39 protein-coding genes (1 of these 39 running past the window's edge) are annotated in these 57,671 nt (G+C 41.9%); 12 read left to right on the top strand and 27 right to left on the bottom strand.

From position 1 onward, the window contains the following. On the bottom strand, nucleotides 1–792 hold the 5' portion of the coding sequence (locus tag U5J89_RS05995; protein WP_322574702.1) for an amidohydrolase. The gene continues 540 nt to the left of window position 1, outside the view; only the first 792 of its 1,332 coding nucleotides appear in the window; the start codon lies at nucleotides 790–792; its stop codon lies beyond the left edge, outside the window. A gap of 304 nt (nucleotides 793–1,096) precedes the next feature. Further along, nucleotides 1,097–3,268, bottom strand: coding sequence for a glutamine synthetase III (locus U5J89_RS05990; protein WP_322574701.1), 2,172 nt, complete (start codon nucleotides 3,266–3,268; stop codon nucleotides 1,097–1,099). Between the two features lie 299 nt (nucleotides 3,269–3,567). Between U5J89_RS05990 and U5J89_RS05985 the strand changes: the two genes are divergently transcribed. From U5J89_RS05985 to U5J89_RS05975, 3 genes are read left to right on the top strand one after another with little or no spacing between them, the layout of a single operon-like run. Further along, nucleotides 3,568–4,464 carry a 1,4-dihydroxy-2-naphthoate polyprenyltransferase gene (locus U5J89_RS05985; protein WP_322574700.1) on the top strand — a complete coding sequence of 299 codons (897 nt, stop codon included), beginning with the start codon at nucleotides 3,568–3,570 and terminating at the stop codon, nucleotides 4,462–4,464. Beyond that, nucleotides 4,461–5,534: an o-succinylbenzoate synthase gene (gene menC, locus U5J89_RS05980; RefSeq protein WP_322574699.1), complete on the top strand. Its 1,074-nt coding sequence runs from the start codon at nucleotides 4,461–4,463 to the stop codon at nucleotides 5,532–5,534. The genes U5J89_RS05985 and menC overlap by 4 nt, the downstream gene beginning before the upstream one ends. Nucleotides 5,535–5,536: 2 nt before the next feature. Next, entirely contained in the window at nucleotides 5,537–7,036 is a 1,500-nt protein-coding gene (locus U5J89_RS05975) for an AMP-binding protein (RefSeq protein WP_322574698.1), read from the top strand. A 30-nt stretch (nucleotides 7,037–7,066) separates the two neighbouring features. On the opposite strand, the gene purD is transcribed toward U5J89_RS05975, so the two are convergent. From purD to gatB, 4 genes are all read right to left on the bottom strand, one after another. Next, nucleotides 7,067–8,347, bottom strand: a complete 1,281-nt coding sequence (gene purD, locus U5J89_RS05970) for a phosphoribosylamine--glycine ligase (protein WP_322574697.1) — start codon at nucleotides 8,345–8,347, stop codon at nucleotides 7,067–7,069. A 62-nt stretch (nucleotides 8,348–8,409) separates the two neighbouring features. Further along, entirely contained in the window at nucleotides 8,410–9,189 is a 780-nt protein-coding gene (tpiA, locus tag U5J89_RS05965) for a triose-phosphate isomerase (RefSeq protein WP_322574696.1), read from the bottom strand. Further along, nucleotides 9,186–10,559 (bottom strand): TlpA family protein disulfide reductase, encoded by a 1,374-nt coding sequence (locus U5J89_RS05960; RefSeq protein ID WP_322574695.1) that lies wholly within the window; start codon nucleotides 10,557–10,559, stop codon nucleotides 9,186–9,188. The genes tpiA and U5J89_RS05960 overlap by 4 nt, the downstream gene beginning before the upstream one ends. Nucleotides 10,560–10,601: 42 nt before the next feature. After that, nucleotides 10,602–12,053 (bottom strand): Asp-tRNA(Asn)/Glu-tRNA(Gln) amidotransferase subunit GatB, encoded by a 1,452-nt coding sequence (gene gatB / locus U5J89_RS05955; protein WP_322574694.1) that lies wholly within the window; start codon nucleotides 12,051–12,053, stop codon nucleotides 10,602–10,604. 185 nt (nucleotides 12,054–12,238) lie between these two features. On the opposite strand from gatB, the gene U5J89_RS05950 reads away from it, so the two are divergent. Beyond that, nucleotides 12,239–12,787, top strand: coding sequence for a hypothetical protein (locus tag U5J89_RS05950; protein ID WP_322574693.1), 549 nt, complete (start codon nucleotides 12,239–12,241; stop codon nucleotides 12,785–12,787). Nucleotides 12,788–12,954: 167 nt separating this feature from the next. Here the strand turns inward: U5J89_RS05950 and U5J89_RS05945 are convergent, their stop codons facing one another. The 12 genes from U5J89_RS05945 to U5J89_RS05895 form a co-directional block, all read right to left on the bottom strand. After that, nucleotides 12,955–14,250: a DUF1565 domain-containing protein gene (locus tag U5J89_RS05945; protein WP_322574692.1), complete on the bottom strand. Its 1,296-nt coding sequence runs from the start codon at nucleotides 14,248–14,250 to the stop codon at nucleotides 12,955–12,957. Then, nucleotides 14,183–14,701: a PKD domain-containing protein gene (locus tag U5J89_RS05940; RefSeq protein ID WP_322574691.1), complete on the bottom strand. Its 519-nt coding sequence runs from the start codon at nucleotides 14,699–14,701 to the stop codon at nucleotides 14,183–14,185. Before U5J89_RS05940 ends, U5J89_RS05945 begins: the two co-directional genes overlap by 68 nt. A 273-nt stretch (nucleotides 14,702–14,974) precedes the next feature. Beyond that, entirely contained in the window at nucleotides 14,975–18,358 is a 3,384-nt protein-coding gene (locus tag U5J89_RS05935; RefSeq protein ID WP_322574718.1) for an IPT/TIG domain-containing protein, read from the bottom strand. A gap of 109 nt (nucleotides 18,359–18,467) precedes the next feature. Beyond that, on the bottom strand, nucleotides 18,468–18,704 hold the full coding sequence (locus U5J89_RS15910) for an IPT/TIG domain-containing protein (protein WP_416208501.1): 237 nt from the start codon (nucleotides 18,702–18,704) through the stop codon (nucleotides 18,468–18,470). Then, entirely contained in the window at nucleotides 18,688–19,374 is a 687-nt protein-coding gene (locus U5J89_RS05930) for an IPT/TIG domain-containing protein (protein ID WP_322574690.1), read from the bottom strand. Before U5J89_RS05930 ends, U5J89_RS15910 begins: the two co-directional genes overlap by 17 nt. 55 nt (nucleotides 19,375–19,429) lie before the next feature. After that, nucleotides 19,430–19,738, bottom strand: a complete 309-nt coding sequence (locus tag U5J89_RS05925; RefSeq protein ID WP_322574689.1) for an IPT/TIG domain-containing protein — start codon at nucleotides 19,736–19,738, stop codon at nucleotides 19,430–19,432. 115 nt (nucleotides 19,739–19,853) lie between these two features. Beyond that, nucleotides 19,854–21,932 carry a tetratricopeptide repeat protein gene (locus U5J89_RS05920; RefSeq protein ID WP_322574688.1) on the bottom strand — a complete coding sequence of 693 codons (2,079 nt, stop codon included), beginning with the start codon at nucleotides 21,930–21,932 and terminating at the stop codon, nucleotides 19,854–19,856. Between the two features lie 7 nt (nucleotides 21,933–21,939). Then, the gene (locus tag U5J89_RS05915; protein WP_322574687.1) at nucleotides 21,940–23,946 is read right to left on the bottom strand and encodes a fibronectin type III domain-containing protein; all 2,007 of its coding nucleotides are present in this window, start codon (nucleotides 23,944–23,946) and stop codon (nucleotides 21,940–21,942) included. Nucleotides 23,947–24,116: 170 nt separating this feature from the next. Then, a complete protein-coding gene (locus U5J89_RS05910) occupies nucleotides 24,117–24,857 on the bottom strand; it encodes a hypothetical protein (RefSeq protein WP_322574686.1) in 741 nt (246 codons plus the stop codon). Further along, nucleotides 24,832–35,934, bottom strand: a complete 11,103-nt coding sequence (locus U5J89_RS05905) for a hypothetical protein (RefSeq protein ID WP_322574685.1) — start codon at nucleotides 35,932–35,934, stop codon at nucleotides 24,832–24,834. The genes U5J89_RS05910 and U5J89_RS05905 overlap by 26 nt, the downstream gene beginning before the upstream one ends. A gap of 27 nt (nucleotides 35,935–35,961) precedes the next feature. Then, nucleotides 35,962–36,357 carry a hypothetical protein gene (locus tag U5J89_RS05900; protein WP_322574684.1) on the bottom strand — a complete coding sequence of 132 codons (396 nt, stop codon included), beginning with the start codon at nucleotides 36,355–36,357 and terminating at the stop codon, nucleotides 35,962–35,964. Nucleotides 36,358–36,455: 98 nt separating this feature from the next. Beyond that, nucleotides 36,456–38,165, bottom strand: coding sequence for a hypothetical protein (locus U5J89_RS05895; RefSeq protein ID WP_322574683.1), 1,710 nt, complete (start codon nucleotides 38,163–38,165; stop codon nucleotides 36,456–36,458). Between the two features lie 319 nt (nucleotides 38,166–38,484). Between U5J89_RS05895 and U5J89_RS05890 the strand changes: the two genes are divergently transcribed. The 4 genes from U5J89_RS05890 (at nucleotide 38,485) to pckA (ending at nucleotide 44,666) form a co-directional block, all read left to right on the top strand. After that, nucleotides 38,485–39,063 carry a sigma-70 family RNA polymerase sigma factor gene (locus U5J89_RS05890; RefSeq protein ID WP_322574682.1) on the top strand — a complete coding sequence of 193 codons (579 nt, stop codon included), beginning with the start codon at nucleotides 38,485–38,487 and terminating at the stop codon, nucleotides 39,061–39,063. 231 nt (nucleotides 39,064–39,294) lie between these two features. Continuing rightward, nucleotides 39,295–39,873: a sigma-70 family RNA polymerase sigma factor gene (locus U5J89_RS05885; protein WP_322574681.1), complete on the top strand. Its 579-nt coding sequence runs from the start codon at nucleotides 39,295–39,297 to the stop codon at nucleotides 39,871–39,873. A 91-nt stretch (nucleotides 39,874–39,964) separates the two neighbouring features. Next, entirely contained in the window at nucleotides 39,965–42,682 is a 2,718-nt protein-coding gene (locus U5J89_RS05880) for a serine/threonine-protein kinase (RefSeq protein WP_322574680.1), read from the top strand. 385 nt (nucleotides 42,683–43,067) lie between these two features. Then, the gene (pckA, locus tag U5J89_RS05875) at nucleotides 43,068–44,666 is read left to right on the top strand and encodes a phosphoenolpyruvate carboxykinase (ATP) (RefSeq protein WP_322574679.1); all 1,599 of its coding nucleotides are present in this window, start codon (nucleotides 43,068–43,070) and stop codon (nucleotides 44,664–44,666) included. Nucleotides 44,667–44,721: 55 nt separating this feature from the next. On the opposite strand, the gene prfA is transcribed toward pckA, so the two are convergent. Beyond that, a complete protein-coding gene (gene prfA / locus U5J89_RS05870; RefSeq protein WP_416208502.1) occupies nucleotides 44,722–45,798 on the bottom strand; it encodes a peptide chain release factor 1 in 1,077 nt (358 codons plus the stop codon). Nucleotides 45,799–45,976: 178 nt separating this feature from the next. Here prfA and purK point away from each other — a divergent pair, with 178 nt between their 5' ends. Then, nucleotides 45,977–47,137 (top strand): 5-(carboxyamino)imidazole ribonucleotide synthase, encoded by a 1,161-nt coding sequence (gene purK / locus U5J89_RS05865; RefSeq protein ID WP_322574677.1) that lies wholly within the window; start codon nucleotides 45,977–45,979, stop codon nucleotides 47,135–47,137. A gap of 57 nt (nucleotides 47,138–47,194) precedes the next feature. Here the strand turns inward: purK and U5J89_RS05860 are convergent, their stop codons facing one another. Genes U5J89_RS05860 through U5J89_RS05835 form a run of 6 tightly spaced genes read right to left on the bottom strand, consistent with a single transcriptional unit; the run spans nucleotide 47,195 to nucleotide 54,753 of the window. Next, nucleotides 47,195–48,415, bottom strand: coding sequence for a hypothetical protein (locus tag U5J89_RS05860; RefSeq protein WP_322574676.1), 1,221 nt, complete (start codon nucleotides 48,413–48,415; stop codon nucleotides 47,195–47,197). Between the two features lie 54 nt (nucleotides 48,416–48,469). Then, nucleotides 48,470–49,777: a glycosyltransferase gene (locus U5J89_RS05855; RefSeq protein ID WP_322574675.1), complete on the bottom strand. Its 1,308-nt coding sequence runs from the start codon at nucleotides 49,775–49,777 to the stop codon at nucleotides 48,470–48,472. 3 nt (nucleotides 49,778–49,780) lie between these two features. After that, entirely contained in the window at nucleotides 49,781–51,238 is a 1,458-nt protein-coding gene (locus U5J89_RS05850) for a response regulator (protein ID WP_322574674.1), read from the bottom strand. Between the two features lie 17 nt (nucleotides 51,239–51,255). Further along, nucleotides 51,256–51,585, bottom strand: a complete 330-nt coding sequence (locus U5J89_RS05845; RefSeq protein ID WP_322574673.1) for a hypothetical protein — start codon at nucleotides 51,583–51,585, stop codon at nucleotides 51,256–51,258. A gap of 13 nt (nucleotides 51,586–51,598) precedes the next feature. After that, complete coding sequence (locus U5J89_RS05840; RefSeq protein WP_322574672.1) at nucleotides 51,599–52,669, bottom strand: hypothetical protein; 1,071 nt, start codon at nucleotides 52,667–52,669, stop codon at nucleotides 51,599–51,601. Between the two features lie 8 nt (nucleotides 52,670–52,677). Then, nucleotides 52,678–54,753, bottom strand: a complete 2,076-nt coding sequence (locus U5J89_RS05835) for a hypothetical protein (RefSeq protein ID WP_322574671.1) — start codon at nucleotides 54,751–54,753, stop codon at nucleotides 52,678–52,680. Between the two features lie 260 nt (nucleotides 54,754–55,013). Between U5J89_RS05835 and purE the strand changes: the two genes are divergently transcribed. From purE to U5J89_RS05820, 3 genes are read left to right on the top strand one after another with little or no spacing between them, the layout of a single operon-like run. Next, nucleotides 55,014–55,505: a 5-(carboxyamino)imidazole ribonucleotide mutase gene (purE, locus tag U5J89_RS05830; protein ID WP_322574670.1), complete on the top strand. Its 492-nt coding sequence runs from the start codon at nucleotides 55,014–55,016 to the stop codon at nucleotides 55,503–55,505. A gap of 6 nt (nucleotides 55,506–55,511) precedes the next feature. Continuing rightward, nucleotides 55,512–55,961, top strand: a complete 450-nt coding sequence (locus U5J89_RS05825; protein ID WP_322574669.1) for a hypothetical protein — start codon at nucleotides 55,512–55,514, stop codon at nucleotides 55,959–55,961. Nucleotides 55,962–55,971: 10 nt separating this feature from the next. Further along, complete coding sequence (locus U5J89_RS05820; RefSeq protein WP_322574668.1) at nucleotides 55,972–56,334, top strand: hypothetical protein; 363 nt, start codon at nucleotides 55,972–55,974, stop codon at nucleotides 56,332–56,334. A 182-nt stretch (nucleotides 56,335–56,516) separates the two neighbouring features. Here U5J89_RS05820 and U5J89_RS05815 read toward each other — a convergent pair whose 3' ends face one another. Together U5J89_RS05815 and U5J89_RS05810 are read right to left on the bottom strand one after the other, a co-directional pair. Then, complete coding sequence (locus U5J89_RS05815) at nucleotides 56,517–57,092, bottom strand: TlpA disulfide reductase family protein (protein WP_322574667.1); 576 nt, start codon at nucleotides 57,090–57,092, stop codon at nucleotides 56,517–56,519. A 23-nt stretch (nucleotides 57,093–57,115) separates the two neighbouring features. Then, the gene (locus tag U5J89_RS05810) at nucleotides 57,116–57,592 is read right to left on the bottom strand and encodes a DUF411 domain-containing protein (protein ID WP_322574666.1); all 477 of its coding nucleotides are present in this window, start codon (nucleotides 57,590–57,592) and stop codon (nucleotides 57,116–57,118) included. Between the last annotated feature and the right edge of the window lie 79 nt (nucleotides 57,593–57,671).

The following is a 57,671-nucleotide window of genomic DNA, read 5'->3' as shown; positions in this document are numbered from 1 at the left end:
TAACCCTTCGATAATTTTTGCTGATGTTACAATAGGATCAACACCGGTCCACGGTGTAGATCCATGAGTTTGTTTCCCTTTCACGGTAATCACAAAACGATCGGATGCCGCCATCGTCCCTTCGGGGCGATATCGAATTTTCCCCACTTCTGTTTGTGAGTTAATATGCTGGCCAAAGATTACATCCACATCAGGATTTTCCAACACCCCTTCTTTTACCATTAATTCAGCTCCGCCTTCCTCACCCGGTGGGGCTCCCTCTTCGGCCGGCTGAAAGATAAACTTCACTGTACCCTGCAGCTCATCTTTCATATCAGTAAGAATCTTTGCGGCCCCCATCAGCATAGCAATATGAGTATCATGTCCACAGGCATGACTTACGCCCACCTCTTTACCAAGATAAGTGGTTGTCTTCGTAGACTTGAAGGGTACATCGGCACGCTCCTTAACCGGGAGAGCATCAATATCAGCTCGCAAACCTACCACCGGACCGTCTTTCCCTCCTTCCAAAACTCCTACTACTCCGGTATGTGCCACCCCTGTTTCAACTTTTATCCCCAGATCACGCAAATAATCAGCTATATACTCAGCAGTTTCATCTTCCCTATTCGACAGCTCCGGATTTTTGTGAAAATGGCGCCGCCATTTAACAACCTGATCAAAAATTTCTTCGGTCTGCTGATCGATCTGCTTATACAGTTTTTGGTGATTTTCTTGCTGTGCCAGTGCCGGGCTTTCAATGCCCAACACAAATAACATGACCAACATGCCGTATAAAAGTACCCTTTTCATATTGTATACTTGATTTAATTCCGATTGTTAAACGATTTATTGAAGTCTTTGCAAAACCTTACTGTCATCGCAAATGTAATGCGGCGATCTCCTTTTAGAAGCTTTAATCGGGAGATTGCCTGCCTATGCCGAAGCTTTTTTACACAGGTGCCATATACAGAAAGGCTCCGCGCAGGCAGGCTTCGCAGGCTCGCAATGACAAGCTCAATTTTTCGGGTTTTGCAAAGACCTCTTATTAACAAAAACCCTCAGGATTTCCAAAATCCTGAGGGCTTAAATAAGTAGATATTATATGTTTAGAATACTATTTAACGAACAACATCTCCCGATAAATGGGTAATGGCCAGTAGTCATCTGCTACATGGCGTTCCAGATAGTCGACCGAATCACGAATCTTTATCATTGCAGGCCGTACATTATCCTTCACATAAGTAGCACTTTCTAAGACCGATTCACCATTACCTTGAAGAACAATCTCTCGAAGCTCCTCCAAAGCATCATTGAGATCATTTAATCCGGTATTCACCTTTTTAAGCATCTCAAGTGATCCTCTGTTTTCAAGGCCAAGACCGTCTATACGCTCTACATTATCGGCAAGCTCATTCATATAGCGTACAGCCGCCGGATATATCATGGTTTTTGCCATCGCTTCGGTGGTATCTGCTTCGATGTTAAGTGTGGTTAAATATTGTTCGGCCCAGATTTCTTGCCTTGAATGTATCTCACGCTTATTTAGCACCTGGTGCTTTTCAAACAGATCGATATTTTTATCATCTGTCAACTTTGGAAGCGCATCCATGGTAGTAGGAAGATTAAGCAATCCGCGTTTTTCTGCTTCCTTTTCCCACTCCTCGGAATATCCGTCACCATTAAATATGATATCCTTGGAATCGGAAAGAGCTTCTCGAATTACTTCACCAAGCGATTCTTCCAATGGTTCACCATCTTCAACTTTCTTTTCAAGGTCAGTGCAAAGTTTTTCAATGGCATCGGCCACAATGGTATTTAACACAACAATGGGGAACGATATAGATTGGCTGGAACCTACAGCACGGAACTCAAACTTATTACCCGTAAATGCAAACGGTGAAGTTCGATTACGGTCGCCAGCGTGCTTGGGCAGTGAAGGCAGTACAGGAGTTCCCAATCCCAGCAGTCCTCCCTGCTTCGATTCCTTGGCACCACCATTTAGTAGCTGATCAATCACATCTGCTAACTGCTCTCCGATATACGCAGAAATAATAGCCGGCGGGGCTTCATTAGCTCCAAGACGGTGATCGTTTCCTGCATGTGCAATACTAATGCGAAGCAGATCCTGATGTTCATAAACTGCTTTTAAAATTGCAGTAAAGAAAAACAGAAACTGCATATTGTCATGGGGATTGTCACCCGGTTCAAGCAAATTCATCCCATCGCTGGTACTTAGCGACCAGTTAAGGTGTTTGCCACTCCCGTTTATTCCATCAAAAGGTTTTTCATGCAAAAGGCATTCAAAACCGTAATTACGTGCTATTCGCTTTAATGTAATCATCATCAACTGCTGATGATCAGCTGCAATATTACACGTTTCAAAAATGGGTGCAATTTCAAATTGTCCCGGTGCCACCTCATTGTGTCGGGTTTTAACGGGTATACCAAGCTTGTACAGTTCTTTCTCAGCTTCAAGCATAAACGACAATACACGTTCCTGAATAGTGCCAAAATAATGATCATCAAGCTCTTGCCCGCGTGGTGGTTTGGCCCCAACAAGCGTTCTGCCGGCCGTCATTAAATCAGGTCGCCGATAGAAAAATTCCTGATCAATTAAGAAATACTCCTGTTCACAACCTACGGTCGAAGAAACACGCTTGGCATCAACATTAAAAAGCTTAAGTGCTCTTTTGGTTTGTTTATCCAGCGTTTCATTGGAACGTAAAATAGGCGTTTTGTGATCAAGCGCTTCGCCAGACCATGAAGCAAAAGCAGTGGGAATACAGAGGTAACAGCCATTATCATTTTCCATGATAAAAGCCGGTGATGTCGGATCCCATGCGGTATAGCCGCGTGCTTCAAACGTTTGCCGCAATCCTCCACTGGGGAAACTGGAAGCATCAGGTTCGCCTTGAATAAGATCTGAGCCCGAAAATTCGGCAATAGCTCCACCTCCTTGGTTAGGAGTAATAAAACTGTCATGTTTTTCAGCAGTTAATCCTGTCAACGGCTGAAACCAGTGTGTAAAGTGAGTTGCCCCCTTTTCAGTAGCCCAATCTTTCATAGCCACAGCCACAGCATCAGCCACTTCAGAATTTAGCTGCTCCCCTTCTTCAATTGTCTTTTCCAGATCTTTCCAAATAACTTCGGGAAGCCGCTCTTCAAGGTCTTCCTGCTGAAACGTATTTTCACCAAATATTTCGGTAATGTTCATTGCCTCTCGTTCTGCCCCATTAGATTTTGGCGACCAGTTTCGAGCAGCCGCCAAAGGATCGTATCGTCTCATTGCTTTTGTCATTGGAGTAATAATTGATTTGTAAGTGATTGTTAGAATTTTAAATCTGCCCTTAATATAATTGATATACAAACTATAACACAAATAAATTAATTAAATATTTATTAACATATTATTTTTAAAGGTATATTTAACTTTATAACTAAAATATTTAATTAAAAACAGTCATATTACTATTATTGACTAAAATAATTTAATGAAAAAAGGAAATAGCTTGTTTTTTTTAAGCGAGAAATTTATTCCTATAATTGGAGCAAAACTTTTTCCACATTTTTCCCCTTGCTTCACTTATGACCAATCCGAAAAGACTAAGCATTTGGATCAAAGCTGCGCGCCCTCAAACCCTGCCCGCCGCATTTGTTCCAGTCTGCGTTGGAGCCGCTTTAGCTTATCACGATCAGCTTCTTTTATGGGATGCTACAATCGTTGCCCTGATATGTGCATTCCTTATCCAAATAGGCACCAACTTTGCAAACGATTATTTTGACTATGAGAAGGGAGCCGATACCGACCAGCGAATCGGCTTCGAACGTGCTACAGCAAAGGGACTCATTTCCGCTGATGCCATGCGCAATGCCACCATCATTACAATGGGATTGGCTTTTCTTTTGGGCCTATACCTCGTTTGGCATGCAGGCTGGGCTATCTTCTGGATTGGCATAGCCTCCCTCATTTTTGGAATACTTTATACAGGCGGCCCTTTCCCGCTCGGCTATAATGGACTCGGAGATGTTTTTGTGTTTCTTTTCTTTGGGATTGTTGCCGTAATGGGCACCTATTACGTAAATGCCCTTGAATGGAGCAACGCTTCTTTCTGGGCCTCGTTAGCCGTAGGAGCACTGGCTACAAATATTTTAGTCATTAATAACCTGCGCGATGTTGAACAGGATAAGACGGCCGGAAAAAACACGCTTGGTGTTATCTTTGGTGAAGATGCCCTCCGCTGGGAATACCTGCTGATGTTGTTGCTGGCATTGGCTATACCTCCTCATTTTTATTTTCAGCTGGGGTATGATGCAATCATATTTCTTCCGTTTTTAATTAGTCCCTACGGCTTTGCACAACTTTATAAAGTCTGGTTCTGGGATGATAAACAGAAGTTCAATAAAGTGTTGGAACATACTGCTCGTTTCATGACCTTTTATGGAATCTTATTTAGTATCGGAATTATTGTGGATCATTTATGAAGTTATCCTGCTACTCATACAAGCTCCCGTTTTCTAAACCGCTGCAAACGAGCGGCCAAACCTTTCAGCATCGCAAGGGATTTATCTTATCATACACTACTGAAAAATATCAACTTTATGGAGAAACAGCGCCCTTACCCGGATTTTCCACCGAAACACATAAATCAGTCCAAAAACTCCTGATCTCTCACCAAGAAAGGATCAGCAAAAAGCTGGATAACTCAAATCCCATTAGCAAACTACAGGAATTCTATCAGGATGCAGACATTCCTCCCTCGGTGCAGTTTGGTCTGGATGCACTTGCTTACCAGATCGAAGCCCATAAAAATAATCAATCACTGCTCTCTTATTTGTTTGCAGATGCATCTCCCAAAATTAAAGTCAATGCTTTGATTTCGCTACAAGGTGATGAGGTTTTAAATGACGTAGCACGCAAAGTTGTATCCGGGTTCAATACTATCAAATGTAAGGTCGGACTCCACTTCGATAACGAACTTGCGTTATTGCATAAGATCAGAAATCGATATCCCGATTTAACCATCAGGGTTGATGCTAATCAGGCTTGGGACCTCGATAAAGCACTCGATCACTGCATTGAACTAAATAAACTGGATATAGAATATTGTGAAGAACCACTGAACAAAATTACTCCGGCAAATCTTGAGCAATTATCTCAAAACACCTCCTTGCCTATTGCTCTGGACGAATCAATCACTCAACATTCTTACTGGCCAAACTTACTCCCTTTTACGAAATATCTTATTATCAAGCCAATGGTAATTGGCAGTTTCCAGAAAAATATTGAAACAAAACGGCTTGCAAACACTCATAATAATAAAGTAGTGATTACGACCAGCCTTGAAAGTGGCGTTGGTCGATATTTTACAGGCTTAATGGCAGCGGGATTGGGGTCACCAAACACAGCACACGGCCTTTCAACTGGCTTTTTGTTGGACCAGGATATTTTCCCTGAAAAAAATGTTATTTCAGACGGATCTATTGATCTATCTTCCCGAGATCTACCGATGATCAATTTTGATCAACAGCAACTATTTACAAAACTTTTTTAGAAGTGGGCAACTCAGATCACATACCGACATTTTCAGCGCCCCGGGAAGATGACCTGTTCCTGGGCTCAAGCTTTGGCCTGCACTCGTATGGCGATCTCAAAAAATTTGAACGCTTTTTCCTACAATTCCTTTTCGATTTTGATCACGACTTTGAAAAACCGGTTGGATTTATTGCCCCTTCTTCTGATACCCTCATTTTTGCAATTGCAGCATGCTGGAATCTTGGTATTCCCTTCGTTTCTTTTGATATGAGAGCCACTTCGAAAGAGCTACATCGTCAATTTGGACAGGTCGATCCGGGGCTGGTCTTTACTACTCAAGAGCTACAGTCAAAAATTGATCATTCCAACACCATTGATATCAAGCAAATTGATTTAATGCGATCACTTGAAATCGATGTCGTACTCGGCTTCGAGGCGGAAAACTTTACTCCAGCAACTGAACCTGATAACGTTTTTGGATATTTTTTTACTTCGGGAACTACCACCGGAACGCCTAAGATTGTACCGCTCAAACGTCGCCAGATGCTTTTTGCAGCAAAAGCGTCAGCCGAAAATTTTAAGCCTCGCAAAAATCATTTCTGGCTACTCTGTTTGCCACTAAATCACATTGGGGGCCTTTCAATTATTTTGCGATCTCTCCTCTATGGATCTGCTATCTTTAGGATGAAAAGCTTTCATCCCAAAATGATCACTACTTTTTTAACTGAAAATAAGCTTTTCCAGGCAGCCTCATTAGTACCAACAATGCTGAAACGCTTGCTGGAACGATCGGGATTTTTCGTCCATCAAAACTTCAAGGCAATTTTGCTTGGGGGTGGTCCTATTGACACAGACCTTATCAAAGAGTGCAGGAATAAAGGTATTCCCTTGGTTCCAAGCTACGGGATGACCGAAACATGCGCTCAAATTGCAGCTAATCCTATCCTTAAACCCAGCGGTACATATGGACCTTTAAAAAGTGTAGGAACTGTTTTAGAGCCAAATAACATTCAAATTCGGGATGAAAGCAAAGAAGCTGTCAGCATGAATACAACGGGCGAAATCTGGATTAAGGGTCCCCAGGTTTTTGATGGATATTTAAATCTGGACAGCAATGACTTTTTTGATGATGAGGGATGGTTTAGAACCGGTGATTTTGGCTATTTTAATGCCAATAATCAGCTGTTTATCGATTCCCGTCGTTCCGACCGCATAATAACAGGCGGAGAAAATGTATCTCCTTTCGAAGTTGAGTCTAAGCTTAAAGAGCTAACCAATATTAAAGAAGCTGCAGTATTCGGGATAACAGATAAAGAATGGGGACAAAAAGTTGTAGCCGCTATAGTCACAAAAAACGGAAAAAACATTAATCCCACATCTATTAAAGAACGTCTAAAAAAACATCTTGCTGATTATAAAATCCCTAAAGAGATTATTCAGGTAGAAAAGCTTCCTAAAACAAGAACAGATAAAATTATCCGCGGCAAATTGCCTGAATTATTTTTAGATCAAACAGAATAAGAGGAAAAATCTTAACACAAACCGATCCCTTTAGCTGATATATTTTAACCCCTTTGTGCCAATATCCGATCGGTAATACTTGTTTTCAAAATCTATCTTTTTAACTTCTGCATAGGTTTTTTTGATGGAATCCTTAAGAGAATCGCCGGCACCAACCACACTCAAAACTCGTCCGCCGTCGCTATAAATTTTGCCGTCTTTAGCTTTAGTTCCGGCATGAAAGACAAGTGCGTCTTCAGCAACATCATCTATTCCTGTAATCTCTTTTCCTTTTTCGTAGTCCAGCGGGTAACCATCTGATGCCATAACAACACAGCAGCGATATTTATCATCAATTTTAACCTCTTTGGTATTTAACTGTTCATTAACGGCCGCATCCATTAAGTCTAAAAAGTCAGATTCCAGTGAAGGTAATACCGCCTGCGCTTCGGGATCGCCCAATCGACAATTGAATTCGACCACTTTAGGACCTTCCTCGGTGATCATCAATCCGCAATACAGAATGCCTTTATAGGGGTTTTCATCCAGCAGCATAGCCGATATGGTAGGCAATACAACCTCTTTCTCCACACGCTGAAGCATGCGATCACCTATCACTGGAGTAGGACAATATGCGCCCATACCGCCCGTGTTAAGGCCGGTATCGCCTTCTCCTATACGTTTGTGATCTTGGGCGTAGTGTAAAATTTTAGCCGTTTTTCCATCCGATATAACAAATACCGAGGCCTCATCTCCTCTTAAAAATTCTTCGACAACCAGCTTTTGAGCTGCCTCCTTAAAACGTTCATCTTCTTTTAGATCATTTAATCGCTTTTCGACCTCCTCGGCCGATTCACAAATAAAAACGCCCTTTCCACCAGCTAAACCGTCAGCTTTCAAGACAACAGGATATTCATCCTTGCTTTTTATTACTTTCAATGCTTTATCAAACTCATCACGGCTGTAGGTTTGAAAGTCAGCGGTTGGAATTCGATTCTCTTTCATAAATTCATTGGCAAACTTTTTACTGCCTTCGAGCTGTGCCGCTACCTTGGATGGGCCAAAAACCTTGTGTCCTTTTTCTTCCAGAAAATCAGTAATACCGTTCACCAGTGGTTTTTCCGGACCTACTACTGTCAACGAAATATTATTTTCTTCTATGAACGCCAGAATTTTATCAAATTCTGAAAGGTCAAGATCTACGTTGGTACCGACCTGAGCCGTGCCCGGATTACCGGGGGCAATAAAAAGTTCATCCAGCCGATCTGATTTGGCTATACTCCACGCCATTGCATGTTCGCGTCCGCCACTGCCCAGTAATAATACATTCATAAATTTTCAGCTATTAGCGATTCAATAAAAGATTATAGATTCCTGCTGTTGAGGTTAAGTTCCTAATTACTTTCTGAAAGCTCATCGGCAACATGAATAATATCCGTAAAACTATCGGCTTTGAGTGAAGCTCCGCCAATTAGGCCGCCGTCAACATCGGGCTGCTCCAGAAGTTCTTCAGCGTTATGAGGTTTCATACTTCCGCCATATAAAATACGAATCTGATTTGCAGTATCATCTGAATAAAGATCTGCCACTTCTTCCCGAATCATTGCATGCATCTTCTGTGCTTGATCTGGAGTTGCCGTTTCTCCGGTTCCAATCGCCCAAATAGGTTCATAGGCGATGACAAGGTTAGAAGCATCTTCGTCTTCTACACCAATTAAAGCAGCCTGTACTTGTTTCTTAACACGTAATTTATGCTCATTAGCCTTACGCTGTTCCAAAGATTCGCCAACACAAATTACCGGTTTTATTCCATCAATCAATGCCTTATTGACCTTGGCATTTACTGTTTTATCTGTTTCACCAAAATACTGACGACGTTCGGAATGACCCAGAATTACGTATTCACAATTTACTTCCTTAAGCATCTCAGTGCTCACTTCACCGGTAAAAGCACCGTTATCTTCGGAATGAACATTTTGTGCTCCCAATGCAAGGCCTTCGATATCCTGTAATTCGACCGAAGCAGTAGTGAGCGAAATGGTAGGCGGACATACTAAACCATCAACAGCTTCAGGCATATCCTCGATAATATCTTTTATGCCCTGTAGCAGAGTTGATGTTTCCTTGGGTCCACAATTCATTTTCCAGTTTCCGGCTATTAAAAATCGTCTCATGATGCAGGTTCCTCGTTGTTTTCTTTATTAATAATTTTCTGAATACCTTGAATTACATCTTCAAATTCATTGCCCACATACTTCCTGATAATTTGTCCATTTTTATCCACCAAGAAGCGCGTAGGTAATAAACGGATATTAAATTTTTTCAGCAATTCTTCTCGATCAAATGCCTGGGCATCGGCTACCGGCCACGGCTTTACGCGTTCTTCAAAAAAAGCATCAACCGTAACTTGGCTTTCATCAAGAGGTAACGTTACAACCTTCAAACCAAAGTTTTTGTAAATACTGTGAATTACAACTGTCCTATCGAACTGTTCCTGATACAATTGATTGCTCAACCGCGTAACTTCAAGAATATAAGGCGTTCCGGAAAGTGAATCACGACTTATAATTTTTCCATTTTGAGAAAACTGAAATTCAGGGATAGTATCGCCCGGCGACAGATAGTTGATATCATAGCTCATAGATTCAACCCAGTTACTCGTTGAATCTTCGGGATATTTTTCTTTAAAATCAGCCAGCTCCTGCTGTGCCTGATCTACACGGGCACTGTCGTAAAGCAGTTTTATTCTTTCGCGGGCAATACCTTTCAAACTATTTTCTGACTCTGTTATTTGCGATAATGAATCCAGGTATACCAGCGCTGAATCAAGTCCCTTGTTCTCTGCCATATAACGTTTACCAAAGGTAGCTCCCAAATCACTCAAATCATCGTGATCATCAACAATACGAATACGATTCATCATTTGGGGCTTGTCAAAACTTTCCAAGATTTTTATAGCCTCCCGAGCAGCAAAATTTGATGCAAAGGTACCCTCTTCTTCCTCATAAACATCCCAATAAAGATTAGTCCATTTTTGGAGCTCATCGCGCAGGGTATCTCCTTGAAGCTGTCCGGCCCGTGCCAACTGCATTATCCGGCGAAAATTCTTGCCCAACCGTTGATAGGTTTCCATCGCATTATGCTCGCGAGACGCAATTTTCAGCGTTTCCCTGATATTGGGAAGTTGACCCGTAATAAAAACAGAATCATCCTCGGCCAATATTACACCTGCCCGCGCCAGATTTCTATTATTCCGACTTATAATTAAAGGATATCGACGTTTTTCCAGAAACGTTGCCATCCCCGAAAAGCTACCATTAGAGTCGGTTACCGCGTGATAAAGTGTATCGGCATCAGCATTGGCAGAATCTTTTTTAATGATAGTAAATCCAATACCTGAAAAATCACCACTGGAATCTATTGAGTCTGAAACAGTAAAACTTCCTGAGATGTATGCCGTTTTTGTTTCTGACTCACTTGAACAACCCCAACTGATTACCCCGATAACCAGAACGATAAAAAAATACTTTACTTTGGTTAGCATATATTCTTACTGGAATAAACGTTATATGTATTGATGTTTTTATTACTCTTCATCGAGACGGTCCGAAATCATCTCACGCACCATTTCCGGATTAGCCTTACCTTGCGAACGCTGCATAACCTGTCCTATAAAGAAGCCTATTAACCCCTTTTTACCATCTCTGTAGCGCTCTACTTCATCAGGATGCTGATCAATAACTTCATCAACGATGGGCTCTAAGAAATCGGTATCTGAAACCTGAACCAAATTCATTTCTTGCGCCAGCTCTTCGGCAGATTTTTCTTCCTCAAGCATGGCATTATAAATTTCAGTCATTGCTGACGAGTTAATTTTATCATCCTCCCTAAGCTCCACCAATCCGGCTAGCCGTTCTTCAGAAATAGGAAATTCCTTAATACTAATACTGCGGTCATTTAACGTGCGCAGCACCTCGGTTAAAATCAAATTGGAAACCGCTTTTGGATTACCGGCATGGAGCAGAACATCCTCATAAAAGTCTGCCAGATACCGATCTTCAGTCAGCGTCTGCGCATCATCATCACTCATATCAAACTCATCAATAAAGCGTTGCTTGCGCACATCGGGCATCTCGGGCAGCTCTTCCCTGATATCCTCGAGCATTTCGTCGGTTACTACTACCGGTGGAATATCCGGCTCGGGAAAGTAGCGATAATCATGGGCTTCTTCCTTAGAACGCATGATCCGGGTTTCCATCTTATTGGCGTCCCAAAGCAAAGTTTGCTGTATAACTTTATCGCCCGATTCGATGAGTTCGATTTGTCGTTCAATCTCAAACTCAATAGCTCGCTCCACATTACGGAAAGAGTTCATGTTTTTGAGCTCCGTTCGCGTGCCAAATTCTTCTTGACCTTTGGGTCGTACCGAAACATTAGCATCGCACCGCAGGCTTCCTTCTTCCATATTCCCGTCACAGATTTCCAAATACTGCACAATCTGCTTAATGCGCTTCAGGTACTCGTATGCCTCTTTGGCTGATCGAATATCCGGTTCCGATACAATCTCAATGAGCGGAACGCCCGCTCGATTAAGATCGATCAACGTGTTAAATGGATCCTGATCATGAATGGATTTTCCGGCATCTTCCTCCATGTGGATACGCGTAATGCCGATCTCCTTTTCCACATCATCCGTCGTTATATTAATCTGTCCATCGTGACAAATGGGTGTATCATATTGTGAAATCTGGTATCCTTTGGGGAGATCGGGATAAAAGTAATTCTTGCGAGCAAAAATAGATTTGCGAGCGACATCGCAGTTGGTAGCCAACCCCATTTTGATGATATAGCGCACCAGATTTTCATTGAGTACCGGCAGCGTTCCGGGATGACCCAAACAAAGCGGGGAAACCTGTGTATTAGGTGAACCGCCAAATTCTGTTGAAATCGGGGCAAAAGCTTTACTTTCTGTTAGTAACTGGGCATGCACTTCAAGCCCAATAACTGCTTCGTAATTATCGTTAACCGAACTGCTCATTACTTTTAATTTATCTTACTAATTAAAGAATTTTCTAAAATACTATGTCACTCTTATACAAATTCAGAATGATATAAGAACCTAAGTTAATTTTATAAACTTATTTTGATGACGAAAGATATTAAACGTCTGGGACTTTTATTAATCATTCTGAGATAAAATCGGCACGGTATAACACATTTATAATGAGACATAAAGAACTGCATGTATTCGAAGAAAGCAACCATCTTTTGTGGGGATTAATAATTCTGGTGGCTACCGCTTTAGGCACCTATCTGCTGGTCGGTTCTTTTGTTACGATGGATTGGTATCCCTTTAATATCAGGCAGTTGCTTGCCCTGGGACTTTTTGTAATTAGCTTCACCGGTATTATTAAATTATCGGAACCACTATATCATTTTATACTCTATTTTGATGATGACGTACTCATTATCGATATCAATAAGGGAGATGTAAAATCCGATACCCTGCAGATTCCTGTTGATCATATTCAACACCTTGAATTTGCCCCGCATAATCCGCGTGATGCTGATGAGGCCCTGTTCGATTTCTCTACCAATTATCACTTGCTCTATAAGAAAAAAGACGATGTATCTTATCATAAATTACTAGGTGATCAATCCGCATCAATTACGCTGAAGGTAGACGATATAGCCGACATTATGCGTTTTATCAGTAATAGAAATCCGGATATTCAAATTCCAAGAGAACAAGCAGCCTACTTTAATTTGTAAAAACAGATCTTGATAATACCGAGCGGTAATCAAACCACTTAAATGTTTCATGATGAATTTCAGATGAAATAAAAAAAATGCCACCGCCCTAAAGCGATGGCATCAAAGGTATCTATCTCTATCAGAGTAGTTTATTTGTTAGAAGTTGCGGTAGAAACAATGGAAAGTTAGTTACAAACTTCAGTACTTCCCGAGCCCCAACGAAGACTCCCACCTTGATCGTCGACGAAAATCTCTCCCTGATCATAATCACTTAAATTTTGTCGGCAACGTGGCGCTGAACCATTAGACCACGTATTACTCAATGCTGGTACTTCGGTTTGCACTTCTCCGCTACGCGATACCTGAATGTCCCACCCCATAACATTCTGAAAAACATTATCGCCAGGTTCTTCATCAGTGCCTAAATCTACGAAGAAGTTATTATCATTGGGCATATTTGGTCCGCCAATATCTATGGCACTTGTGTTTATATTTCTAAAAGTGGTCCCACGAACAACTAAAGTCCCGTCCAATTGTTGGATGGCATCATAAGCCAAATTCACGCCTGATTTATGGGTGAGAACGCCCTCAATAACACTGTCTGTGACTCGTACTTCAGCAGCTCTCATCAAAATCGCGGACCATTGCGTGTACTGTATTGTTGAGTTTAAAACTTCAATACTGGTATTGGGCTGTGTATTATCCATTACTATACCATATTTAAATCGATCCCCTGACTCTGTTTCTGTACTGCTGGTTATAGTCACATTTTCGAGCGTCAAATCAACCGCATCTTCCAAATCAAATGCATACGGGTTTACAAGGCTAACACCGGGCTTAAAGACGGAGTTTGTAACATTCATCGTAATATTGTTAACATCATCCACTTCAATGGCGCCTCCCTCTCCGGTATTTGAAATATCAGTATCAGAAACATTTAGCGTTACATTTGAAGTATTAAAGCGGTTTCTGTAAGCCTGACCAATATTATTGCCATCAAAGGAACTGCGGGCCTCATTATATCCCCGTAATTTTACGGTCATATTATTACCGGTTGAAATACCTACGCCCTCTTCAGCATTCATACTAATACTCACATCCTCCAGCACCACAGTTGAAGACCCCATATCACTTCCGCTCAAAATATATACCGCATCAGGATCACCGTTAAACGTACCACCGGTATAGCCGTTTTCGACTTTTAAGTGTCTTAGCGTCACGCCCTCTCCAACATAAATTGCAGGATCGCCATCGACGTCGGGACTTAGGATATGTATATTATTTCGATCTACTCCCTGATCACCTTTTACAATTAAGTTGCCAGAAAAACTCAATGGAAAGCTTTCACCATTGGCCTGATCGTATAATCCCTCAGCGACACGTATCGTATCAATGTCCAAGAAAGCATCATTCTCATTTTGATCGTAAATAGACAGTGCCTTTGTAATTGTTTTTAAAGGGACTGTCTTGCATATATCCATCGATATCTCCATCAGTACCATTATTGGCATCCACAAAAAGACGCTTGGCAATGGCCGAAAAAACCACTTCGTCAGTATCACTTTCACCATCTGAGGTAACCTCAAGCTGTAGTTCATATTCTCCGGGCAGATCCGGAATAAAACTGGGACTGGCTGTATTAGCGTCACTTAATGAGGCATTGCTGTTTGCCGGCTGACTGCTTATGGTCCAAGAATAACTTACGCTGCTACTGCCGCTTGAACCAGATCCATCTGCTATTACTTCAAATCCTACAATTTCATCTGAATCACTGCCAGCATCCGCTGTAGCACTTGCTGCTGGTGGATTATCTCCATCTCCGTTATCATTATCACCATCGTTAGTATTTTCAGGCCCGGTGCCGTTATCACTGCACCCAAGTACGAGCATTAAAGAAATGACAATGGTAAATAGTGTGGCTTTCTTAATCATCTTGCTATGTTTTTAAATTCGGTATGTATTTAAGTTCTGCTATTGTTAGATACGTAGCCGAATTCAGAAACGGGTCAAACAATTATTAGAAGTTTAAAAATCACTTATAAATTGGTACTCCTGATGTTGTAGGATATACTTTCAAACAATACTTCTATTAGTCAAACCCAATTAAGACAGGAATTGTTACTATGGATGCTATTTACAAAAACCTAGGAAAATTAGGAGCTAAAAAAGTTTTAAACCCTTGTTCTTATATTCAAAACTAAATCATTACTCGATAACCCAGTCAGGATGATCACCATCTGCTACCTTAATCATGTTGTTAATTTCATTAATAGGCGTCCGATAGATACCAGAATCATCACACTCATATACTAAATGATTTCCGTTTGGAGACCACGAAGGTGATTCGCAGTAATTAATTCCATCATTAGCTGTTGGATTCACATCCGTAAGTTTAATTTTGTTACTACCATCAGCATTCATGATAAAGATCTCATTGGAGTCGTAAGCAATTTGAGTACCATCAGGAGACCAGCGTGGATTAAATTCTTGATCAGAAGTCTCTGTTAACCTTTGAATATTTGTCCCATCAGAATTCATCACCATAATATCATACCCTTGAGGATCAAATCTATTTGCATAAACAATTCTTTCACCATCCGGTGACCAATCAGGGGCAGTGGCTTGTACACTAGATCCTGTTGAGGTTGTAAGACGAGTAAGATTACTACCGTCACCATTTATGGTAAATATTTCGCTACGCCCACAATCCGTACAATCACTAGCATCGTACTCAAATACGATCTGCGAATCATCCGGTGACCAACCTCCAGGCACAGCGTAACCTCCAGTATTAGTCAACTGCTCTATACCAGTTCCATCAGTGTTCATCACGAAGAGTTGTCGATCACCAGCTCCGTCAAAGCTAGCAAACGCTATTTTTGAACCATCATTAGAAACAACGGGATAAAATTCACTCAAAGAATTGTTGGTAATTATCAGCTCATTTGTGCCATCTGGATTAATTGAGAATATTTCTCGGCTATCAGATCTTCCGGAGAAATATATCTTCCCCTGTAGTGGACTTTCACAACTAATATCAAATTCCGTGAACCCAGCATTGTCAGCATTATTGAGATTGACTATTCGAGGGTTTTCACCGCCTACCGTACAATTACTTGCTATTCCCGAAAGCTGTACCCGCACCTCGTCAGCATAAAGATCATTGTACGTAACATTGTCGTTAGCCTTCACAAAACGATCATCCGCACCCTCTACCGAAAGAGTATACCCGTCAGGGTCAATATTACTTCCGGAGGTTATAATACTAACTTCCAAAAACTTGGGCTGTTGCACTGTAAAAGTCGGTCCTTGTACGCGGTAGCCGTAGGTAGAAACATAGACAGGTCCCGTACTAGCATCACCCGGCACATCGACCACTAGCTGTGTTTCTGAAGCAGATTTTATGGTCGCCTGTACTTCAACACTGCCGCTGGTAAATTCCACTTCATTATCGGTTGCCGTAGCGCTAAATCCACTACCTGTGATTGTCACCTCAGTGCCTATCGGACCCTCGGCGGGTGTAATGCTGTTTATTTGAGGAAGGGTCACCGTCACGTCTTTCGTGATCGTATCTTCAGCTCCCTCGTTGTCACCAACCGTCAATTCAACAGTATAGGTTCCGGGTATCTCAAAATTATGGTTTGTAGCCGAACCTGACTCTGTACTGCTCGTACCGTCTCCATAATCCCAATTATAGACAGATATAAATCCATCAGGATCTGAAGAGGCTGAAGCATCAAAATCGCAGCTCAGATTCTCACAAGAGAAGTTAAACAAAGCGGTTGGTGGTTGATTTGGTTCTTCACATTGAACATCAATGTTGGTAGCAGTAGTATCCCCTGCAGTAATATTTACATCGTAAGGATTGGCCCGATCCTGCATAATGAAACAGTTTGAAGCAATATCAGTGAGTTCAATCGAGTGACTGCCCTCGGACAAATCATCGTAGGCGACAAAATCATTTATATCTACCGACGAAGCTGTCCCTCCATCTAAGATCAATCCGTACCCATTCGAATCGAGACTAGAACCTGTTGTTGAAATATTAACCTCTAGCCGGCCGGTTGTAATAACAGTAAAGGTCGGTCCTGTAGCGGTTTGTCCGTTAACCGTTACTTCTACAGGGCCGGTAGTAGCATCAAAGGGAACAAAAGCAACCAATTCTGTAGTTGTAGCACTGTTCAGTTCTGCACGCACCCCGTTAAAGGTGACCACATTATCGGATAAAGTTGAACTAAAGTTATTACCACTAATCGTTACCTGTGTACCGGTAGCTCCCGATGTGGGAGAAATACTGTCAATGGTTGGGCCAACTCCGGTACAGCTAACATCAAACTGTGTAAATCCTGCATTGTCAGCATTATTAAGTGTTACTGTTCTTGGATTATTGCCATCAACGCTACAATTATCAGCTATTCCAGACAGCTGTACCTGCACTTCGTCGGCAAATAGATCATCATAGGTAACATTGTCATTAGCCTTGACAAAACGATCATCTGCACCCTCTACCGACAAGGTATACCCGTCACTGTCAATATCACTACCGGAGGTTACAATACTAACCTCCAAGAACTTAGGCTGTTCTACAGTAAAGGTCGGTCCTTGCACACGATAGCCGAAGGTAGAAACATAGACCGGACCGGTGGTAGCATCGCCCGGCACATCGACCACCAGTTGTGTTTCGGATGCCGTTTTTATCGTCGCCTGAACTTCTGTATTGCCGCTTGTAAATTCCACCTCATTGTCAGATGCTGTAGCACTAAAACCGCTTCCAGATATAGTTACTTCGGTACCTATAGGACCTTCGGTAGGAGAAATAGACGAAATACTTGGCAGGGTTGGACTTATCTCCTTAGTTGCAGTACTTTCAGCACCTTCATTATCAGTTACTGTAAGTTGTACTGTGTATGTTCCTTCTACTTCATAGTTGTGCGTAGTTGTTTGGTTGGATCCTGTTAACCCATCACCAAAATCCCAAGAATAGCTGTCAATAGAACCATCGCTATCACTGGACCCACTGGCATCAAATTGACACTGTAGATTTTCACAAGCTACTTTAAAAGAAGGGGTCGGTGGACTATTTAGAGCCTCACACTGAACATCAACATTGGTGGTCGTTGTCTGTCCGGCTGTAATATTTATATCATAGGGATTCGGGCGATCCTGAGAGATAAAACAATTGTCAGCAATATCAGAAATACCCACTTGATGAGTCCCTTCTTCCAATCCGGGTTGGGTATAAGTCTCATTGATATCGGTTCGTATTCCCTCTGCCTCATCAACAGAAACCAAATAGCCGTCAGGATCCTGATCTTCACCTTGAGTTGCAATCACTACATCAAGTAAACCGGTAGTAACTACATCAAAATCAGGTCCTGTACCCGTCTTACTATCCACTGTAACCTCAACCGGGCCGTCAGTAGCTCCTTCGGGGACTTGCGTGACAAGCTCTGTTGTGCTGGCACTATTCACCGGAGCTTGCGTACCATTAAATGTAATCGTGTTCTCAGAAGGCGTAGCACTAAAGTTTTCTCCTGTGATGGTTACTTCTGTTCCAACAACACCGCTTTGTGGGTTTATCGAACTGATTGCTGGAGCATCCGCCTCAACCGTGAACGTAGGCCCTTCAGCAGTTTGTCCATTAACGGTTACCTCAATTGGACCGTTTGTAGCACCTTCAGGAACTTCAGTAATAAGCTCAGTTGTACTGGCACTGATTTACAGGAGCTTCGGTGCCATTAAATGTTATAATGTTTTCTGAAGCCGTTGCACTAAAGTTTTCTCCAGCAATGGTTACTTGTGTTCCTACAGAACCTGATTGAGGGGTCACACTACTGATCTGCGGCGCCGGTAGCGCACATTCTATACTAAAGGTTGTTGTGTTAGTCTGGTTATCCAAAGTAACCGTGCGGGGATTTTCACCCAGAAACTGCACAAGTTTCTGGAATACTTGTCAACTCAACATCCACTTGGTCCGAGAGAATATCACTAAACGTTTTCTCACCATTTGGATTAATAAAAACAATATCTCTTCCAGTTACCGATAAACGATATCCATCAAAACCAGAAGGCGGGTTCGTCGTTTCAGTAATTACCTGAAGACTCTTAGGATTTTGGGTTGTTTCTACTGTAAAATCAGGACCTTGTACAGTTACATCTCCAACGGTTACCGCTACGGGGCCCGTTTCGGCTCCATCAGGAACAATACCTACCAACTCAGTTTCCGAAGCTGTTTCTATTGGAGCTTCTACACCGGCAAAAGTCACTATATTTTGAGAGATAGTACTGCTAAACCCACTACCGGAAATAGTAACAGCAGTACCAACAGTACCTGATTCCGGAGAAATATCCGTGATACTGAGTTTTTCCACAGTAAAAACAGGACCTACAGCTGTATCCTGATCTACAACTACAGATACCGGACCGGTTTCTACTTCTGGAGAAACGGTCGTCGTTAACATGGTATCGCTAGCAACTGTGACAGGCGTCTCTAAATCATTAAACAAGACTTTATTCATCTCAGGATTTGGATTGAAGCCATTCCCAAAGATCTGAACTTCATCGCCTGCACGACCTTTTACAGGATTAATAGAATCAATATTCAAGAAAAGATTCTTAGTACTATCAACGGTAAAAGATGGACCGGAAAGCGTATCTCCGTTACTTAGTAATAACCATTACCGGACCAGTGGTTGCCTCAAGCGGGACTTTAGTTTGGATAGACGTATCACTCAGCGTTTCAATTTGAGCCAATGTGTTATTGAAATACACCTCTTGCTCAGAAAGGTCATTACCAAAACCTTTGCCTCCAATTTGTACCGTCGCTCCAAAAGGGGCTTCTGCAGGTATTACGGATTTTATAGCTGGCTCAGACTCAGTTGATGCCACAGGATTAACATCCCTGCATCCCATATAGATGAATAGAAATGTTACTAAGATGAGACAAATGTTTAATAATGATCTTTGCATCGAGTTATGTTTTTCTCAAAAAAATATAAGGCACGCTCTTTATTATATATACGTCAATCGCATACAAAAACAGCTCATATAATTTTAAAACCAGCAAATTAGTAGCTATCGAAACTTATCCTTCTTTTATTAGTTTTTTTGCTTCTTCGAATCGATCAGCTTTATGAAGGGCCGATATTAAATGCTCTCGCAGCATCTTGTTATCGTTATTATTTTTATAACGTTTTAACCAACGATCGCAGAGTTCATCCAGCGAACCGTGCTGCTCGCTTACCTGCACTATCCTTTGATAGGCTTTTTCAAATGAAGCATCTGTTGTTAATGCCCGTTCATAAGAAAGAATAGACTTCAAATACTTACTTCGATCCTTATATACTTCTCCCAGTAGAAAATAAACCTCCGGATCACGAGCCCCCTGCCGTATTGCATTTTCAAATGATTGCTGTGCTGAATTTAAATGACCCGCCTTAATTGCAATTTTGCCCTTAAAAAGATGAAGCTTGGGACTTTCGGGATATCCCGATCGCACACCGGTGATTATCTTTTGGGCCTTTGTAACCGAAATGTTATTAGCCAAGTAATCATACCAGTCATCGATATATTTGTTTAGCTGTGTAATCTTGTGACTATTTTGCAACAATGGCGGCAGTCTAAGTTGACGACTCTCAAAGACATTATTCGCTTGCCCGGATAGCTCTTTCTGCAATGATGCATAAAGCTGAAACATTTTTATAAGTGCTTTCTCTGCCTTTTGACCTGCATTATGTATCTTTTTCTGCGTGTATTTCAATTCATATAGTATAGCTATCCCTTCATAACGAGTGCCCATTAACTTTCGAGTATAGCCTAATGCCTTATTTTCATTGTTTTGATCAATTAAGAGTTCTGCAATGTTGAGTGCAATTTCTGGTCTCTCATCTATTTTATACGCTTTTTCCAATAATATTAACGCACGTTTTTTTTCTTCTATTTGCTCAGAAACCCGGGCACCCTCAACCAGTATCTGCGGCTCCGGATACTTTTTTATCAACCGTTGATATACAGAGTCTGCTTTATGATAGTCCTCTTCATACAACCAAGTTCGGGCCGAGGCTATATCAAATTTAACATTTTGAGTAGTTGCTGCCAGAGAATCATACACTTGACGGGATAATTCAAACTTTTTTATCTGTATATAGGTCTCGGCAAGCTCCTCAGCTACAGCTGTATTCTCAGGAAAAGCCTGTCGCTGCAGTTCCAGAATATTTCGCTTTGCGGCAAAATCAAACCGCTGCTCACTCATCTTTTTCAATGCCTCGTAAAGCTTTTCTTCTTTTGGATGCTCTTGTACCAGCCTGTTCAAAAAAGCATTTGCTTTCTGAGCCTGATTAGCAGCCATTAAAGACTGCCCGTAGATAAGTGCATAATTCAGGTTCTCTTTATCTTTTTCATATAGCTGCCGGTAGGTATCAGTCATTTGTTGCAACTCCTTTGCACCCCGATAAGCCTGTCCCTTCATCATAAGCAACCGCTCAGAACCAGGGAACTTAGCGGTAGCTTTTTCCAGCACCGTAACGGCCTCATCCCATTGTTTCTTCTGCAACAAAACATATGCTAAGTTATTGTGAATATTTAGGCTGTCCGGCGAATAGCTTCGGGCGGTTTTATACTCTGCAATGGCATCATTAATATGATGGGCCTTATACGATTCACTGGCTTTTCGCTGATATAAATGACCCAGATAAGCCTTAACCTGTGCAAGCGAAATACCTCGTCGCTGTAAATCCCCCTCGTCCTTCAGCCTGCTGACAATTTTTTCATAGATCGGAATTGCTTTTTTATAATCTGTCCGATAATACGCTTCAGCCTCAAGAAGCAAGAGTCTAATATGACCGGGGGCAACATCAAGTCCTTTTTGAGTGGTTTTCACAACTTGTTCATACTGTTTAGCTCCCAGATAGGATGATGCCAAATATACATACGAATCTATGTTACGGGAATCCTTTTCGATCCCGCGTTCAAGAGTTCGAATTGCTTTTTTATATTCTCCCTTCTGATAGAGTTCTACCCCTTTTGAAAAATCTGACGAAAACGACTGGGCAGAAGCTTCATGCAGAGGTAAAGTCCCCATCATCCCTGCAAAAAGAAGCATTATAATAATAGCCTTTGAAGGAATAAAAAGTGATTTTATAAAGTGCAGAACATTCAACATCATTCTAAAACTATTTTCTTTCTACTGCTTGCGTCGCCGTCGCCGTTCGTGCTTCTCGGTCTAAGGCATCTACCGGAAATACTTTATACCATAAGCCGGCTTTACCAGCAGGATCGCTCCATTGCAAAACATCGCTGTCGGTTTCACCCACTGGCTCATAAACCCCGGTCGCAATATCCGATCTGTATATATTATAGCCAACCACCTGCTCGTTTGATGTGCCCTCCCAGACTAACTGCACGCTACCATTCATAAATACAGCCTGTACATTGCGGGCTGAGGCTGGGGCATGCATGCGACGCGTCATAAGTGTATCGGCAACGCCAATACTTTCATTATCCAGTGAATCTACTGCTGATACTGAATACCTGAATTTCTGTCCAAGCGGGACGGCTTCATCCCGAAAGTATCGATTGCTTCTTGTAACTTCTGCAAGCATGGAATCAACTGACTCATCCAACTCACGGCGATACACCCGATATCTGATAACGTCACGCGATTTTGAGGCCGGCCATTTAAGGCTCACGCGCTGGGCTTTTTGCATGGAAGTCTCAAGAAAGCTTGGGGATTCGGGCGGGGTTACATCGGGAATTTTCACTGTGGTATACACCGTATCGCTGCGGTTGCCATTTTCGCTGATAATCGAAACACCGTACTCCAGGGTAGTCCCTTCTACTAAGCGTTTCCCGGCAATGCCAGAATCTGCCCATGTAGTTTGCAATAATGCATCCTCATTAAGCTGACTGTAGGAACTCCCTCCGGGCGGATTCACTTGCCGCCGAAAAAGCTGATAGGTACGCAACCCACCGGGCACTTCACTACTCTCCCAGCGTATCCGTATTGTTTTATTATCTCTGTACTCAGCTGAGATTGAAGATGCAGGATCAGGTACGCGGTAATCAACGACAAATACATTAGCAGGATTACTCTGCTCTCCCTCATTACCGAGTGTATCAAGGGCTGCAACTCTGTAACGATACTGGTGATCGGGCTGAACGGTTGAATCTAGATACGCGGTCTGAAGAGCCGGAATAAGCTTATCCGTAATTTTAGTGTATTCCTCTTCATCGCCACGGGCCCGGTAAAGATGATATCCGCCCACATCCAGCTCGGTAGCCACCGGCCAGGTAACCCGTGCAGTGTTGCGGTCATGAAGTGATGCATTTACATTACGAATAATACCCGGCGGCACATTTTCCGTAATAGAAGCGGTTAACTCCTCGCTGGGAGGAGAAAGTTGCCCGCTATAATCGGCAGCATGCACCCTGAATACGTATTTAGTGCCCAATCGCGGGACCTGAAATTGATATCGAAATTCTGTATTGCCAATCGTGCGAGCTACGTAATCCTGATTCGCTTTCTGCCAACCTTCACTTCCAACTTCCCGATAATAGATTTCAAAGCGTAACACATTTTCAGCCTGCGGATTCTGTTGCGGCACATAGCTCCAGTTCAAGGTAACTTGATCTGCTTTATTCTCAATCTTTAGCTGGCTGGGTGCGGGAGGCTGCAGCGGTTCTAGGGTGGTTCTCCCTTCAATTTCTGTGCCGGTGGCGCGACCTAGATCATCAACAATCTCAAAACGATAATATACCATTTCACCAATGGGTGCTTCAGCATCAATATAAAGTCGCCCAACAGCTTTGGCTATTTCGGGATTTGCGGCTGTGGCAATCAGTCCCAGATCTGTACCCGACCGTAAACGCAGAAACACAGCTTGTGGATCATCACGTTCAGCCATCCGGGCGGCCCTAGGATACAGATCATCAATCATATTTTTAAAGTCATATCCATCAGTAGCCGGATAAAATGGCTCGTCGGTTAATTTATTCCACTCATCTCCGTTAACACTGCGATACACGTTGAAACCGTGAGAAAGCGGGATCGTTTTGCCATGATATACAAAAGCGCGCCCATCTTCGCGTGCAACAGCAAAAATTGACTGATCAGATTCCTGAGCTATAACAGAATCGCTCAAAATTAAACCTAAGAAGCAAAGTATAATTATCTGTTTCATGCTATTCGTTTTTATTCCTATCAATAAATTTCAACATTCTAAATACTATTTTACTTTTTTATTTCTTCTAACCGGAAATCTTCAAGAGTCAATCCTATCATTTAATTCTGACTAACGATATTGTAAATAAATCGACAAAATTATTCTTTCAGGATTACCATCATTGAGTGTCAAAAACTTTGGTCAGGTAATGTGTTCGACCCAGCAGTATTAGAATTATAGTTTTTGAACTGATATGAATCGCTAAAGGTAAGATCACGTCGTACGGTTCGCTGCAGACCGGCTCCATTAGTGATATATATCATGACTGAAATATCAGTGAAATCCTGAATTGCATTTTCGTCAAGATTGATTGATTCAGAAAGATTAAATGTCCCATTTCTTATATCAGATTGATTAAGCATCTCAGTCCATTCTTTGATCGTCAAATAATAATTAGGATAACGCACAGAATAAGCTACAGATTTAATACCCGATTCCGGATCTTCAATATTGTCTACGTCTATTTCCAACTGCCCGTCGGAACTGCGATAAGTAGCATCAATGGAAGGGGTCTCTGGTCTGGTATCATCAAAGCTGATAGGTCCGGTCGCACGAACAGACGATTTCATTCCCTGTCCATTCACCGCCCGATAACTAATATAGAAACGGGCGCCCTGCGGTAAGTTAGCCTTTGGAATAGTTACATATCGATCAGGGGTGCTGCCTCCCCACCCAGAAAATACCATATTCCCGCTTTTATTATTATCCCAATCAAAATCTGCCGTTTTGCCATCGGGCCAATCACGCAGATCGGTGCCTCCAGGACTTGTACCCACCGCATACTGGATACCCTCCATATCGGTTTCCGAATCATAGGGTAACTGCGTAAAATAAAGTTTCACATCATTGGGGTTGATCTTGGCACGCATCTTTGGCTGTGTAGGGGGCGTGGGATCGGTTGCTGTTCGTGGACCAATAGTTCAGTACCTCGCTGTAGTTACCGGCATAATCCTTGGCACGAACATGCAGGTAAAGCTCGGTCTCAAAATCCTGCAGCAGCGAACTGCTGTATTCCCCGGTATATATAACCTGTAGGTCTTCAGTCGTATCAACCCTCGGATCATCAAAATCTTCTACAGGTACTTCATCGGATTCTGCAATGATGTACTCGTAATGCTGCACCTCATTATCATCACTCGAGGCCGTCCATTTAAGAGTTATTTCCGGGATAGCTATATCAGCCCAATCTTCCACAGTTTCAGTTGATACATTTAGCGGAGCAGGTACACTCTGCAACAGTGGATCAACCGGTGTACTGTTACCAAATAACGTGACACCAAGTCCCCTATAAACAGGTGTATAAGCAATTGAAGGTTTTGTGGGGCTTTCATCATCAAAGATGACCGGAATACTGCTCTCCCTTACCGGGCTCAAATCACCGGCCCCATTTGTTACCCGCACACTTACGTAATATTCGGTTCCCGCCTGCATGTTGATCAGACGTGTCTGACCTAGCATCTGATCAGTCGGAATATATGATAGAAACTCCCGATTACCCTGTAATTCAGTCCAGCTAATGACATCGGTGCCGCCCTTGGTAGTACCTACGGCATATTCGTACGTAGCAATATCTGACTCGGGATCGTGAGCCTGTATCTGCATTTTAATCATAGATCCGTCCTTGGTCCAAAATTTTTCTCTGTTAACAAACTGGTTTTGATTCAAGTTATACAGTCTTTTGCTTGATTTTTCATAATAAGATCCCAGATAAAGTGATGGTTTATCCGGAGGGGTCGTATCTTCGGTCAGAACAGATGATCCGCTTCCGCCGCCCCCACCAACGGTACTTCCTCCAGGCCCTACATCCACATTAAAAGTGGCCCGCCGGATGGCCGTATTACCGGCATAACCCCGTACGCGCACTCCGGCATTGATCTTACGGGTATTGTAAAAATCGACCACATTTTGTGATGGGTTTGAACCACGGGGATGTGCTCTTTTGTAGGGAAAAACAGTAATAGACTCATTGTCTCCAACAGATAGATAATCGTCTCGACCTGTTGTTACACCGGCATTCTGTTCAAATTCTTTGATATCTACGCTGTTTTCCACTATGCCAACCGGATGCGTAGCACTCCAAGAGACATCGGTGGTATTGAAATAAGATTCAAAATAAGAATTAGATGGACGATCGGCGCTGGCTGTGATATTAGTAATTTGTGGTGGTTTCAGCTCATCCGAAAGATCCTGAATACGCTGTGAATAGTTTGTAGAACCGGTAGATCCTGTAAGATTCACCGACTGCCGCCAAGCCAGATAGTTATCTATCATATTATATAAGATGGCAGTCATCGTCGATTTATTAGTATAAAACTGGTCCAACAGTCCCGTCAGATTTTCATGGGCATCCCTCAAATCACCGGTCATCTGATTACCCATGGAAGATACTTCATCCCGAACATTGGTTGCTGTATTTTGTGCATAGAAATCAAGCCCCTGGTTATGCATTTCATACCAGAAATCATTATTAACGGATGCCACCGAATCACGCAAGTCGCTGAGAGGTGTACTTGTACTTCCCGGATTCGAAAGCTGGGTGTAAATATCGTTGATGGGCTGCGGTACCGATCCGCCGGATGAGGGTGATGGAATATTGCTGCTGAAATTATCATTGGCAAACCGAATAATAGCGTGATTACGCTGGGCCACGCGGAAGGCTTCATTGGTTAAATTGGCAGAAGATTGACTTCGGTTGGCCAGCGCACTGTTAAACCCACTGTTCAGCGTCTGAATACCATTCTGAATCTGTCCGCTCTGCTGCTGCACTTTGTCCCGGAGGTCTTGCGCCCAGCCCCACTCCATCCATCGCCAGTTGGCCTGGGTGGCAAAGTACTTCTGCATTTTTGAGTACACATCAGAATAAGACTGCGCCAAAGCATTTACGCTTGGAGTATAACTCAGCGTATTACCATTCCCACTGTTATTTCCATTCCCTCCACTAATATTGGAGTTAAGCGCCCCCAAATCAGTTCCCTGTTGCGATGGTGCATTCAGCGTACCTTCAAGTTCGGCACTCAGCAGGCTATGCATCTCTTGCAGGCTCGAATCCACAACCGCAATACTTTGCCGAAACTGCTGGTCAAGCTTTTCAATTTCCTCACGCAACGCCTCCGTATCGCTGGCCTGATCGGCAGCTCTGGTTTCGTCAACATTAAATGAAGGCGATTCCGATACATTTTTAGAAATTGCTGGACGACTTACGTTTGAGACCGGTGACTCTCCCATGCTGGTGAGCATATCGTCGAAAGCGGCCTCAGCCGTTTCTACATTTTCAATCGATGTTTGCAAGCCCTCAGACAGTTTGCCACTAACCAGGTTGGAAAGGGTTTTTGCTTCGGTAATAGCATCTTCCAATTCCGTTTTGGCGTTTTGGCGAGAAAGTTGAGGTAAAAATTCAGCCAACTTATAGATGCGCCTGTCTTTCATCACATCGGTGATAAGCGGGCTAAAATTGCTCGGTAGCTGGTACGATGCTCCTGTCACAAAATTAGTTTCCACTTCGTTTTGAATGAGATTTACAGCCGCCGACCGGTCAGAAAGATCCATGGCATAGAAGTTAGCCCCTGCTCTGCGAAGTTGTTTACCGCTATAGGCCCGGCCGGTAAACTCAGGAGGCTGATTCATCTCCTGTTGCACGGCATCCATGTCATCCAGCATCGACTGAATTTCTTGCCTGAATTGGTCGCGCTGCGCTCGGGCTTCTGCTATTAAGTTGTTATGGCTCCCTTTGCCAAAGCCTCCCTTAAATCCTTCATTCGATAATGATGCCCATGCTGCTACACATGCTTCCTTAATTTTTAAATCTACACACCCCTTAACCGCCGCATAAAGCTCATAACCGGACGGCCGTTTGGTCACAAACGCAGCTTTGGCTTCCGCACTTATACAAATGCCGAGACACGCTTTGCCTTCAAAAATGGCATAGGCTCCGAACGGTAAACTAAAGCTGGGATCTGTTATCAGCCAGACGGATCCCGTAAGTTCACTTTTAACTTTTATTACGGGTACATCCACATCGAAGCCGGCCGTGACTTCAAGTAGAAAACCATCGTTAGATGCAAGAAACTCCCCGCCGCCGGTCATGGCTCCACTAAGCAGAGTATAATCAGCATTGCCCATAATACCCCAGTCAATTCTATTTCCATTGTCTTTGGCAAAGTATTCGATGGACCCCTGCCCGTCAACAGTAGCCGGCACAACTGCATGAACCCCAATAGTGCCATGTATGTAGGTAGGATTGCTTTGAACCGTAAGCGACATTGATCCATTTAATGATGCCCCTGCCAGTTCTCCGGAGCTTCCGTCCAGACCCAGCACATTACCACGGGCATCCATATAAAAGCTGGAACTGGTAATCTGTATATAGGTACTGCCTTCAACTACATATTGGCCCGTTCCCCCGCCTCCTGCTATGCCAACCTTGGCATAAAGAAAAGCGGCAAAGTCCGATTGTTCATCTGATTGTTCATCTGATTGTTCATCTGAATTTGATAATTCACTCGCTGAATCAATGTTTTCCGGAGCTACCAAAGTATGTCCCACGGTAGACATGGCCCCTTGTACCATATTGATATCAGCCTGCTTGGGTTTCCAAAAGAAACCCGCGCCGGCACCTCTGAGATCAACAATACCAGGCACAATGGGAATACCCACGCTCGATTGGGCTGCCACAAAAAGTCCAAAGCTGGTTTCTCCACCGATATTTGCAAATTTCCCAGCCACCGCTGCAGAAACTATTTGGGGTTGTGGCGCTCCGAAACTGAATTTACCCGAAGCCGCTGCGCGAAGCAGAAAATCACTGCCATCTTTCATATAGTGAAGATTGCCATTGATGGAAAAATTATCCATTAAGCTGGCATTTAAATCATCCACCAAAAATTCGGTGGCCCCGTCGGTGGTCTTCATAAAATAAATACTTTCCACACCTCCGCTGATACCACCGCCTCCGTCCCCACCCTTTGTTCCCACATTAATCGTAAGTTTAAGGGCTGCACCAGTTGAATTACTATAATTTGGGGCAGGGCACGGTCCAAAACAGAGCAGTTCAGAAACATCTTCTTGTCGCTGTGGTACCGAAGACCGATCACCATTTAACTCGTCGGGTCCCTTGGGAGATGTATCCGTGATGGTAATCTGCTTGCCGTTCGCAAACTTCTCGTGAAAGAATGGACCAATTTCAAGCGTGCCAATACCCTGAATATCGATACTTCCGGTACCATCCAGATTCCCGGTGTCTTTCACTCCGCTCTGATCAATCACAAATCCTTCAAATCCCAAGCTTGAGCTACTGTTTAGAGAGCCCATATTTATTCCTGCTGAGCCACTTAACTCAACTTCAAAACCGTTTTGTGTGGTTGATATCTGATCAAAACCAACGCTCACATCAAAAATGCTAAAGTTGAAATTAAATGTGCCGTTCCCGGTTGCATTAAACTGAACCGGTGGGTTACCGGCAGGAGAAATACCGATGCCGGGATTAGCCGTCAGGTTCCCACTTTGTCCAAAGGTAACGATAGCACCACTTCGCCCCTGTTTATACAATTCCCCGTTGGCATAAATACCAGATTGGTTCCAGTTGTATGGATCGATATCCGCCGATACCTCGGTAAGTTTAAAATGGCCAAAGCTGCCAAGCGCAAACTGCTGTTGTAAGTCGAAGGTAGGCGCAGTGGCATCTACCTGTACCTGATTCTGCGCATCGCGGTAAATACTAATAGTGGTTGTTGATGATTGATCGACGGGATCTGGCAGACTTACCTGAAGCTCTGTATCAAGTTTTAGGCCGTTACCATTGGTAAGAGTCATCGAATTCATGACCAAATAATCGGGAATGAGATCGATTTGTCCGGCTTGTATCTGACCAAAATCAAATCCTCCGTCAGTATTGAGCGTCAGGTTTTGGTAATCAATATCTTTCTCAAGGAAGGTCAGTGTTCCCGTATTTGAGCTGATCCCAATTGAGCGTCCCGTCAAAGTTACGGTCGGATTTTCTATGGTGCCGTTAAGTACACCCTCAAAAAGCGCAAATGATTGATCCGGCAGTGTTCCGGACGAACCGCCCAATGCAAAATGCATAGATGGACTGCTGTCATAATCATCAACGCCCACCTCCAGGTTCTGAATACTCACGTCCAGCGGCTCACCAAGCACATCTTCCATCGATATAGTGCCGTTGAAAACGAGATAGAACGATTTGTTCTGCGTTTGAATAGAAATTCCATTTTGATTATTCAGCGCAAGTGTGGCGTTGCCCATGGTCAAATCACCGATAGCACCCGGATCGATATCAAAATTCCAGCCGCCGCTCGACCACGAAGCAGTATAGAAAAGAGGATCATCGCCGGCTGCTTCATCAATAACCAAGCTACTACTAAGTGTGCCGCTCAGGGCGATACTGTTGCTGCTGCCAAAACTGGCTTCTACGCCCCAGAGAGCAGCTTTAAAAGCATCCGTTTCATTGCTGCCAGAAATAGTACCCGAATGATTGTAGGTGTAAAGCGGGGTAATACCGGGCTGGTAGGATGTACGGTGCTGGCCAAGCTTTACTGTCCCTGATGCCAAGCCATTACTATTTATGGTAGCACTTGCCACAGCCTCGTGCTCACTCATGGGTGCGGGAAGCTCTACCATCAGGCCGGCCGAAAGCTCAATACCATTACCCTGATCTCCAATAGAGAGCTCGGTGAGGCTGAGTGGTAGGTTCAATTGCTGCTGCAAGGATAAGTTATTTTGCAGTGAAAGGGAACCGCCGGTTACATTGTAGCCTTCATCAGTAGTGAGACTAAAGGTTACATCGGCCTGTACGGGGCCGCCTGAGCCATCGTCCAGTGCAGGTATAACAACCGGTAGCGAACTACCCGTTGTACTAATGGTGTAACCGCCATTAGTAGCATTTTCGGTTATATCAACCAGCAGGTTGTCGTTGGAATCTTTTATATCAATATAGGCGATGTCTTCACTCGGCAGCGGCAGGCGGGCTGGCAGCAGTGCCGTCAACCCGCTGATGGGATCAAATCCTCCCTGATCAAGGACCGCAATAAGATCATCTTGTGGACCAGAAACATCAAAAAATTCAGCGCGTCCGCTGTTCACCCCAAAATTCCCAACATTTAGGGTAAACCCATTCAGGAGATCGGCTCGCAGCGAGGCATAAGAGTCACCATTGTATAGAATAGAGGCTGTTGCCGAGCCAGAAAGGCCAAGACCATTAGAATTGAGCTCCATGCCAGCTCCCAAATCTATATCAATACCATTATTAACCGAAAGGGGAGCTGCCGGATCTTTCAACTTTACTGAAAGAGGTGCCACTCCTACTTCAATATCCAGCCCAGACGCAATATTGGCCGAACCGCCGGTTACTTCAAAGGGTGCAAATCCCATTTGCAAATTGTTAAACGCAACGTTCGCCTGTATACCATCTGCTGACAGGTTACCGCCGCCCTGTATTAACAATCCATTTTGGTCGAGTACCGCCTGGTTAACGGTAAAATTTAAGAGCGGATTCTGGGTATCAAATGGTAATTTTAGCGCAAAAGGCTGGTTAATATTGATAGAACCACTGCTTATTTGCCCCGTAATCAGATTCACACCCAATGTACCGCTTGCGCTCAGTGGCGATCCGTCATTCACAGCCGGCATCGAGGCGGTAGCTGCACCGTTAAGCGTGGCTTGCTGCTCATCACTAGAAACCGAGAGGTTAAGATCGGCTTGGGTCATTGACAATTTTACAGGACCCAATTGCAGGTAGCCACAGGGTTCAATACCGGTTACACTGCCTTCAAAATAACTGCTTTCTACCAGAGATATCGTAAAGGATGGATTCTGAACACAAGCATTTGGATTATCCACGGCAAAGGCTGGAAGATCACCTAACTCACCGTCGAGCTGAATATCAACTATTTGCCCTTCATTTGCACTGTAATCGAGCGAACCAGATATTTCGTTAATTATAAGACTAGGTGAATCGGGATTTCCGGGCACTAATGGTACTTCAGCTCCACCCAGCGGCTGAAATGGATTAACAGTACCAGTTAAATAGCCGTTTTCCAGTCCAACATTTTCAAATGTTAATCCATCAGGAGGATTTAAACCAGTACCTTGAAACTTGGGTAGGTTCACCTCAAAACTCATATTTACGTCCGGGTCGAAGGAAACACCTTGCGACCAGCTAAATGTAAAGGGGGAGTTCGTCGTTAACTTAAGCGGTTCAAATTCAAAACCGGCCAGCGCGAAAGTCGGCAAATCAAGACCGGGGATACTCCCTTTTGTTATATTTTGTTGCGGCATCTGTATGCCGTTATCCCGAATTTCAAGCCCTCGGATGGGAAAGACGATCTCATCGCTTCCTTGTGGCTGAATACGCAGATCCACATCAAGTGCAAAGGCAAAATCAAATCCGTTAGAGGTATAATCAAATTGTTCAATATTTTCGAACGCTTTCAGTTTCAACCCAAAGACGCCAAAATCAAATTCAGTATTGGGATCAAAATTCTGAGCAGAAAAATTGCGGGTCTCAATCTTGTTTTGCGTCATATATAAGTCAAACTCTGCCCCCGTACTTTCGCCAGTTCCGGTTGCAATCTCAAAGCCACTGTTAATGGTAAAGTTAAAACTGGGTCTGGTAGTACCGGTTTGGAGTCTAAAATTCCCCGTAATCCCCTCAAATTTGAGCAGAGCCTGTCCACCGGGCAGAAGCGGTATTTGCTCATCAAGGCCCGAAATGTCTAGATTTGCATTAATGGCACCGTCGCTTTGAATATAAAAACCAACCTCCTGATTTACCGCCACCTCTTCTTCAAATAGATGTAAATTACCCAGGAGGTGCAGTGCCGTAACTTGGTTACCACTGCCGATTTGCCGCGAGCCAAATATGATCTTATCCATCGTTAGCGGTACATTATCATCCCGCATCTGATAAATAGGATTATTTTGGGGTACATCCACTTCAATACTTCCCTGTAAAATCTCGGGATTGGTTGGATCGCCAGAGATAATGACATTGTTCAACGACACATTAGTAAGCTCAGGTGGATTAGCCATATTGCCGTCATCTAAAAACGGGGCATATAGGGTAAGCGGCTGGTTCTCTTTTGTCGAAAGTATATAGTTCCCGTCGCTGTTTTTCGTTGCGTTTACCAGCAGCTCATCCTCATCTCGTAATTTTAAATAAGCTATATCCTCCGTCGGCATCGGCAGCTTTTCGGGCAACAGCAAATCGGCAAAGAAACCGGGCACTGGATGAAAACCATCGGGATCAGCCCAAGCAAAACGGCTGCCGTCCAACAGAAAATCGGCGCGACCGCTACCAACCTTGAATGGAAACAATTGAAAAGAAAAGCCTTTCGAAAAATCTACATTTGCCAGCTCATCGTAGGTTTCACCGTTAAAAGAGACGGAGGCGTCGGCTTGTCCATAGGTATGAATACCGGTAGAATCGATCTCTACATTGCCGGCCAACCCCATATACAGACCCGGGTCTTCGTTGAATTCGGCATCAAGCTCTACGGCTCGAAAATTCATAGAATCATCCTCTGGATCAATCCCGGCAACCATGCCAAAGTTCTCATCAAAAATTATACGTCCACGCTTTATTCGCAACGTTTCCAGATCAAGTAATAAATTGTCAAAAGTTGCTCCAATTTGATTTCCGGATTTTAGCAAAAATTGATTTCGTCCGTCTACTGAAAATCCATTTTTATCAATTCTCGCACTATTAATCCGAAAACTAAGCACCGGATCCTGCTGTGGTATATTCCAAACGAATGGATCATCTATAATAAATTCTAAATCAGTAAATCGACCTGTCATCAGGTTGAGCCCAAACGATCCTTCGACAATTTGACCTTCGGGTAACTCAAGCTCTGCTGAGGCATCCATGGATGCTTCCTGACCACTTGTAGTATCGTGGGCAAAGGTAAGTTCTGAATCCGTCACCCGTGTTGTAAAGGGCCCCAATGCTAAATCACAGCTGGGTACCACATTCTCTACGGTACCATTTAGACCGGTCGTGAATGAAAATGTTGTCTCCGCAAGCTGTACTGATTCTTCTCCTTTGCAAGCAAAGGGTTGCCCCAATTCCAAGTTACCACCAAAATCCAGTCGGCCAATTGGATCAGTTGTACCATCGTCATTAAATTTGGTACCAAATCGCCCGCCTATATTTTTGACATTTAGCGCATAGCCCTCTCCGAATTCGTACGTGCAACCCTTAAAATTAGCCACACTTACCTCTCCAAATACACGGTCTTCTTCTACGTGTCCACCGCTGAGATTAAGGGCTGTGCCCCGCACACATTGTGGTAAATTTCCTTTACGCGGTACCGTTACCTGACCGGCAAATGATAAATCCCAAGGACCCGGACCTTGTTTATCCCAGTCGAACAGCGGGAAAAGAAATTCGGCTAAGGTGAGCGAGTTCAGTTTCACTCCAAAATCATTGGTATTAAACCGGGGAAGTTCAATGGGAGCATTCTCAAAGTCTATTGCACTAAAGTGAATACCTTTATCATCAACTGTTATGTTATCTACTTCGGCGGATTTCCATTGGCCGAATGATGGGATTTCAATCTTTGCCCCAAGATTTAATTCAAAATCCCAATTTTCAGTTGCCGGATCATAGGACAAATGTTGCAGATGGGTCTGTGTAAGTGCCAGTGTAATAAATCCAAGATCAACTTTAGGACTAAAGGCGCGACACCCCTTCTGATCGGTTTCGATATCAAATCCTGTTTCACTATTAATTGTCACCAATGTATTACCCCCGCAGCTGCGGCCACTTTCAGCCTGCAATCCCACACTCGAATTTAACTCAAAATTATAATCCAGCTCTCCATCTTGGGGGTTGGCTTCTAAATCCCCAATAATACGATTAACCTGCATATTAATACGGGTACTGCTTTCAACCAGTGGTATTTCAAATGGACTGTTACACCTAAACAATGACTTGAATGCACCATCGACATAAGCAAAACTGTTAACCGAACAAGACGTCTCGCTACCAAATAGCTGTACTCCTCCACTCCCCGTTACGGTTCCTTCGGGGAACATTGCCTGTATCTCATTAATTTGAAGTGCCACCATCTCTTTACCAAAACTGAATAACGGATCATCACTGGCACGTATAGTCCCACTTGCCCCATTTGCTGTGAGAGTAAGGGTGCCCTTGGTGTTTAAACTCTTTCCTCCAATAGATTGCAACTCTGCTGATGCAGAAATCCCCTTACCAAACTCCCAAAATATATCATCGAGCCGCACCAGATCGTCAGATATATTGAGCACCGACGACAATGCGGAACCATCACCTCGCAAGGCCCCACCTATCAGCACGGGAGCATCCAAAGATCCTTTTTGCATACGCAGATTTGACAGTTGCACATCTATCTGTTGTGGATCAGAACCATTAAAATCAAGTTCAAGCGCCACGTTTCCATTTAACTCATAGGCATTTGCTAATTCGTCCACTTCTACTTCATCCAACTTTACCAAGCGAGCAAAATCCGGTATCAGTGTGATACTTTCTATCTCTTCAATATTCGTTGAAAGCTGCTTATTTCCGTCCTTGTAGATGAAAGTATGAATTTCACTTACTCCATCATTTTTTATGGGGAGTGTTTGCCCTTGTGAACCAGCGGTAACCTGCCAAGCATATTGCTGTCCACTTTCCAAAGGCAAAAACTCAGGCGTATACACTATACTGTTCTGATTCGTAAGCGTTCGTTGAGCATGAGCTCTATTGCTATTCAGTGCCTGCACTGGCGTTTGATAATCCAATACCTCAACCAGTAAGAAATCATATTCAATAGTAAAATCCTGCAGACCAACAACAGGCGTCCAATTAAAAACCGGAGTTTCAAGCACAAGATTAGATTGGTCGGGTGGATTTAGTGGCGTTGGCGCCTGCGGATATCGAACGGTAAAATTTGTTATCGATGGTGGTGTAGCAATCATTCCCGCATCATCTTCCGGATATAGGTGTTAATATTTGAGAAGATAATTTCCCTCTGGAATAGTTCCCTCCTGTATTACCTGTTTTCTTAAGTTATTATCAACTTGAGAAATTACTTGCTCAAATGTCTGCGGAAAAGGAAGATCCTCAAATACGGAAGTGAAGATATATGCACCTGGCCTAAAACTCTTAGGATCAGATACAACATTAATAAGTTCTTCACCTCCCCTTGTCAGGCGAAATCGGAATCGAAAATCAACCGGATTCGTATTAGAACTGTTATAAGTAAATATGACTTGATAAAGACCATTACGAAAATTTTGCTCAAATGTATCGGTAAAAGGCTCTTCAATAACAGGCGAAATACCTGTAACATTAACATTGGTCACACCTTGGGCAACGACTTTCTGATTGAAGCCAGCCAAAGCTAAATATAAATACGGCCAGAATTAATAATAGAATCTTAATAAATTTTTATTTACTTCAAATCGCTTTCTCTTCATAGTTAATTAATTAAATCCATTTAAAAACGATGCTGATATTTCAAATTAGCTTCCAGCTCTGAGTAACTGCTGCTTCCCCCCTCAACTACGTTATTACCGCGAGTTCTAAGCGACAGCGAAAAGAAATCCTTATCCGTTAGACGATAATTACCCGATAAACTCAGCATAAACTGCTGTGTTTCCACCTGAAAATTACTTGCATTGGAAACTGTCGTAGTATTTGTGTTCTGATTGAAGCCACCATTTAAGCTGAGCGTCAATTTGCGCTCTAACATTGTATAACTGCCACCCAAATTTCCTCCTAATGTGAGGCTTTCTGCATTACTGGAATTGTTCACCAAAACATTCGCCATGGAATTCAAAGCAAGTCCATTTGAAAATGTTAGGCTGTATGTTGCCGAGGTAGAATAAGTATCAGATGCACTGCCCTTCGGTACTGAAGGTCCTTCCCCGTCAAAACTTAGTTCGAATGTAAAATATGAGGCTGATAAAGAAATATTGTGTGTTTTTGCATCACCCTGAAGTGTAATAGAAGGTTGTAACATCACGGTATGAGACACCTGCTTTTGATCGGGGGGCGCTGTCTGTGGCGAGGATAAAGCTCCAGAATTAGCTGTAAAACTATTTAGCAACAAGTTATAGTTGCTACTTATTGTAATCTTATCTGTGGCCTGCAGTTTTAAATTGGCACTGATTCCGGTATTACGCTGGGTTTGTATCCTACTGTTCAAAAGATTATCTCTGCCAAAACTTACGTTTCCCTGTACCGATACCTTATTATCAAAGAACCTTGCTGAAGGTGAAATGGTTATTTTTTGCTTATCATCCTGAATTTGCCCTATGCCAAGCGATCTAAATCCGGGTTGGATTCGTTCGTAACCAACCTGCATCCCAAATTTATCTAATTGTAAACTTGCTGTTGCCTGCCCGGCGTAATTTAATCTTGAACTTTGATGCGGCTGCATCAGGTTAGAAATAAAGCTTGGTACCCCGGTACTTGTAAGAGGAATCTCAGTGCTATTTAAATCACGAGTGAAGGCTGAAAAGGTAACTTGGCTTTCTAAACTTACCTTATCGTCAAAAATACTCAGTTTTGCATCTGGTGTAAGGGTCAGATTTTCTTTTGGAGTAATCCCAATTGGATTATTCAATGACTTTGATTTATCCAATTCATAATGGCTACTCAAATAAAAATGATTACCATCTCCTTCATATCCCACTTTCCCAACCATTGCCCACCGTTCAAATGCAGATTCGCGGAATTCATCTTTCTGACTGTTACTAGGAACAGCTTTCTTTGACCGTCCTCCGGATAGCTCGATATTCCAATTTCCGGGATTAAACTTCAAATACCCTCCGCGAATAGTTGCACCGCTGAGACCGTATTTAGAAAAATTCGGACTCACATCGCCTGCTTGAATAGTTATCCACTTCCACTGAGCATCGAAACTTATATTGTTCATGTTCTGGCGAAATTCAGACTGATCAGTCGAATAGAGTAGATTTAAGCCTGAGCTGAAACCAAATAATGAAAAGTTTAAATTGGCCGTTGATTGTAAACTGGCCGGAGCTCTTCGATTTGTTATACCAGAGGCAGTATATGTATTGGCAGAAATACTAATACTCCCCGAGGCTGTAAAAGGACGAATGTTGGAGTCCTCAACAATGGGATCTGTCTGCGCCAAAGCCAGAAACGGAGTGGCAATAATTAATAAAACCCCCGTAACCAATTTCGTTTTTAGCTGAAAAGAAATAATAGCTCCACTTTAGATAATATTACCCGTTCACTAATGAATACGAGAAATAATATTAAAGTGGGTCAAATTGGTTAACCGTTTTTATGTTTTACTTCAAATAAATTGGAAAACGAACTTCTCTGCGAATATTAATACTAACATTCTTCTTCATTTAAATAATTTTAATATTCATATTTTATTAGTTCTAAACTTTGCCTTATCCCATATTAAATGTTAAAATTTAAGGCAATTTATCACGTTGGTTTGTGACTACATCAGAGAAAAAACTATATCATCTATAAGATAGAGGTTCATGTCATCATCTTCCGAGATTACTGAACTACTACTCAAGTTAAAAAAGGGTGAGAACGGGATTTACGACAAAATCTATCCGTTGATCTATAAAGACTTGAAGAAGCTTGCCTATTCTCACATGTCCAGTCAATCAAATGGACATACCCTTTCTGAAACTGCATTAGTACATGAGACATATTTAAAAATGATTGAACAATCCGAAATTGACTTTACAGATCGAAGTCATTTTTTGGCCATTGCCTCACGGTGCATGCGACAGATTTTAATTGATTATGCTCGAAAAAAACATGCAAAAAAACGGGGTGGCCAAAATAAAGATATAACCTATATTGAAGGCCTTTTCAGTGCAGAATACCGTAAAACTGAAAAACTTATTAACATAGATAAAGCTCTCAAAGAACTTAGTAAACTTGATGAACGGCTTGCCAAAGTCGTTGAAATGCGATATTTCGGGGAAATGACCATTGAGGAAACTGCAGAGGCACTCGACATTTCAGAAAGTACTGTCAAACGCGACTGGAAGAAGGCTCGTGGATGGCTCTACAAGGAGCTGAAGGGCAAGTTTAAAACCACGTAATTGAACTGTTTTCGGAGAGGTTTATTCCGCCACCAAGCGAATACAAAACGGATAAAAAAGGACAAATTATTTTAAATGACATCCTCCTTTCCATGAAGAAAGATGAATTAATAAACTGGCGTATAAGGAATAATTTATGTTAATTGGGTCAAAATAATTCATCTAAAAATAAACTAGGCATAAATATCTGGGAATGCCTATTAGGCTTGATTAAAATATTCTACAGACAAAATGGGTACCGGTTCAAAAGTTACACAGTTACTTATACGTCTCAGGGAAGGTGAAAAAGGTGTATTTGACAAAATATATCCCCTTATCTACAACCAATTACATCGGATGGCTCATTCTCACATGGTGCGCCAAAATCCTGGTCACACACTTTCCAAAACAGAGCTTGTTCATGAAGCCTACCTTAAAATGATTGACCAGTCCGAAATTGATTTCACTGACCGGAGCCATTTTTTAGCCATTGCATCTCGGTGCATGCGACAGATTTTAATTGATTACGCTCGAAAAAAACATGCGAAAAAACGGGGTGGACAAAACACCGACGTTACATACATCGACGGTCTTTTCAATGCCGAAAATCGAAAGACAGAAGAACTCATCAATTTAGATAAAGCCCTTAACGAACTTAGTACTCTTAATGAGCGACTTGCCAAAGTCGTTGAAATGCGGTTTTTCGGGGAAATGACCATTGAAGAAACAGCTGAAGCGCTTGATGTATCAAAAAGTACTGTTAAACGAGATTGGATGAAAGCTCGGGGATGGCTTTATAACAAGCTGAAAGGTAAATTTGAAATCACTTGATTGAACTGTTTTACAGTTAATACTCGTATATACAGGTAGAGAAATATATATCTTTACTACCATTATTTAAGCTTTAACCAACTTAGGTATCATGAGCGATCATAACTGGGAACAAATCGAACAGATCATTGACCAGGCTTTAGATCTTCCAGAGGGAAAGCGAAAAAAATTCATTGACACACATTGCGAAGGCAACCCCGAATTAAAGGGGGAAGTTACCCAATTGTTAGAATCTATTTTTGATTCTGAGGGTTGGTTAGAAAATCCTGAAGACTATAAAAGAAATGTGTATGAAGAAATTTCTGATGATATTCAATTGCTATCAACCCAGTATTCTCTTGTAGGTACCCAGGTAGGTTCTTATTGCATTCAAAAACAGATTGGAAAAGGTGGCATGGGCACCGTTTATCTTGCAGAACATGCAAGTGAAGAAATTGAGCATCAAGTAGCTATAAAAATAATACAGAACGGCAAAGCTACTGAAGAAAATATTCTGCGTTTTAAGAGAGAACAGCAGATTTTGGCTGGCCTACATCACCCAGGCATCGCACGTTTATATGATGCCGGTACTACCGAAGATGGGTTCCCTTACATTATTATGGAATATGTAAATGGTACCCCGGTTGACCGTTATTGCAGCAAGCATAATTGCTCAATTGATCAAAAACTGAATATCTTTATCGATATTCTTCAAGCAGTGCGTTACGCTCATGAAAACCTTGTCATTCATCGAGACTTAAAACCTGGCAATATTCTAATTGATAATTCCGGGAATGTAAAAATACTGGATTTTGGTATATCGAAATTGATTCAAGAACATGAGAACCAATCCTTAACAAAAACCGGTGCTCGGCTACTCACTCCTCACTATGCAGCTCCGGAACAGGTTCGACAGGAAAATATCACCACTGCCACAGATCTTTATGCCCTTGGAGTTATTTTTTATCAATTGTTAACAGGAGAACTCCCTTTGGATTTTTCAGATCTTTCTCAATATGAAATTGAACAAGCAATAGTAAATACAAAAGCTCCTAAACCAAGTTCAAATGTATCGGATCCTAAAATCCGTAAACTTTTACAGGGTGACTTAGACGCCATTGCGCTTAAGGCGATCCGTAAAGAAACTGAATACCGTTATCGCGTCGCCAATGAATTTTTAGAAGACTTAAAAAATTACAAGCGGGGAAATCCTGTATCAGCCATAGAAGATTCTTTTCGCTACCGAAGTCAAAAATTCTTTAATCGACATAAAAAGTCAGTAGGAATAGCAGCCGTTGTATTCTTATTAATTATGGGTCTTACTGGATTTTATACTTGGCGTATCACTCAAGAACGGGATCAAGCTCAAATTGAAGCCCAAAAAGCAAAAAATACAAAAGAGATCTTAATCGATATATTTAAAGCTAACGATCCCATTTCCGGCGATGCCGAAACAGCCACTCTTCCCAATCTACTTGAAAACGGTACCGAAAATATATTGCAGAGAAATCTTAACCCGGAAGTTAAAATTGAACTTTTACTCACCCTAAGTACCATTTATCAAAATATTTCCGATTTTGATAAGGCTCAACAACTCGTTGATACTACTCTAAAATTAAGTAATAGGTACTTTGGATCGAATTCTGTAGCTACTGCAAGAAGTCACATCAAACTGGGCGGAATTGCATATGATCTCGGAAACTACCAAGAAGGAAAAAAAGAGCTTTTAAAATCCAAGAAGATTCTTACTGCACAAAATACATCCACCCCGGTATATGCCACGCTATATCATCATCTGGGTTTTGTAGAAGAAGGAATGAGCAATTACGATTCCTCCAAAGCATATTTTCAAAAAGCCTTGGATAATGTTACACAGCAAACTCGCATTGATACAGCATTATATATTGATATTCTTAAAAGCTTAGGGCGATCTATCCATCGTGAAGGTAATTATAAAACTGCTGATTCTCTTATGTTTAAAGCTCTTAAAATAAGCGAGAGTTTTAACGGGAAAAACGATGCCGTTACGGCAAGTATAGCCGGTGATATAGGGCTTTACTATATGACTCGAGCAAAATACGATTCTTCCAGAATTTTCTATCAACAGTCACTGGATATTAAAAAAGAACTTTATGATCAAGAACCGCATCCCAATTATTCTGCCACACTCACCAATCTTGGAGTTTTGGAATCGTATGTTGGTAATCATACAGCAGCTGAATCGCTTTTTACAAAAGCTTTAAAAATTGATACTAAACTCTATGGCGAGGATCATCCTTATGTAGCCTTTTCAAAAGGACATCTCGCTGAAATTTATAAACAAAAAGGACAGCTTGATAAAGCAAGAATACTAAGTGAAGAACAGCTAAGAATATATAAAGAAAACTATAATTCGGACCACTACAACTTTGCTGGTTTTTACAGGGACTATGCTGATCTTCTTTCCCTGCAAGAAGAATTTCAAAAAGCTGATAACTATTTTTCAAAATCGGAAAGTATTTACTCAAAATATAAAGCTTCCGATAATGATATTTTTGCTAAGCTTTATGAAACATGGGCAGAACACTATTACCGTACCAATCGATATGAACAAGCGGCTGAAAAATTCCAAACAGCCGCAAAAATTTTTAGTCCAACCAAATACGACGAGTACGAAATTCGTGCGACAAAATGCTTGATCTATGCTGGTAAAGCATATATTCAGTTAAATAAAAAAAGAAAAGCCGAACAATTATTTTGGCAAGTAAAAACAAGAATAGATTCAATCAAAGCTCTGTCAAAAAATAAAGAAGTTCAAAACTTGTATAATCAAGCTTATAACGAACTTTAGAGCTCCTACCCTGCCACATCAAATAAATTATTCATTACCGAATATTTTTACTTTTAAGATTACATTCCTTTCTCGATCTGATGAGTTTAGTGATCCGCAAAAGCTTTATATTTATTTAGACTTTGATATCCCGATTAGTTGGCCCAAAAAAGTTTATTGATAAAATACTTTTGGGCAATTTATTAAACTCTTAAATCATTATTTCTTTTTAATTTTAATCTGTAAGCGCTTTCGGTCATCAAAGAATTCATATCCTTAATAGTTACAACACATTCACCATAATTATGCTTATAATTAGCACTCGAAATTGGCGTATCGTTAAAGCCAATTTTTTTGTTTAGAGCTGGAATAATAAAAACGCTAAAAGAATTAAAATCACTTATCAATGAGTAAGCATTCACATCCGCGTAGCAACGTAGGACTCGATTACTTAGGGTTAGAAAACAACGAAAAGGCTATTTGGAATCTCACCCCACCAGAACTTTACGAAGAGGCTATTAAAAATGGAGAGGCCGATTTAACAAAGGATTACGCACTTCGTGTATTAACCGGCAAATATACCGGGCGATCCCCAAATGATAAGTTTATTGTTGACCAACCTTCGATACATGACGATATCGACTGGGGCGAAATAAATCAACCCACTGACGAAGAGACTTTTGAAAATCTTTTTGAAAAAGTAACCGATTATCTGCAGGACAAAAAAATATATGTAAAGGATTGTTACGCAGGAGCTGATGAGAAGTATCAGCTAAATGTGCGTGTAGTCAGTGAAGCTGCATACCACGGGTTGTTTTCTCACAACATGTTTATTCGTCCTACTAATGACCAGCTCAAAAATCACGAGCCGGATTTTACCGTATTGGCAGCTCCTAACTTCAAAGCCAATCCCGATGAAGACGGAACAAGAAGTGAGGCCTTTGTACTCGTTAATTTTGATAAAAAAATCATACTGATTGGTGGAACGCTATATTCCGGTGAAGTCAAAAAAGGCATTTTTGGTATCATGAATTACCTACTTCCTAAACAGGATGTAATGGCCATGCACTGCTCGGCTAATATGAGTGAAGACGGAGATACCGCTGTTTTCTTTGGGTTATCGGGAACAGGAAAAACTACGTTGTCATCCGATCAAAGTCGTATTCTTATTGGTGATGATGAACACGGATGGAGCGAAGACGGAGTCTTTAATATTGAAGGTGGATGCTATGCCAAAACTATCAACCTCTCTGAAGAAGGGGAACCGCTTATTTATGCGACCACAAAAATGCCTGGTACGATTCTCGAAAACGTAGTGCTCTATGAAAATCGGGAACCTGATTTTGACGATACCAGCTATACACAAAATACGCGTTGCTCCTACCCCATCCACTATATTCCAAACGCGGCCGATGATGGAAAAGGAAATCATCCGAGCAATGTAATTTTCTTAACCTGTGATGCTTTTGGAGTTCTTCCTCCAATATCCAAATTAACTCCCGAACAGGCGATGTATCATTTTATCAGTGGATACACTGCAAAAGTTGCAGGAACGGAACGTGGAGTAACCGAACCCGAGGCAACTTTTTCAGCTTGTTTTGGAGCTCCTTTCATGCCGCTGCATCCTACAGTATACGCCAAGCTACTGGCCGATAAAATACGTACTCATGATTCAACGGTATGGTTACTAAACACCGGTTGGACCGGCGGTCCTTATGGCGAAGGTCACCGAATAAAACTGGCACGTACTCGTCAAATGTTACAAGAAGCTCTGGAAGGTGGTCTTGATGAGGCTACTTTCGAAATCGATCCGGTATTCGGATTGGCTATTCCTAATGAAGTGAATGGCATTCCTTCAGAAATACTTACTCCGCGTAACACCTGGAGTGACAAGGATGCCTATGATACAAAAGCAGAAGAGTTAGCAGTAATGTTTGCCAAAAATTTCCAGCAGTTCGAAGATGAGGCAAGTAAAGAACTGATTAAGGCTGGACCTAAAGTATAATTACTTACGATACTCGATACAAGATGCAGGTTCTTAGCCTGCATCTTGTATCTTCTTATCCTTCCTCCATTACCGCATTTAGTTTGTCGAGATTATCCTGCACACGTAATGCCTCAATAACTTCATCAATTTCTCCTTTCATTATATCTTCAAGATTGTACAGGGTTAAATTAATGCGATGGTCAGTAAGGCGGCTTTGCGGGAAATTATAAGTACGAATTTTAGCGCTTCTATCTCCCGTTGAAATTTGACTATTTCGTTCTTCTTCTCGCTCTTTTCTGAGCTTCTCTTCTTCCATCTCATATAATTTAGAACGCAGCATTTTCATTGCCACCTCACGGTTCTGATGCTGGGAACGTTCCTGCTGACATTCTACCACTACGCCGCTGGGTTCGTGGGTCAATCGAACAGCTGTATCTGTTTTATTTACATGCTGCCCTCCAGCCCCACTTGCACGAAAGGTATCGACACGTATATCTGCAGTATTGATCTCTATATCAACTTCTTCAGCCTCGGGCAGTACCGCCACCGTTGCTGCAGACGTATGGACTCGTCCCTGCGTTTCGGTTTCAGGCACACGCTGCACCCGATGAACTCCACTTTCATACTTCATTAAACCGTATACATCCTCACCTTCCAGTCCAAATGTAAGCTCCTTGTATCCTCCTTTATTTGATTCGCTGAGACTTAAAACATTGAGCTTCCATCCTTTTTTATCTGCATAGCGACGGTACATATCAAAGAGATCACCAACAAAAATAGCGGCTTCATCCCCTCCTGTTCCCGCTCGCAATTCAACGATCACATTCTTGGAGTCGTCAGGATCTTTGGGAATTAACTTAAACTTAATTTCTTCCTCTAACTCTGCAAGCTGAGGCTTGAGTTCTTGAAGCTCAAGCTCGGCCATTTCGGTTATTTCCTCGTCATCTCCCTCTTCAATCAGCTCCTTATTACCGGCAATCTGATTTTTAGTTTCTTTCCATTTGTTATACAGATCTACTAATTTTTTTAAGTCGCTATGCTCTTTGGTAAGCTCGGTATAGCGGTCCGGATCATCATATACCGATGGATCACTCATCGCTGTTGTCACTTCTTCAAACCGTTCTTTAACCTGCTCTAACTTTGCTTCAATATCCATGTTTCTACTTCTTTAGGAAGATGTTTTCAAATTTAAGGCTCGTAAAATACGATACTTTGTGCAAAATTAAGAATAGATAAAATATTCAAATTACAGCACCTCTTTCCTTAATTCCCAACCGAATAATTATTAAGTTCAGGTCGAATTTTGGAATTACAAAAACAATAGATCAATGGATAAAAGTCCTTTATCAGCAAATTTTAAGCTCGGCTTTCTTGGAGCCGGTCAGTTAGCTCGTATGTCTGGATTACAAGCTTTTCGATATGGTATTCAGGTTGGGGTTTTCTCTGATCGGGACGAAAATGAGCCCGTCCAATTTATGACACCGCATTCGTTTACAGGATCTTATGACTCTGTGGATGATCTTACCAATTTCGCCAAAACATGTGATGTCCTAACGCTCGAAAATGAATTTATTGATTCAGCAGTTCTCCGAAAAGCTCAAGAACAAAGCGGGACTAATATATTCCCCTCTCCCGATAGCTTTGCCAAAATTGAAAATAAATTCATCGAAAAACGTACGTTCGAAGGCGCGGGTATTTCAGTTACACCATACAAACTGGTAAAGACGGTAACCGACCTTAAAGGATTCGGACAAAATTACGGCTGGCCCTATGTGCTCAAATCATCTAAAGGCGGATACGACGGTTACGGTAATGAGACCGTCAAAGATATTGAAGAAGCTAAAAAAGCATTTAATGAATTAGGTGGACATGATAACCGCGATATCGTAGCCGAAGCATTTGTTGATTTTACACATGAACTTGCCGTCCAAGTAGCACGAAATGAAACCGGGCATGTTGTTTATCCCTGCTGCGAAACCGTGCAAGAAAATCATATCTGTGTTGGGGTCAAATCACCTGCTCCGGTTCCACAATCTATCCAAAAGGAAGCACAAAAAATCGCTGTAAAAGCTACAGAAGCTATCGATGGAAAGGGTATTTATGCCTACGAGTTTTTCCTTACTAAAGATGGAGATCTCCTGCTCAATGAATCCGCTCCTCGTCCCCATAATTCAGGCCATTATACCATCGAAGGCTGTATTACATCACAATTTGAAAACCACGTCCGCGCTGTGATGGGACTTCCTCTTGGGTCAACTGAATTACGAGCTTCGGCTGTGGCCATGACTAACCTGTTGGGTACTGACGAGCGTAATGCCAAGGTTGATAATGCCTTAATGGCCCTGTCAGAAAGTGATGGACATTTACATGTTTACGGAAAGCTCGACAGCCGTGTTGGACGAAAAATGGGGCATTATACTCTATTAGGACAAACGGTTAACGAAACCTATACCCAGGCTACCGAACTTACCGATTCCATCCGCATTTAAGTAGATGAATGTCGCCTCCTTCTTATGATCTATGTTTTGTGGCCCCTGCAGAGCTTATCATTCTTTTTTGAGTATTTTAAGTCCGTCTGTACCATTAGCAAGGATAACAAATTTGCCGGCTGCTTTAACAAAATTTGCTGAGGCCTCATCGTCATTATCCCAGGAATAAATTCCTTCAGGTTCTTTATTTGGAGACCGCGCCTGAGTAGTAATGATTAGTCCATCAGTTCCATGGGCTATATAAACATAATTTCCATGGGCGCTAACAGCATTGGCCACATCTTCACCCTGCGGATCAAATTCATAGACCAACGGGTCTCCGCCTCCATCAAACTTATAACCCTTAACTCCCTGGTTACCAAAAGCACCATAAGTAATCGCAGCGCGATGCTCGATAACGTTCTTACCATTTGCGGGAGTTACTGTAAAGTTTGTTTCAAATCCGTTCATATCATCTTTCTTGAAATCCATGATATTAAACTTGGCCTTCTCACCGTTCATCAGGCTTAACCCAATGATGTCATCCTTTCGCCAGTCTATATACTTGGCAAAATCTACATTAAACTGATTTATAATCGACAAATCATCTTTGTTTAACTCAAAAAATCCTCCACCGGTAGCTCCCGAAGCCACATACAACTGCTGCGAATGATCAACTAATGCATTTCCGGAGTAGCTTGGCAGCGGCGTTTCTTTGCGGTAATCCTCAAAAACATCTTTATCTATTTTCAGTTTACCTACTACGGCTCCCTTATGTGTTTCTTCGTTGTAATCTGTTTTTGAAACATCGCGTCCGCCTGTATACCAGAGCTTTTTTCCATCCTCTTCAATTTCAAGCGCATTTATATCCGTATCAGTGAATTCAACCAAGGATGTTATTTTAGGATTCGATTCATCCTTTACATCGATTATATCGATAGCTCCTGCGTAAGAATTGCCATTGCGGTGATAAGAAACATAGATCTTATTAGCGCGTATCTCAATACTGGTTGCACTCAGGGGTTCGCCATTTCCATCCAGTGGTGAGCTAACAGTAGCAACATGTGTAAAGGTATGATTATTACCTTTAGCCATTGCAGCCGTAGAAGTTTGATCCGAAGTGGTATCAAGTTCAACCGGTTCATTAACGATACTCACCCGTTCATTGAGTTTCTGCAGATCATCAGTAACACTGATCTGGTTATCTTCACTACCGTTATTCAGAATATCGCATGACCCTAAAAAGCCTAATAGAGCGGCCATCAGCGTTAAATTGAATATTGTTTTTATTGTTTTCATAATTGCTCCCTTTTTGTCTTTTGTTAATTTATTATTCTTTTTTTTCAAATTTATTTAATCCATAACTTTTCTTTCAAGCTTTAATGCCTCACTGGAAGTTTTATAAGGATTCCAGGGATCCTTATACGACGATCGAAAGAAATATTCCTTGATATAGGCCCAGGTGCGTACAAATCGAATAAAGTAGCCCGTATATAGTACCATCGCCGGCAAGTACAGAATATATTTCAATTTGTCTTTGCGCGTATCAGAAAAAAGCAGTACCACAATAAACTCAAGGGCTTTAGAAACGGTATAAAGGCCAAAACCTGCAATAATTACATAGCCGAGTGTTGAGGTAAAATTCATGATGATATCGATCATATAGATATACCACATCACGTTGAGCACAAAATCGTACAAAATATTCTCTGTAATCGTAAAAAAATTGATTAGGCTGAAGTTTTCTGACGGACTAAATAGGTTGCGATGTTTTCTAAACCTGAATCTGATTAATGACCTGCTCCACCGTACACGCTGACGAGCCAGCGATTTAAAATTACTGGGTACCGTCGTTCGGGCCACCGCTCGAGGCTCGAACTGAACCTTATAACCCAGCTTCCGTATTTTAAGCGTAATATCACCATCCAGGCCCGGACCTACATCCCATCCCTTAATTTGTTGCAACACATCTTTACGAAAAGCACCGAAAGCACCCGAAACAATGCGTAAAATACCTAGCGAAGAAGCTACCGTGCGTCCCACAAAAATATATATCAAATATTCAATAGATTGCAGAGTAGTACAGAGGCTTTCATTGCTGTTTCGAACCATCAGGTTTCCTCCGACCGCGCCGACATCTTTGTTCATGTAAAAGGGAATCATAATTTGCTCAATAGCATCCTGGTGGAATGAGCAATCAGCATCCGCATGAATCACATATTTTCCCTTGCAGTATTGCAGTGCCAGATTGGCCGCAGATGCCTTTCCCCCTCGCTCCTCGTTTCTAAGAAAAAGGTCAATTTGCCCGCTTCGCTCAAGATTACGTCCAATAATAGGTGTATTATCATCGGATCCGTCATCTACCACAATAATTTCAAAATTTTGATATGATTGTTCTTTTAGCGATGATACAAGCTGATAATAATTCTCCCCCTCGTCTTTACCGGGCACGATGATCGACACGAACGGTCGTTCACTCCAAAACCGCTGCTTCGCAATATTATAATCTTTCCATCCCGTTTTATTCTTAATATATGTAATCATAAGCACCGAATAATCGAGCAGGATGTACCGGGGGAGCTCGAAAATAAAGTAGAACCAGAATATGCGCACAAATCCCCTGGTGCCCTCGTTATGCCAAAATTCTATAAATTCTATCATTGGCTATACGTTTGATTTCGATGCTTTTTCGAGTAACTCATTGATGGTCTGTTCATAACTGTTGTTCTCTTGAACTTTCAATACAGCCATCTTCAACTCTAGTTCAAAGTCGTCAAAATTATCTTTAATTAATTCCTTTATGCGTTCGGCCATCTTATGCATCACCTTTTCAGCAGCCTCTTTCCTCTGTTCAGGAAAGAGCATCAAAATGGTTTCGTAATCCCAAAACGTAATTTCATCACCAGGGGCCAAATCATTTGATAATATTTGCTGTAGCTCTTTTTGTAAATCGCGCTTTGCAGCATTACCAATGCGCTGATAAAGCTCTGAGATATTCCATAATCGAAACATACCGACTGAACTATCAAATTCTGCGATGCTTTTACGCTTAATTTCATTTTTGAGCGCACGTATAAAGTAATCGGTGCTCTCGCCCTCATCGGGCATTTGTTCTCCATTCTTGCTAATTGTCACATAGTGATTCCCTTCGGCCATATCTTTACCCTTGGCAGTTAGGTGATACTTTTTAATCTCTTTTTTTACCAAATGCTCGACCTTTTGATCAGCACCGCAATTTAAACATCTGGCCCGTATTAACGGGTCCTGGAAAGAATGACCACATCCCCGACAGTTAAATATAGCCGCCGGCTTATCATAATCCACGCCAATATGTTTCAACTTTTTTTCACATTTAGGACATATAAGCGTTTCCCCGTATCCGGCAGCTTTAAATTCGTTTATTTCACCCATGTAGGCACAAGAAAAATGATGTATAAGATCATTAGAAACCAAATGAGATGAATCACAATTCGGGCACACTTCCCTGATATTCAAGTAACTGTTAGAGCAGGAATTACATAAGTATATCGTATCCACAAACTTGCCGGTAAGAATCTCATTGTCTTCTGCCTCGTCGAGAATATCAAGCGCGTCGGCCTCATTGGCAAAGTCCAAATTATCAGTAAGCATGGCATAGGTATATCCCAATAAGCTTTTGCGCGACGGAACAGGTTCTATAAAGCTGATGTCCCGTGAGTGCATAAACCGTATCAGTTTCAGAAGTAAGAGATTGTTGGGAAAATCCGATTCCGACTGAACGGAAACCGACTTTCGGATGCGCTGTACAGATTCATTGAAACGATTACGAGATACCGGCTTTACGAGATAATCTGAGATGGCATAATCAAAAGCTTTTACAGCAAAATCTTTTTTGCCGGTTACCAAAATTACCTTGACGTTGTTTTTGTCATCAATCTCATCCAGAAAATCGAACCCCGACATCGACGGCATCATGACATCCAGGAAAATGAGGTCCACCTGTTTTTCATTCAACAATTCGAGCGCCTCCTCTCCGCTTTCTGCAATACCAACCAAATTGAGACTATCACTGTGGTCAACAAGCGATGACATTGCTATCCGTGAGGTCTTTTCATCATCTACAATAATACAATTAAGAGTCATAGCTATCTCCGGATATTCTATGTAGTTAATTTGTTATTAATCTTCCGCGTTACCTCGGCTACTTTAGCCAGATTATTCAATGAGTGTATAGTACCGTCAATCAGAGGATTTCCGGCTCCTGACTCCTCTTCGTAAATTTTATACACAAATATTGGAATCAGGTATACCGATTCCATGTTATAGCAACGTATTTTATTTACGATCTCTTCGGTAGCCAGCTGATCGGAATATTCGATAATGACCGCATCAAACGATTTGAGCTGAGGTAGGTACAGCGGTGAGCGATCCTGTATCTTCATAAATACAAGATCTTCGTGCGATATTTTTTGAGCAAAATTCTCTTTCATAATTTCTGTTCACCTAAAGGATTACCTTACGGATTGTCACTCCTAAATTACTGTTTTCCTCCCATACCGAGAAGGCCTTTTCATCAACGGGTTTTAGCTTTACAACTACGTATTTGTTAATGTTACCAAGCTCACCGATTGCAAGCGACTGCCAGTTAGATAGCTGGGGGGTATCGAAACCGGTGATAACCCCTTGGCTGTCAATATCACCGTCAAAATTCACTTTCAGTGTATCCCCGTTCTGCAAGTACTTCCGACTGTATTGCTGAAAAATAGCCCGTATAAAAATCTCTTTACTTTTCCGTTTAAGAGTCAAAATGGACTCCGATCGCATTGCCAACTCCGATACATTTTTGTCAATCCTTTCTACCACACCTCCGAGCGGTGTCGTGAACTTTCTTATTGTTAGATTACTCCCGACAGCCTGCTCAATATTAGCTTCTGCTTCCTTCTCAAGGCCGGCAAAAGTGTTATAAATTTCCGGTGCTTTTCGCCAGTTTGCCAATGTTGCTTTTTGCTGTCGCAGGTTCTTTAATTTTGAAGAAGCAAGAGAGGTGTCCTGTTTCAGTTCCATAATTTTATTTTCAATACGTCGCAAATCATTCAGACTGCTAACTCCCAAGCGTATTTCTTTCTGAACCAGCTCTTTTTGTTTTTTGTAGTACTCCAATTGCTCAGTAGAATTTTGATACGTAATTCTTTCCTGATCAATGTCTCCCTGGACATCCATTATTTTTTCTTCCAGGCGGCGCCTTTCGTCACGACTTTGTTCCGGGCTTTGCGATTGATGAACGACCGCAAAAGAAAACAGCGACTCATTGGAGTATACCGAATCCCCTTCCTCTACAAACATTTCTGTAACACGCACATCAACTGGAAAGCGTACCTCCATTCGGTTAGCAACTACTCTGCCCTGCCCTTCAATAATCATGTAATAATCAAATAAGAAATACACCAGAACAATCAAGACAAATCCAATGATCGAAAGATAAACGATCCGATCCCAATTGATCGATTCTTCCATCTCCTTTTCCCGGGTGCCTCGTATTTTTGATGGTTTTGATCTAAAATATTCGCTTTTCATATCGGTATTCAGTTTAAGCCAATCAGTTTTTCAAAATCATGGACAGCAAAAGACAACTTGCCATATTGCTGATTTAATTGAGAGATAAAATCTTCCATTTGTGTTTGGGATACAAAATCATCAGGACGCAAAGCAATCACCAACTTACCTCTCTCTTCATTGTTATCACTGGTAAATTGCAACTCTTTTGACAATCGTTTATTAAGCTTTGGTACCGTTGAGATTTGATATGCCATTACATAGATCTTATCAACCATTGGATACAATTCGGCCAAGATCTCATCGTAAAACACAGGTACAGAAATTGACAACGACAACTCATACCTGTCAGCAACCTTTCTTGCATACTGTACCATCCTCGTATACTGCTGAAGATAGTATTTTCTATTTTGGGACCAATCATCAAAGGTATGCGGTTCTACATCCAAATGGATTCCTTTGGCATTATAAGTACGAGCATTTTTGGCAAAATCGTGAATACTGTCCCAATTTTTCTCTTTAATTAATACATTGCTTCCCTTCATCAGATCAACAGAAATTCCCATGGCCTCTGAATTTCTGATAAATGATGACAGCTTATCAGATACCGACGTCATCTTAGGGCCGGGAGAAAGTAAAATGGTATTGAAATTTCGAGCAGACATATAATCCAACAATAATGGATTTTTATAGCTATCAAACGTATCAGACCACATATACACCGTAGATGACGAATTGTTATTTTGTGCTAATTTTGGCGGATTCCATACGCTGGCATAGCTGGATAACGGCGAACTTGGCGCAAATTTACTGAGCCGAATAAGCTTTTCGTATATTTTTTCTTTCGTCTGCGATAATTGCCACATGGCCTCAATTTGTGACAAATACAAGTTCAATAGCTCTGAAGAATCATATTCCTGATTGCCGTTTTCCCTGCCCGTTTGTTTTTGCCGGATACGCTGTAATTGCCGTTGATATCTGTTATAAGTACGGGCATATTGATTTTTTAGCTCCTGGTATTCCCTGAAATTCTCCCCGAGCATATTATTTTCTGCAAAATCCTGCCGCTTATTTTCATACTTTATTTCTTGACGCTGTGCTTCCTTATACTCCTTATTTCCTCCCTTAAAAACCGTAAGCGGGACCGAGAGATTAACCGAGAATGAAAAGTACTCTCTATCTTGTGCATTAGTAATTTGCAGCTGTTGTCCCGAGCGATCGTAATAGTTGTAGTTTACATTTGCCGAAAGTGAAATATCTCTCCAGCGGCGATGCTCATCTTCTGTATTTTCCAAGCGCAGTGAATCAACTTTTTCACGCAAAGGTTTATGCGCTGCTTCCTTTTTCAACTTTTTATAATCCACAGAAAGAACTGGCAATACAGTATTTTCAGGCAACCACTTTTTACCACCCGAAGAATCCAATGAAATATTTGTATTCAGCACCATGTCCGTCTCCGATAGTTTGGATGATATTTCCAGCACTTCATCCCATGATTTATACCCTAAATCATAAAGAGTCTTCAACTCATTCTTTTTTATTGTGAGAAGTTCTTTATACTGTTTTTTAATCTTTTTTTGCTCTTGTCTGACAACAGAAAGTATATGATTTCGCAAAACTTGATAATGCTGTTCCGTATCCTCTTTGCGCTGTTTAAACTGTTCAATTTTGACCTTTCTCTGTAACTGGTTTGCTTTTAGCTGATTCTCTTGCCACCCATTGCTCAGCACATCCCACCTGAGCCCCAATTGGTAACGACTGTTGTAAAAAATACCTTCGGAATCAAACACTCCCTGTTCAAGATTTTGCAGGTAGCCGGCCTGCAAATTTACTCCCCAGTCGTTCTGGGTATGCTGACGTTCCTTTTCTAACATACTGGCGGATGGATGCTGATCTCCAACAGCAAAATTTCTGTGATTAAATAACGAATCAAGATCTTGGATATCAGCTTTTTTAGCTGCCATCTGAACGTAGCCTGCCTTTTCGGAAAGTGAAGAATCAATATGAACGATCAGCTTTTCAAGCACGTCCGAACGTCCGCTTTGTGCCCAGCTGTTTTCGAAGGGATAAAGCAAGATCATACCCGTCACCAATATTGTGAGCAAGCATCCCGGTAAAATTGTTTTGTTACTACTCCTAAAAAGTATTACCCGCAAAATATTCTAGCTCCTAAACTTTTTTTGTCACTCTTGGAAGCAAACATTAAAAAAAAACGACTAAAATCTTGAATATTAATTAAACTTAATTGTAATGCTCCATCATTGCCTTAGGTTTAAGTATTCTGTCCTAAATATTTGTTTCCCATAAGATATTTAATGATTTTCGGTTTCATCAGAAATGTAATATTTAACAATTGCACTTAACTATGAGCGACAAACAACCATCCGTTGGAGTTATCATGGGCAGCGACAGTGACTGGCCTACGATGAAAGCTGCCTGCGATATTTTAGAAGAATTCGAAATCCCCTACGAAAAAAAGGTGGTTTCGGCACACCGTACTCCCGATGATATGGCAGAATACGGTAAATCAGCCCGAGAGCGGGGTTTAAAAGTGATTATTGCAGGAGCAGGTGGTGCAGCACACCTGCCGGGAATGACGGCAGCTCATACTACTCTGCCTGTTATTGGCGTGCCCGTTAAAACCAGTACGCTAAGCGGGCTCGACAGCCTTTACTCTATCGTACAAATGCCACCCGGTGTTCCCGTAGCGACGGTAGCGATTGGCAAAGCAGGTAACGCAGCCCTCCTCGCTATTCGTATGCTCAGCACCGAAAACAGCGAACTTGCTGGTAAGCTGTCCGATTATCACAAAGGGATGGCAGAAGCTTCGAGGGCCAAAACACAGAACTTAACATAGGTTTTTATGCCTCTGCATGAACAGGATTTCTTAATGCGGCAGATTCAAATCCTTACCCAATTGCTGCAGCAGATTATCTTCAAGAAAAATCAAAATCAGTATCAAGAGGCAGTAGAAGAAATCCAAAATGCGTTAAAAAAGCTCACCAAAGATCATCCCAAGTCATTTCATCAACTTGACTTTGAGGAAACACTTGACCTTTTTATCAATGGTGATACCTTTGAATCCGAATTGGCTATAGCAATTGCAGACCTCCTTGTTGAAGAAGGTAAACTGCTCTATGAGGAATCATTCAAGCGTTCTCAAAAATCAATGGCTCAGGCGCTTATTTTATATAGAAAATCTTTGCAAATTCCAGATGCTTCTGTTCCGTTGGATATCGAAAACAAAATTGATCATCTTGAAAAGAAAGTGTTGGCTAACCATCTTGAGCGTATAAATAACATTCTGAATTAAAATAACTGTTGTGGCTGAGTACAATGAAAAGTTGGAAGATTTGCTGGATCACCACCTGATTGCAAACGAAGAGCTGGAGAAGAGAAAACAAGGCGGTGGAATCGGCTATCTTATTAACGGCAATATGTGTTTGGGTATTTATAAAGATCTGCTCGTAGCTCGAATTGGAGAGCGACTGGCTTCATCACTTGTAGATCGTCCCGGCATCAGAAAATATTTACCGGATAAGGGATTATATGATGATTTTGTCATGATTGAGGAACAAGTATATTCTCATACTAAAGCTCTTCAAAAGTTTATCGACCAGAGTATCTCTTATACAGGTCGTTTACCGGCCAAAGACCACGGTAAAACTCAACATGATTCTCAGTGATTTTAGTAAATTACTAAAAATATACAGCATATCGACCGAGCCATTCACTACATAATAAGATTTGTCAGTTCCCCATCGAAAACACTAATGTAATAGAGAAGTTAAAAAGATGATATCCTATATCTAATATCTAAGGGTACTGGCAATACATCTCGCGCCAATAATTACCTCATCTCGTAATACTATTCTGACAGGAGATTCTTAATTCTGGGTTCCAGCTCTTTGTTGGTTAGAGCCCCAACCGCAAAATATTGCAGGTTTCCTTTTTTATTGATGATATACGTTGTTGGAATTCCCATGGTGGGGCCGTATTTGTCCATGATAGTACCATCATCAATTACAATCGGATAGGATACCTCATACTTTTCGATAAAAGGACGTACTACCGACTCCCCCTGCTCATCAATAGATACTCCCAAAATCATAAATCCATTATCCTTATACTTTTCATATAACTCTTGGAGATCGGGGGTCTCCTCACGACAAGGCGCACACCAGGTTGCCCAGATATTTAACAGTACCACCTGCCCTTCATAATCCGAAAGAGTAAATGTTTCACCATTTAACGTAGTAACTTCAAAGTCCTTGGCTTTAGCTTCGCGCTGAGCGGGATATAAGATAGCCGAACTTGGATCAAGTTGCTCAAGCGGTTGGGTGGGACCTTTTTTTTGTGATTCGCTTTCTGAATTACATCCCAAAAACAGGAAAGCTGAAAAAACAATAATAAGTCCGTAAAGGTAGAATCGGTTTTTCATCATCAGATCTTATTTACCTTGCCTGATCAATGCTGGGCAAATACTTCTGTGCTGCCGTCATTTTTAAGCAGATATACTTTATAAGGCTCGTTGGGTTTGGTATTCATTCCCGGTGAACTGGCAGGCATACCCGGCACTACCAGACCACGTGCATCGGGCTTTTCTTTTAATAAACGCCGGATATCCTGGGCCGGCACATGTCCCTCTACCACGTAATCACCAACCACTGCCGTGTGACAGGCACCCATGTTTTGTGGTACCCCCTGATCGGCTTTGACCGCATACAGATTAGGAGAATTTATGGACTTAACACTGTATCCATTGCCCTGCATGTAGACCGCCCATTTATCACAGCACTGGCATCCTTCATTTTTGTACATGACCACATCAGCCGTGGACTCATTATCCTGACGATTATAATAATCATTAATGATGTACCAAATGGTACCTCCGGCAATAACGATAATGAGTGCAGCGTAAGTAAAAAATTTTTGGGGCTTCATATATGAAGTATTTGCCGTTTAAGAAATGAAAAGTACCTGAGGGGGGACTCGAACCCCCACGACCGCAATGGCCACCGGA

Source organism: Fodinibius sp., assembly GCF_034521915.1.
Taxonomy (GTDB): Bacteria; Bacteroidota; Rhodothermia; order Balneolales; family Balneolaceae; genus Fodinibius.
The sequence above is the reverse complement of the archived record's forward strand: the minus strand, read 5'-3'. Positions and strand labels throughout refer to the sequence as shown.

Bases quoted from the DNA above. Each gene is read 5' to 3' on its own strand.
- U5J89_RS05990 (WP_322574701.1), bottom strand. From the start codon at position 3,268: ATGAGACGATACGATCCTTTGGCGGCTGCTCGAAACTGGTCGCCAAAA.
- U5J89_RS05985 (WP_322574700.1), top strand. From the start codon at position 3,568: ATGACCAATCCGAAAAGACTAAGCATTTGGATCAAAGCTGCGCGCCCT.
- menC (WP_322574699.1), top strand. From the start codon at position 4,461: ATGAAGTTATCCTGCTACTCATACAAGCTCCCGTTTTCTAAACCGCTG.
- purD (WP_322574697.1), bottom strand. From the start codon at position 8,347: ATGAATGTATTATTACTGGGCAGTGGCGGACGCGAACATGCAATGGCG.
- tpiA (WP_322574696.1), bottom strand. From the start codon at position 9,189: ATGAGACGATTTTTAATAGCCGGAAACTGGAAAATGAATTGTGGACCC.
- U5J89_RS05960 (WP_322574695.1), bottom strand. From the start codon at position 10,559: ATGCTAACCAAAGTAAAGTATTTTTTTATCGTTCTGGTTATCGGGGTA.
- gatB (WP_322574694.1), bottom strand. From the start codon at position 12,053: ATGAGCAGTTCGGTTAACGATAATTACGAAGCAGTTATTGGGCTTGAA.
- U5J89_RS05950 (WP_322574693.1), top strand. From the start codon at position 12,239: ATGAGACATAAAGAACTGCATGTATTCGAAGAAAGCAACCATCTTTTG.
- U5J89_RS05945 (WP_322574692.1), bottom strand. From the start codon at position 14,250: ATGGATATATGCAAGACAGTCCCTTTAAAAACAATTACAAAGGCACTG.
- U5J89_RS05940 (WP_322574691.1), bottom strand. From the start codon at position 14,701: ATGATTAAGAAAGCCACACTATTTACCATTGTCATTTCTTTAATGCTC.
- U5J89_RS05925 (WP_322574689.1), bottom strand. From the start codon at position 19,738: ATGCAAAGATCATTATTAAACATTTGTCTCATCTTAGTAACATTTCTA.
- U5J89_RS05920 (WP_322574688.1), bottom strand. From the start codon at position 21,932: ATGATGTTGAATGTTCTGCACTTTATAAAATCACTTTTTATTCCTTCA.
- U5J89_RS05915 (WP_322574687.1), bottom strand. From the start codon at position 23,946: ATGAAACAGATAATTATACTTTGCTTCTTAGGTTTAATTTTGAGCGAT.
- U5J89_RS05910 (WP_322574686.1), bottom strand. From the start codon at position 24,857: ATGCGTGCCAAGATCAACCCCAATGATGTGAAACTTTATTTTACGCAG.
- U5J89_RS05905 (WP_322574685.1), bottom strand. From the start codon at position 35,934: ATGATTGCTACACCACCATCGATAACAAATTTTACCGTTCGATATCCG.
- U5J89_RS05890 (WP_322574682.1), top strand. From the start codon at position 38,485: ATGTCATCATCTTCCGAGATTACTGAACTACTACTCAAGTTAAAAAAG.
- U5J89_RS05885 (WP_322574681.1), top strand. From the start codon at position 39,295: ATGGGTACCGGTTCAAAAGTTACACAGTTACTTATACGTCTCAGGGAA.
- U5J89_RS05880 (WP_322574680.1), top strand. From the start codon at position 39,965: ATGAGCGATCATAACTGGGAACAAATCGAACAGATCATTGACCAGGCT.
- pckA (WP_322574679.1), top strand. From the start codon at position 43,068: ATGAGTAAGCATTCACATCCGCGTAGCAACGTAGGACTCGATTACTTA.
- purK (WP_322574677.1), top strand. From the start codon at position 45,977: ATGGATAAAAGTCCTTTATCAGCAAATTTTAAGCTCGGCTTTCTTGGA.
- U5J89_RS05860 (WP_322574676.1), bottom strand. From the start codon at position 48,415: ATGAAAACAATAAAAACAATATTCAATTTAACGCTGATGGCCGCTCTA.
- U5J89_RS05855 (WP_322574675.1), bottom strand. From the start codon at position 49,777: ATGATAGAATTTATAGAATTTTGGCATAACGAGGGCACCAGGGGATTT.
- U5J89_RS05850 (WP_322574674.1), bottom strand. From the start codon at position 51,238: ATGACTCTTAATTGTATTATTGTAGATGATGAAAAGACCTCACGGATA.
- U5J89_RS05845 (WP_322574673.1), bottom strand. From the start codon at position 51,585: ATGAAAGAGAATTTTGCTCAAAAAATATCGCACGAAGATCTTGTATTT.
- U5J89_RS05840 (WP_322574672.1), bottom strand. From the start codon at position 52,669: ATGAAAAGCGAATATTTTAGATCAAAACCATCAAAAATACGAGGCACC.
- purE (WP_322574670.1), top strand. From the start codon at position 55,014: ATGAGCGACAAACAACCATCCGTTGGAGTTATCATGGGCAGCGACAGT.
- U5J89_RS05825 (WP_322574669.1), top strand. From the start codon at position 55,512: ATGCCTCTGCATGAACAGGATTTCTTAATGCGGCAGATTCAAATCCTT.
- U5J89_RS05815 (WP_322574667.1), bottom strand. From the start codon at position 57,092: ATGATGAAAAACCGATTCTACCTTTACGGACTTATTATTGTTTTTTCA.
- U5J89_RS05810 (WP_322574666.1), bottom strand. From the start codon at position 57,592: ATGAAGCCCCAAAAATTTTTTACTTACGCTGCACTCATTATCGTTATT.